Consider the following 49,834-nt stretch of genomic DNA (forward strand, 5'->3'; position numbering starts at 1 on the left):
CCAGAGGCTAATCGCGAAGGGCAAAGCCAGCAAGGCTGCGCTTGGAGCGGTGATGCGCAAGCTGGTTCATCAGTGCTTCGGGGTGCTGAAAACGCGGATGAAGTGGGATGAAAATTACGCAGCTACCGCTTGACGTTCAAGACGGTAGCTACGATTGGGTGCGGTTTGTAGCGGCGCGATTTATCGCGCGGTTTTTCTCATCCTACCGACAATCGACGATCAGACGTCCACGCACTTCACCCGCCAGCAGCTGTTCTGCTCCTTCACGCGCCGCACTCAGCGGGATCACGCGGGTGAGTTTTTGTAGTTGCTCCCCATCAACCAAATCTGCCAGACGTTGCCACGCCTGCTGGCGCAGCGGCAGTGGGCACATTACGCTATCTACGCCCGCCAGAATCACGCCGCGCAGAATAAAGGGAGCGACGCTGGTAGGCAGATCCAGACCTTGCGCCATACCGCAGGCAGCGACCACGCCATCACGTTTGATGCCCGCCAGCACGTTACTGAGCGTATGACTGCCGACGCTATCGATAGCGGCGGCCCAGCGCTCTTTCGCCAGCGGTTTGCCGGGTTGACTGAGTTCATTACGATCAATGACCGACGCTGCACCGAGGGTGGTGATCAAATAGTCGCTATCGCTGGCTCGCCCGCTGGAGGCCACTACTTCATAACCGAGACGCGCCAGCAGGCTGACGGCAAAACTGCCGACGCCACCGCTGGCGCCAGTGACCAGCACCGGACCGTGCTGAGGGGTAATTCCTTGTTTTTCCAGCGCCATTACGCACAGCATCGCGGTAAACCCGGCGGTGCCGATTGCCATAGTTTGCAGCGGGCTGAGTGCGGTGGGGACTTTGACCAGCCAGTCACCGGAGACGCTGGCTTTCTGCGCCAGGCCACCCCAATATTTCTCGCCGACGCCCCAGCCGGTCAGCAGTGCGACATCATCCTGCTGCCATTGCGGGTGGCGACTGTTGATCACCCGACCAACAAAATCGATGCCCGGTACCATCGGGAACTGGCGTACGATTGGACCTTTATTGCAGATAGCGAGGGCGTCTTTGTAGTTTAGGGTGGAGTAGCTAACTTCGAGGGTGACATCCTGATCCGGTAGTTGTTTTTCTTCCAGATCTTTCAGGGTAGTGCGGTATCCCTGTTCGTCATTATCAATGACCAGTGCCTTAAACATGCAGCCTCCGGCTGGTTGAGGAAAGTGGGGTCATGGTACTCCTCAAATCAGGATGCTTCTAGTGAGCCAAATCAACTGCACTTCATTCGTTGCTACCCTGCGAAACATCGATGACATTCCTGAATATTTCCTGAAGGCGCTCTGAAACTCTTAAATCGCTGTGATAATTTTACCTGGTGTATTTCAGTGGGTTATACCCGTTGTTAATGTCCGTGCACTTTATATCGGACTGGCAGGTGTTACGTTTATGAGTGTTATCCCGGCCCCGCATGATGCACTGTTCAAAAGGTTTCTTAGCCACCCGCCGATCGCCAGGCAGTTCCTGGAAATCCATCTTCCGTTAACCATACGTCAGCACTGCGATCTGGACACTTTGCAACTGGTTACCACTACCTTTATCGAAAGGGATCTACGCGCGTTATATTCCGATGTGCTGCTTTCGATGAAGACTGACTGTGGTGAAGGGTATATTTATGCCTTGATTGAGCACCAAAGCTCCCCAGATAAAAATATGACCCTACGCATGATGCGCTATGCCATTGCCGCCATGCAACGCCATCTTGATGAGGGGCATGCTGAATTGCCGATTGTTGTACCGATGTTGTTTTATCAGGGAAAAACCAGCCCCTATCCATATTCAATGAACTGGCTGGCGTCATTTCGCAATCAGGAGCTGGCTAAGCAGATTTTTTGCCATCCCTTCCCGCTGATTGACGTCACGGTAATCCCGGATGAGGAGATCATGACGCACCGCGCGGTGGCCCGATTGGAGATGGCACATAAAATCATACGACTGCGCGACATGCTGGAAAATATTGACCCGATGGCAACGTTACTATCGGTGGATTACAATGATGATCTCTCTGTCGACGTGATCTTATATCTTTTGCAGCATGGGGATACGGATGACCGGGAAAAACTCGTTGAGATATTGATGCAAACCAAACCTCAACTAAAGGAACAGATTATGACGGTTGAACAACAATGGCGTCTGGAGTCTCGTCTGGAAGGACGACAGGAAGGACGACAGGAAGGACGACAGGAAGGACAGCAAGAAGAGCGCCAGAGATTAACGCAAGAAATGGCACGCCGCATGCTGGCCAAAAAGATGGACCTGGAAACCATTATCGAGGTGACAGGCATCAGTGAAGACGAGTTACAACAACTGCGTGCCTGAATCACGGACTTAACGGTAGCGGCGCGATTAATCGCGCAGTTCCGTGCGCGGTGTCGGAAAAAACTGCACGATAAATCGCGCCGCTACGGGGGGGGAGGCCTCAATCCCGCGCCTTATCCACCGCATCGCGGAAACGATACCAGCCGGTCACCAGCGGTAAAAACCACGGTTTGCCACCATACAGCGGGATCGGTTTAAAGGTGTTGCGCTCAAACGACAGCGGGCGCGGCTCGGTGCCGAGCAGCTTTTGGGCGGCACGATAACCGAGCCAGCTCATCAGCGCGACGCCGTTACCGTTACAGCCAACGGCAAAACGCGCGTTATCCATTTCACCGGCATAAGCGGTTTTATCCCACGTCATCCCTACATATCCGCTCCAGGCATTACTGATGCGATACGGTGCCAGTTCCGGCCAGATCGCCAGCATACGTTGGCGAATACGGATCGCCGCGGTTTTATCGTCGCAATCCATAATGCCGGGACGCGATCCAAACAACAGACGCGTACCGTCCGGCGATGGGCGGGTGTAGATCAGATCGCGACGGCTGTCGGTGATCATGCGGCCGCCGGGGATCAACTTCGCCATCAACTCAGGTGGCAGCGGCTCGGTGGCGATCTGATAACTCTTCACCGGCACAATACGTTTTGCCAGATTCGGCGATGCCTGGGCGTCGGTGTAACCGTTGGTCAGATAAATCACCTGACGTGCGCGCAGCGTGCCACGCTCGGTGTAAATCACTTTGCTACCACCCTCGGTTTCCACGCCAGTCACGCGGGCATGGGAAAACAGTTGCGCGCCCAGTTTACGCGCCAAATCGCGTAATGCCCGGTTGTATTTACCCGGATGTACGCCACCGTACTCGTCCACCAGAATGCCGCCGTGATAAAAATCGGAACCGATGATTGGTGCCTGAGTTGCGCGATCGATCTTATGCACCGTGACACCGGTAACGCGATGCAGGATATCGCCCATCTGATACAAACCGGCCAGCTGCTTTTGCGTGTGCGCGCCAAAATAGCGGCCACCGATAAACAGATCCGCGTCCAGTTGCTCCTCGCGCACCAGATCCTGAATAAAGGCAAAGGAGGCGATCGAGTCGGCGATCATGCGCTGGAACAGCTCCGGTGGGATGCCTTTGATTGCGCCACCCACCACCAGTTTCTGCCCGCTGCTGATCATCCCACCGGTACGGGTGCTGCCGCCACTGCCCAGCTCGTTAGCCTCCAGTACCACGACTTTTTTGCCATGACGAGCCAGCTCGATCGCGGCATTCAGCCCGGCAAAACCGGAGCCCACGATCGCGATCTCGGTTTCCGCCGGGAGCGGATCGCGACAGGTTTCCGGCGGTGCGGCTTCCCACCAGTACGGGGTGGTTTTGAAATCTTCAGTAAAAATTGCCTGATCAGACATGATGTCTCTCAACTCCGTTACAACACCTGGCCGAGGAACTCGCGCGTGCGCGCATCCTGCGGATCGTCAAAGAGCTGCGCCGGGGGCGCCATCTCCACAATTTTGCCTTTGTCGGTGAAGCACACCCGGTGCGATACCTCGCGCGCAAAACGCATTTCATGTGTCACCAGCAGACAGGTCAGGCCGTCATCCACCAACTCACGAATGGTGTTCAACACCTCTTTCACCGTTTCCGGGTCCAGCGCGGCGGTGACTTCATCAAACAGGATGATTTCTGGCTGCATTGCCAGCGCGCGGGCAATGGCGACGCGCTGCTGCTGGCCGCCGGAGAGTTCGCCCGGATAGCGTCCCTCTTTTCCTTCCAGCCGCACTTTTTTCAGCAGGCGTAGCGCGCGCTCGTGTACCACTTCACGTTGATGTTTCAGTACCTGCATCGGTGCCATCATCACGTTGTCGAGCACGGTTCGATGCGGGAACAGGTTGTATTGCTGGAACACCATTGCCACCTGGTGGCGCAGCGGGCGCATCGCTTTTTCGCTTTCAATCTCATGCACGCGGTGCTCACCAACACGGATAAAGCCGTCGTCGATCGGCAGCAGGCCATTGATACAACGTAAAATGGTGGATTTCCCTGAGCCGGAAGGCCCGATGATGCATACCGCTTCGCCTTTGGTGACCTCCAGCGAAATGCCTTTCAACACCTCGGTGTTACCGAAAGATTTGTGAATATTGTCCAGCTCGATCAGGGACGGAGTGCGAGCGATCATATGGCATCCCCTTTGGTTTGGTTTTCCAGCCGACGTGCCAGCAGGGCAATCGGGTAGCAATAACAGAAGAACATCAGCAGCACGGTGACGTAGAAGTAGACCAGCGAGCCTTCACTTTCAGTTGCCAGCGTGGTGCGCAGCAACGTCACCACCTCCTGTACGCCGGTCACGGTTGCCAGCGCGGTGGAGATGGCCAGCAGCGCATACAGATTCATCCAGCCAGGAATGATGCGGCGCAGCGCCTGCGGCAGGATCACGATGCGATAGATTTGCCACTGACTGTAGCCAAGCGAACGTGCTGATTCCCACTGACCGCTATGCACCGAGTTCACCGCACCGCGAATCACTTCGGCGAAGTTGGCGGCAGTGGGCAGGCTCAGGCCAACAATCGCTTTAAACAGCGGCGACAGCGTAAACTGGAAGCCCAGCCATTCAACGCGGTATGGCAGCAGATACAACATCGAAAACAGCAGCACCAGCCACGGGGCGTTGCGCAGGAAGTTCATCACGGCGCGTGCCGGAATGCTTAACCAGCGGCGTTTCGCCAGCATCATCAAACCGAGAAACAGTCCGAGCACCGTCGCAATCGCCATGCTGGCAATGCCGATAAAGATGTTGAGGATAAAACCGCCGTTGAGCGGCCAACCGTGCATAGAACCGGTCAGCAGCAGCGGCAGTTTTTCCCACACCTGACGCCACTCACCGCCACGATCGGTCACCATGCTGAACAGCAGGATCAACAGACCAATAAACAGAAAGGCGTGACGCGTCTGCTTTTTACGTTTCAGGTACAGAACATCGCTCATGGATCAGGCTCCATAACCAGGATAGGCGAGGGCGCGCTGCACCCAGCCAATCAACCACACCACCAGGCTAACCAGTACCACGTAGATCACCAGGATCAGCAGCATCACTTCCAGCGTGCGGAAGGTATCGTTGTAGATTTGCCCGGCGGCATACATCAGCTCCGGGACGGTGATCACCGATGCCTGCGAGGTGGTTTTGAACAGGTTGGTCAGCACGTTGGTGAGCGGTGGCAGGCAGATGCGGGAGGCAATCGGTACCTGCACATGACGGAACAATCCCCAGCGCGTGTAACCCAGCGAGCGCGCCGCTTCCAGCGTGGCCTTCGGCACTGCATCGAAGCCGGACCGAAAGGCTTCGATGCACAACGCGCCACCGAACAGGCTGAGCGACACGGTGGCTGACATAAAGGCGCTAATCAGCGGCACCTGTAAGCCGGTCACCGGGTCCTCCGTGGTGAAACCAATCTGCGTTAGCGTGAAATAGAAGAACAACATTTGCAGCAGTGGCGGCGTGTTGCGAAACAGCTCGACGAACAGCTCGATACTGGCATCCAGCCACGCGAGACGGAACGTCAGGCAGAAGGCACCCAACAGGCCGATAACAATGGCGAACGCTGATGAGAGCGCCGCCAGTTCCAGCGTTTGCAGCACGCCCTGAAGCAGCCATTGCTGATACGTGGGGTCGAGCAGCCAGGAGAAATCGAGTCCGAACATATTTCGCTCCTGACGGCTTATTTGGCCGCAGCGCGCGCCGCTTCCGCACGTTTGGCGATATACGGCGACGGTGGCATATCAAACTCTTTTTCCCAGCCAATCAGCTTGTCTTCGCCTTCTGCTTTAACAATCGCTTTATCGACGGCGGCGCGGAAGGCATCGTCACCTTTACGCAGGCCACCGGCCATCGGCAGGTATTCATAGGGTTTCACCGCGATTTTGTAGTCGCTCCAGCCCGGTTCTTTCAGCTTGTTTTGCAGCGACATGTCATCAAACACCATCGCCACACAGCGATTGTCCTGCAACGCGCGATAGGCTTCCGGCAGCGCAGTGAAGTTCACCAGTTGCAGGCCATATTTTTCGGTCACGGTTTTATTGAAGTAAGACCCCTGGATACCGCAGATTTTCTGGCCTTTTAACTGCTCCCACTGGGTAAATTTCACCTCTTTGCGCGCCAGGATCGACGGGCCAGCGGCGGAGACGTATTCATCGGTAAAATCGATCTGTTTGGCACGATCCGGCGTGACGCCGAGGGTTGCCATGATGATGTCGATCTGCCCGGAGTTGAGGAATTGCATTCGGTTGGAGGCGTTTACCGGCACCAGTTTGATTTTGTCTGGTGAGCCGAGCAGTTCGTTGGCGATATAGCGCGCCAGGCTGATCTCGAAACCGACGGTGTTGCCGTTGTTGTCCATGTAGCCGTAAGGCGGGTAGTCATTCTTCACCCCGACCGTTAACACGCCGCGGGCCTTGATGTCGGACAGGGTGTCCGCGTGGGTGATTACCGGGGCAGCCAACAGCAACATCGAGGCAGCCAGAATACGCATGCGATGGTTTTTCATAGATATTTCCTCTGTCGGGGTGAATCTGCAGGTGTTGTAAATTTTGTTCTGTGAGCGACTTTTTTTGTTGAAACGCGTTGCTCACTTGTCAACCGAATATGAAATCTGCTAGAAAATTAGTCAACAAAAAACCATATATTGAAATCTTATGATTTAAAGTTTCACAATGTGGAACTTTAGCGGTGAGGCCGATGAGCGAAAATTCGGGGAAAAATGGGGTACAACTGCTGGATCGTGCGGTGATGTTGCTCGATCTGGTCGCCGATGCGGGCAGTGAAGGGGCGACGTTAAAAGCGCTGTGCGAGCTTTCGGGTCTGAATAAAGTCACCTGCCACCGCATTCTCAATTCGCTGGTGGAACATCAGTTGTTGCAGAAGGTGCAGAGTGACAAATGTTATCGGCTGGGCACCAAGTTACTGGTGTTCGGTGCCAAAGCGGCGCGCGGGCCTGGCCTGCGTCGCCAGTTCCAGCCTGCGCTGGAGCGGTTACGGCAGCAGACCGGTGAGACGGCGATGCTGATGGCGCGCGACCGTGATGATTCGGTGTGCATTGACCGTTACGACAGCGAATACCAGATGCAGACGCTGACCGGTTCGGTGGGCGGTGCGGTGCCGTTGGGCCTTGGGCCTGGCAGTCTGGCGATCCTGGCGTTTCTGGAGGAGGAGCAGCGGCAGGCGATTCTGGCGCGTAACCGGGCACGGCTTGATAGCTGGCCGCAACTTACGGAGCAAACCTTGCAGCTCAAGCTGGAGCAGACGCGGCAGCAGGGTTTCGCTATCGATCCGGGGGAGTTAATTCCGGGGATCGCCGGGATCGCCGTGCCGATCATGGTGTCCGGCGCAGGCGTGGTGGGATCGCTGGGGTTGACCTTCCTCTCACCCCGTCTGAACCCCGAGGTGCAGCAGCGTTATGTGGCGTTGTTGAAAGAGGAAGTGGCGGCGATTGCGCCACTGATCAGCCCGCTGGATACGCGGTTGCGGGCATCGTTGTAAACACGCGCGACAAATCGCGCCGCTACAAAATTCTGCACGTTTGGTTGCGGCGCGATTTATCGCGCAAAAAAATTTACCGGGGAGAACCATGAGCAAATCAACACGTAAAGTCGCGTTAATCAGCGGTGCCAGTCGCGGTATCGGGGCGGCGATTGCCGCCAATCTGCTGGCAAACGGTTGGGCGGTGAGCCTGGGCTGCCGGTCACCAGAGGATGTGCTGGTTAGCGATAGCGAAAATCAGTTGGTATGTCGTTTTGATGCGTTTGATGCCGCCACGGAACAGGCGTGGGTCGATGCCACCCTCGCGAAGTTCGGTCGCATTGATGCGGTGGTACATAACGCCGGCATGATGCTGCCGCTGTCGATCCTGGAAGCCACTGACGACGAGTTCGATCGTACCTTTGACGTTAACGTGAAATCACCGATGCGGTTGAGCCGTCTGACATGGCCCCATTTGCAGGCCAGCGGTGCCGGGCGCATCGTAATGCTGGTGTCGCTTTCCGGAAAACGCGTCAAAGCCGAACGCTCCAGCCTGTATGCCATGAGCAAGTATGCCGCGCTGGCGCTGGCCCACGGGCTGCGCAAAATCGGTGATGCCGATGGCATTCGCTGTACCGCCATCTGCCCCGGCTTTGTCGCCACTGATATGGGAACGGCATTGACCGAGGTGCCCGCAGAAAAAATGACGCAGCCGGAAGATCTGGCGCACCTGATCCGTACGGTTCTGGAATTACCCACCACCACCAGCATCGCCGAAATTCCGGTGAACTGGACGGTGGAAGATAACTATTGATGCCCTTTTACCTGACGAGGAAATAATCATGGGTCCCAGCGTTGATGCAGTTCCCTCTTCGGAAACCTTTCCGACGAGCGCCGATGTGGTGGTGATTGGTGGCGGGATTATCGGCGTGGCGACCGCGTTGTCGCTGGTGCAGCGCGGTGTCAGAACCGTGCTGTTGGAGAAGGGCACGGTGGCGGCAGAGCAGTCGAGCCGTAACTGGGGCTGGTGTCGTCGTACCGGGCGTGACCTGCGCGAGCTGCCGCTGATCAACCTCAGCATGCAGTTGTGGGAGGGGATGAATGTGCGTGTAAACCGCGAAACCGGTTTTCGTCGCAATGGCATCGTTTATGCCTCACGCACCGAACAGCAGCGTGAGCGCCATCAGCGCTGGGTCAATGAAGCGCAACATTACGGTATTCACAGCGAGATGCTGACGCCGCAACAGCTGAGTCAGCATCTGCCGCAGCTACAGGGCAGCTATCCCGGTGGGTTATATACCGCGCTGGACGGGCGCGCCGAACCGCAGAAAGCGGCTCCGGCGATGGTTGCTGCTGCGATGGAGCAGGGACTGAATCTGCAACAGCATTGCGCGGTTCGTACCATTGAACGTACCAATGGGCGAGTGAGCGAAGTGGTCACCGAGCACGGTGCCATTCGTTGTCAGCAAGTGGTGGTGGCGGGGGGAGCCTGGTCACGCCTGTTGTTGCAAGGGCTGGGCGTGACGTTGCCGCAATTGAAAGTGCTGTCTACGGTGCTACGAACCCGTCCGGTGGATTTCGATCCCGGTGCCTGCGCCAGCTTCGGCAGTGTTGCGCTGCGTAAACGGCTGGATGGTGGCCTGACGGTCGCCAGTTCGGCCACCAATACCGCCGATATCACGCTGGATTCGTTACGTTTTAGCCCACGCTTTATGCCTGCCTTTTGGGTGGAACGTAAATCGTTGCAGTTGCGTCTCGGTAAGCGTTTTGTCGATGAAGCGCTGCGCTGGAAGCCCGGTCAGGCAGATAAACGATCGATCTATGAAGTGCTGCGCGTGCTCGATCCGGTGATTAATCCGTTGATCGTACAGCGCATGCGTCAAAACCTGGCAGAGTTGCTGCCACCGCTACGCGATCTGCCGGTGGCGCAGAGCTGGGGCGGGTTGATTGATACCATGCCGGATGCCATTCCGGTGATCTCCGGGGTTGATCAGGTAGCCGGGTTGTATCTGGCGACCGGTTTTTCTGGTCACGGATTTGGTATCGCGCCCGGAGCCGGTCAGCTGATGGCGGATCTGGTGCTGAACAGCACGCCGTCGGTGGATGCCCAGCCGTTCCGCTTTAGCCGGTTTAGCGATGGTGAAAAGATTCGCGCGCAGCATTGGTTGTAATGCTTTGTTATCAATATCCGCGCCTTGCATAAATTTGCATAAGGTGCGGATAATTAAGCACTTTTAATTTTATCGGTTGATAAAAAACATTTTTTATCAATAAGTTATCGCTATGCGGAAATTGCGGGTAGCGGGTTGTTCCGGCAAAAAAAAGATGACATTATTGCGCCCCTGATAGTTATCAACCCCCTTAATCACTGAGGACGCCGCTATGGTCGGTACAATGCGCATCTGCACTTGTTCCCGTTCGCTTCGCTGCAAGCGTTCCTCCGTCATCTGTTGTTCGCATTTCTCGCTCACCATGCGGTGAGGCCAGCCACGCGCTCACTGTTGGACATGAGTAAAGACAGACATTTTCTGACTTTACTGATGTCTATCGGTTGCGGCTGTGATCTCTTTTTGCACCGATCCGTCTGACGTTATTCGCCGGGGAATCTTCCTCATTGCTGTGCCACTGGCACCCACTCATCCTTGACCTCTGGGGATTTGTGTTATGACACCACTGAAAATTGCTGCCAGCGCTGCTGTAGCGCCAAACCTGAGCCTGAACACCATGCGCGACGTGGTGACGCTGGACAATACTGACTTTACCGACGTGGCGGCTGTTGTCGTCTCTTTGGCAGATACGCGGAGTGGCGTGTTGGCGCTGTTGCGCCATACCGGCTTCAATCTGCCGGTGTTCGTTGCCAATGCCTTTGACGAAGAGGTGCTGCGACTGCCGGGCGTCGTTGCCGAGATCAACGGCGCACCGGAAGAGTGGGACGCGTTGGAAGAAGCGGCGCAAGCTTATGAAGCGGAACTGCTGCCACCGTTCTTTGACACCCTGACACGCTATGTTGATATGCAAAACAGCACCTTTGCCTGTCCGGGGCATCAGGGCGGCGCCTTCTTCAAAAAACATCCGGCTGGTCGTCAATTCTATGAATTCTATGGCGAAAACGTCTTCCGTTCCGATATGTGCAACGCGGATGTCAAACTGGGCGACTTGCTGATCCACGAAGGCTCAGCCAAAGACGCGCAGAAATATGCGGCCAAAGTCTTCAATGCCGATAAAACCTATTTCGTGTTGAACGGCACTTCCAGCGCCAACAAAGTGGTGACCAACGCGCTGCTGACGCGTGGCGATCTGGTGCTGTTTGACCGTAACAACCATAAATCCAACCATCATGGCGCGTTGATTCAGGCCGGTGCCACGCCGGTATATCTTGAAGCGGCGCGCAACCCGTTTGGCTTTATTGGCGGTATTGATGCGCACTGCTTTGACGAAGCATATCTGCGCGAGCAGGTAAAGAAAGTCGCGCCGAAGCGTGCCAAAGAGCAACGTCCGTTCCGTCTGGCGATTATCCAGCTCGGCACCTACGACGGCACGGTGTACAACGCACGCCAGGTGGTGGACCGCATTGGCCATCTGTGTGATTACATCCTGTTTGATTCGGCCTGGCTGGGTTACGAGCAATTTATCCCGCTGATGGAAGGCTGCTCACCATTGACGCTGGAGTTGAACGAGAACGATCCGGGAATTTTCGTCACCCAGTCGGTGCATAAGCAACTGGCCGGTTTCTCGCAAACCTCGCAAATTCACAAGAAAGATAACCATCTGCGTGGGCAGAAACGTTTTTGTCCCCACAAGCGCCTGAACAATGCCTTTATGCTGCACGCCTCAACCAGCCCGTTCTACCCGTTATTCGCCGCGCTGGATATCAACGCGCGTATGCATCAGGGCGAGGCGGGTCGCAGCATGTGGCACGAGTGCGTCACGCTGGGCATTGATGCACGTAAAGCGATTCTGGAACGCTGTGAGATGATCCTGCCATTCCTGCCGGAGCAGGTGCACGGTAAACCGTGGCAGGCAGCGGAAACGGAGGCTATCGCCGCCGATCCGGCTTACTTCAGCTTTGAACCAGGCGCGAAATGGCACGGATTTTCCGGATATGCCAGCGAGCAATATCTGGTGGACCCCTGCAAACTGTTGCTGACCACGCCGGGCATTGATGCCGCCAGCGGGGAATACACCGAGTTCGGCATTCCGGCCACCATTCTGGCGAACTACCTGCGTGAAAACGGCATCGTGCCGGAAAAATGCGACCTCAACTCGATTCTTTTCCTGCTGACGCCAGCGGAAAGCGCTGAGAAGATGGCGCATCTGGTCGCGATGCTGGAGCAGTTTGAGCAGCACGTTAAAGAAGATGCGCTGCTGGCGGAGGTACTCCCGAGCGTGTATCGCAAAAATATGGCGCGTTATCAGGGCTATACCCTGCGTCGTCTGTGCCAGGAAATGCATGATTTGTATGTCAGCTATGGCGTGAAAGATCTGCAAAAAGCCATGTTCCGCGAAGCCTGCTTCCCGCCGGTTAAGGTGAACCCGCAGGATGCGCATCAGGCATATATTCGCGGCGACGTTGAGTTAGTGCCGATTGCCAAAGCGGAAGGACGTATCGCCGCTGAGGGCGCGTTGCCTTATCCTCCTGGCGTGCTGTGCGTGGTGCCGGGCGAAGTATGGGGTGGGGCGGTGCAGCGCTATTTCCTCGCACTGGAAGAAGGTATTAACCTGCTGCCGGGATTCTCACCGGAGTTGCAGGGGGTTTACACCGAAGAGGATGACAGCGGGCGTAAGCATTTAGTGGCTAATATGATGGTTTGATTGTGCTGGCTGTTGCCCTCATCCCGGCCTTCTCCCGCAAGCGGGAGAAGGAGATGTGCAATATGCTGAATCTTCGCCCTCTGCCGTAAGCGGGAGAAGTCTGCCCGATCTGCTCCCTCTCCCGTCTTGCGGGAGAGGGTTGGGGTGAGGGAACTGACCGCACTTAATAACGGTGATAACTGCGCTGGGCGCTGTTCACCTTGTACAGATAACGACGTGATTCCGCTGATGGATGGTTGGTGGTGAGCGTCTGATATACCTGCCCCGGCGACATACCATTAATCATCGCAAACGCGCGATCTTTATCGCTGGAGAACACCCGCAACACGCTGCCCGCGCCGCCATTATAAGCGGTAATCACTGCATAACGCCGTGAAACCGGGTCCTGGATTCCACCCAGATAGGTGTTCTGCAACAACGACAGATAGGCCGTACCGGCATCAATGTTGTTCTCCGGATCAAGCAGATAACTACGGCTGGGTTTACCCCATTTGCCCTTCATGCGGAACACATCAACCCCGGCGGTATGTTGTACCACCTGCATCAGTCCCAGCGCATCAGAATTACTCACCGCATAGGGGTTGAAGCTCGATTCGGTCTGCATAATTGCCAGAATCAACGACGCATCCACGCCATACTCTTCTGCGGCTTTGCGTACCATTGGCAGGTACTTGTGCGCACGCTTGTCGAGATGGTTCGGCACCATCGGGATGGTCACCGACCAGATAACATGCAAGCCAGAGGTGCGTTTTTGCAGTTTGTTCTGAATCAGGTAGTCAGCAAAGTTACCAGCACGGCCCTGCCAGCGAATGGCCTGGCCGGTGTTGTCCAGCACCTGGCCGTACAGCATCGGCTCTTTACTGATCTGAATATCGTTGGCATCTGAATAGAGATCCACATTACCCGGTTCATCACCCATCAACAGCGTGGTGATGATCGCCTGACGCAGGCTCGCCATCGGATCGGTGCCGGAAATGGTTTCAATGGTAATGCTACCGCTATCAAAGTTGATATGGCTGCGGGTGTAATAGTTGTCGCTATATTTGACGTAATCTTTGGGGCCTGCGATCAGAACCTCATTGATTCCCCAAATATTTTCAATGTTATGGGCGAACTGCCCCATCAGAATGTCGAAACCGTTGGTGTCCTTAACCCACTCTTCGTGATATTGCCCTTGTTTGTGTCCGGAGCAGGAAACCAAAAGCGGTGCGATTGCCAGCAGGGCGATCAATTTTTTATTCATTGTTAATGCAAGCCTGACCTGAAAAGGGCCTCAAGGTGAGGCCCAGAAAGTTTATTTTTCCGGCGGTGTGTAACCTTCAATGTGCACATCTTTGCCTTCAAACAGGAAATTCACCATCTCCTGTTCCAGCACTTTGCGATCGCCTGGGTTCATCATGTTGAGTTTTTTCTCGTTGATCAGCATGGTCTGCTTGGCCATCCATTGCTGCCAGGCCTCTTTGGAGATTTCGTTGTAGATGCGCTTACCCAGCTCGCCAGGATAGAGCTGAAAGTCCTGACCTTCAGCGTCGCGTTGCAGATAAGTACAAAAAATAGTGCGGCTCATTACTCTTCCTCTTCGGTCACTCGCGTATGCAGTGCCAGTTGCTGGGGATGTCGCAGTTCATGCAACAGGCGCTCGACCGGCGCAGCCAGACCCACTGACGGTGGTTGCGCTAAGTTATACCAGAGACCGCCTGCTTCATCCATCAGCGACCCGGACGAAGGCCATGCCAGCCACATAGGCACAATATCCAGATGGAAATGGCTGAAAGTATGGCGAAATGCAGTGAGCTGCTGCGGTCTGGCGTGAACACCACGTTCTGCCAGCCAGTCGGTCATCGCCTGTTCGGTGGTGAATTGCGGGAAGCAGAACAGGCCGCCCCACAGGCCCACGGGGGGGCGTTGTTCCAGCCAGACATCATCACCGTGTTGCATCATCAGAAACCAGCCACTGCGTTCGGGCAGCGTCTGCTTAGGTTTTTTGCCGGGATAGTTGGCCCAACTGGCATTGGCATATGCGACACAGCCGCTGCTAAGCGGGCAAATCTCACACTTCGGACGTGAGCGGGTACACACTAACGCGCCGAGATCCATCATCGCCTGATTAAACTGGCTGACGCCCTGTGCTGGCGTTACTTCTTCGCTCAGTTGCCATAGCCGCTTCTCGACTTCCTTTTTCCCCGGCCAGCCTGCTACAGCGTAGCAGCGCGCCAGCACGCGTTTAACGTTGCCATCGAGGATGGGGAAGTGCAGTCCCAGCGACAGCGACAATATCGCCCCCGCGGTTGAGCGGCCAACACCCGGTAACGCGGCCACGTCATCAAAGTTACGCGGGAACTCACCAGCGTGCTTATCCACCACCTGCTTTGCCGCTTTGTGCAGGTTACGCGCACGGGCGTAATAGCCCAGACCGGTCCACAGATGCAGCACCTCATCCAGTGGCGCAGCCGCCAGATCGGCAACCGTGGGGAAGCGCGCCATAAAGCGTTCAAAATAGGGAATGACGGTGGCAACCTGGGTCTGCTGCAACATCACTTCGGAGAGCCATACTTTGTAGGGCGTTTTCTCCTGCTGCCAGGGCAGGGTTTTGCGACCAAAGCGCTGATACCAGTCCAGCACCTGTTGCGCGAACTGCGGCGCTTGCATCATAAGAAGGAAATTTTCCGTGGTTACTCTACACTCAGGCAGGAATTCCAGCATAGAGACATCAGGGTGTAAACCGGAAGTTTGCAAAGGCTTGCTTCTGCTATTGAACTTTGCATAATGCGCGTTTCCCTGAACACGCTAATCAACAGGCTTTGACATGATTAATGACGTCATCACCCCAGAATTTGATGAGAACGGGCGGCCATTGCGCCGTATCCGCAGTTTTGTGCGCCGCCAGGGGCGCTTAACCAAAGGGCAGCAGCTGGCACTCGATCAATACTGGCCGGAGATGGGCGTCGAGTATCAGCCGGAACCGCTGGATTTGACCGCGCTGTTCGGCCGCGATGCGCCGCTGGTGCTGGAAATTGGTTTTGGTATGGGAGCCTCGTTAGTGACGATGGCGAAAAATAACCCGCATCAGAACTTCCTCGGCATTGAAGTTCATGCGCCAGGTGTTGGTGCGTGTCTGGGTTCAGCAAAAGAAGCGGGCGTGGAAAACCTGCGCGTGATGTGTCACGACGCCGTTGAAGTGCTGGAGAAGATGATTCCGGATAACTCGTTGCGCATGGTGCAGTTGTTCTTCCCGGACCCCTGGCATAAAGCGCGCCACAACAAACGTCGTATCGTTCAGGTACCGTTTGCTGAGCTGGTCATGCGTAAGCTGAAGTTGGGCGGTGTCTTCCATATGGCGACCGACTGGGAAGCCTACGCCCAGCACATGCTGGAAGTAATGAGCAGCATTCAGGGTTATCAAAACCTGTCTGCAAGTCATGATTACGTGCCGCGTCCGGAGACGCGTCCGTTAACCAAATTTGAGCAACGCGGGCAGCGACTGGGCCACGGCGTTTGGGATCTGATGTTTGAGAGGGTGAAATAAATGGCCACACAGCGCAGCCGTCGTTTACGTAAAAAATTGCATATTGATGAGTTTCAGGAACTGGGTTTCTCCGTTGCCTGGCGTTTTGCCGAAGGTACCAGCGAGGAGCAAATTGACAGCACGTTGGATGCTTTCATCAATGAAGTGATTGATCCAAATGGTCTGGCTTACGATGGTAGCGGTTACCTGGTCTGGGAAGGGTTGGTGTGCCTGCAACAAACTGGCAAGTGCACCGATGAGCATCGTGAACTGGTTCGCAAATGGTTACAGGATCGTGGCCTGACAGACGTGCAGGTGACTGAACTCTTTGATGTGTGGTGGGACTAAGAATCCTGTAGACGGTACTTATCGGTACACCCCGTAGCGGCGCGATTTTCGCGCAGTTCCGTGCGCGATAAATCGCGCCGCTACGGTTCCGCAAATGGACGCAGGAGATTTCATGGTTCGTAAAGCGCTTCTCGCCGCATTATTGCTGGCGGCGACACAGGCTCAGGCTGCTTATGAATGCAGCGTTAAGCCACAAGATGATGTGATTATTAAGCCGCAGAGCGTGCAGGTGGTGGGAGAGAACGGCAACCTCGAAATCTCGCCGCAGGGTGACGTGCAGTTCAATGGTCAGAAAGTTAGCGTTGATAACGCGACGCGCCAGAAAGCGATCAACTATCAAAATGCGTTGCGCCGTGACTTGCCCTGGATCGATCAAGGTGCCAGCACACGACTGGAGCGTAGCCGCGTTGCGTTGGATCAGGTGATTGTCGAGAAGCTGGGGCCAAACAGCAACGTGCGTAATCGTCTTACTAAGCTGGATGGTCAGCTTAAGCAGCAGATGAACCGCATTATCGAACATCGCAATGATGGTCTGACTTTCCATCATCAGGCCATTGATCAGGTGCGTGCCGACGGTGAAAAGCTGGTGCAAAGCACTATGGGCGGCATCTTACAGGACAGCCTGAACGAGCTGGGTAGCCAGCAGACAGGCGGCGGCAATAACCCATTGCAGGCGCTGATGGGCAATCTTGGTGGTTTACAACAGTCGATTCAAACCGAGTGGAACAAGCAGGAGCAGGATTTCCAGAATTTTGGTCATGAAGTATGTAATCGTGTGACGGATCTGGAAGGGCAGCGTAAAGGTCTGGTACAAGGTTTTAAAGGTTAATTTCGTAGCGGCGCGATTTATCGCACGGTTTTTTTCGACACTGCGCGATAAATCGCGCCGCTACTTTTCAGTGATAAGTTTTATTCGCCTTTCACTTCTTTTGCCACGGCCTTATTGCTGGTGGCAAAGTTATAAATAACCAGCAGAGCGAAAATCCCGGTAATCACCATAGTGATGGTGCCCTTGTCCATATATCGGGCCATATTGCCGAGGATGATCCCGGTGACACCAAAGTCGGTATCCGAGAAGGTGGTGTTGGTTAATCCCAACGCGCCCAGTACTGGTAACAGCGCTACCGGCAGGAAGGTAATTAATACACCATGTGCGAACGCACCGAGCATTGCACCACGTTTACCTCCGGTCGCATTACCGAATACCCCGGCGGTGGCACCGCAGAAGAAGTGAGGCACTACGCCTGGCAGAATTAATACCCATTTCAGCTGGCCGAGGATAAATAATCCAACCAGACCCCCAACGAAGCTGGAAATAAAGCCAACCAGTACCGCATTCGGCGCGTAAGGGAATACAATCGGACAGTCGAGTGCCGGGCGTGCATTTGGTACCAGCTTCTCAGAGAAACCGGTAAACGCCGGGACGATTTCTGCCAGAATTAAACGAACGCCTTGCAGAATAATAAATACGCCAGCCGCGAAGGTGATCGCCTGCACGAATGAGTAGACCAGATAGTTCTGACCATGACTGAAATGGCTTTCCACATACTCTTTGCCCGCAGAAACGGACAGAATAAAATAGATAATCATCATCGTCAGGGAAATAGAGATGGTGCTGTCACGCAAAAAACTCAGGTTTTTTGGCATGTTCATCTCTTCGGTAGATTTTGAACCTTTACCGACTAATGAACCAATCCAGCCAGACAACACGTAACCCACCGTGCCGGTATGGGCTAACGCGACCTGGTCATGGCCGATGATTTTACGCATATGCGGCTGAGCCAGCGCCGGGAAAAATGCCATCAACATGCCGAGTGCCAGTGAACCGGTGTAAATAAGCTGGACACCTTCGAAGCCGGCCACCGACAGAATAATTGCCACCATACAGGCCATGTAAAATGTCACATGACCGGAAAGGTAGATATATTTCAGGCGGGTAAAGCGGGCAACCACAATATTCGCCACCATACCAAACGCCATAATCAGCGTGGTGGGCGCGCCGTATTTTTCCAGTGCAATGGAAACCATCGCTTCGTTGTTAGGGATAATTCCCTGTACATCAAATGCCTGCTTGAAGATATCACCGAGTGGCGTCAGTGAACCAACCAGTACGGAGGCACCACCTGCCAGTACTAAGAAGCCCAGAATCGTTTTTACCGTGCCTTTAATCACATCCGGGAACGGTTTTCTTTGCGCGACCAGACCAAATAAAGCCACTAACCCTACGAGGATTGAAGGCACTTTCAGCACGTCGACAACTACCAATAAAAGGTTTTGGATAAACATATTAACCTCAGCGGTAAGCGTTCTATTTTTTCAGGTTGCATATACCCTGGTTGCAACCTGAATTATTAAGGGTAGAGAAGGTTGAGTCAGGCTTTATTAAAATATTCGCGGATCTTTAGCTCAAGCTCTTTAATGTCAATGATGTTATTGATGATGATGACTTTATCCTCAGGCAGGTTCGCACTGTAGGCAATGTCTTTACCCATCACAAAAACATCAGCAACATCCGGGGTAACTGAACCCAGATCGGAATGTTCGACATCCGCTGTGATTTCGATGGCTTTAAGAACTTTTTTAATGTTCATTTCCATCATAAAACTGCTTCCCAGGCCTGAGCCACAAACCGCCATAATTTTCATATAACACCTCTTGATTCGTATTCTGAATGGTTTTCTTAATTAACAGCCTTATCTGCCAGTAAAATGGCGCTCAATTCTTCTTTACTACCTGCGTTGAATAATCGCCCCATCGTCTCGTCATCGGAAAGGACTTCAGCCAGTTGCGAAATCATTTCAATATGGCTGTTACTGTCCGGTGCTGAGAACATAAAAATAGCATCAACCGGATCATTTTCATCCGCATCGAATTTAACGGCATGGCCCAGTTTGACAATCGATAACCCCAGTTTTTGCGCTCCCTGTTCAGGGCGCGCGTGGGGCATAGCGATACGTGGTGCGATAACAAAGTAGGGACCAATGTCCTCTTTTTGCTGAATGATGACATCAATATATTGCTGAGAAATGGCGCCTTCATTCAGCAGTGGGCGTCCTGCAACCTGAATTGCCTCTTTCCAGTCAGAGACATTTTCCAGGTATTGGATCTTTTCCTCATTTAGCCACTTTGACAGATTCGACATAGTTATATCCTGAATTAAAGTCGTATTCGGTGTTTACTTCAGCAGGCTACGGGCGGTCTCAAGGACATTCTCCACCGTAAAGCCAAAATGTTTGAACAGGACGTTGGCCGGTGCTGACTCACCAAATGATTTCATGCCAATCACTTTCCCATCCAGACCGGTGTACCGCTGCCAGAATCCTTCGATGCTGGCTTCCACCGCCAGACGTTGACGCACGTCTTTCGGTAGTACCGATTCTTTATATTGTTCGTCCTGTTGATCGAAACGCTCGGTACAGGGCAGGGAAACCACCCGCACTTTGCGGCCTTCTTCGCGCAGCACTTTAGCGGCGGCAACCACCAACTCGATTTCTGAACCGGATGAGATCAGCAACAACTCGGGCTTGCCATCACAATCGATAAGAACATAACCACCACGGGAAATATCCGCCACCTGGGCCGCCGAACGCGGTTGCTGCTCAAGCGGTTGTCGGGTAAGGATCAGCGCGCTTGGTCCGTTTTGGCGTTCAATCGCCTGACGCCATGCCACCGCGACCTCAACCTGGTCGCAACCACGCCAGGTTTCCATATTGGGTGTCAGTCGCAGCGAAGCTAATTGTTCCACCGGTTGGTGGGTTGGGCCATCTTCGCCCAAACCGATGGTGTCGTGGCTATAGACGAAGACCGAACGGATTTTCATCAGCGCCGCCATACGCACCGCATTGCGTGCGTACTCCATAAACATCAGGAAAGTGCCGCCGTAGGGGATAAAACCACCATGCAGCGCCAGGCCATTCATGATGGCTGACATACCGAATTCACGCACACCGTATGAGATGTAATTTCCCGCCGGGTTTTCAGCGCTGAAATCGACAGAGGTTTGCTGGCGGGTCAGGTTTGAGGGTGACAAATCCGCTGATCCACCCAGCAGTTCCGGCAGTAAATCGGCAAAATGGTTCAGGCACTTTTGGCTGACCTGACGCGTAGCAAGATTAGCTGGCGTTGCCTGCAATCCGGCGATGTAGCTGTCCATGTCCTGTGCCCAGTTGGCAGGCAGCTCACCCTGCATACGGCGGCTAAATTCCGCCGCCAGCTCCGGCCAGCGCTGTTGATAAGCGGCAAACAGGTGATCCCACTCTTGCTGGTTTTTTCCACCCTGCTCGATTGCATCCCAGGCCTGGTAGATGGCAGCGGGAATTTCAAAAGGCGCATGCGGCCAGTTCAGGGCTTCACGCACCAACGCGACTTCTGTGCTGCCAAGGGCTGAGCCGTGGCAATCGTGGCTGTTGGCTTTATTCGGTGAACCAAAACCAATGATGGTTTTGCAACATAGCAGGCTGGGTTTGTCGGTGACGGCTTTGGCTTCACGCACCGCAGCATCTACTGCTGCTGCATCATGTCCGTCGATACCTTCAATCACATGCCAGCCATAAGCGCGGAAGCGGGCGGCGGTATCTTCCGAGAACCAGCCTTCCACATGACCATCAATCGAGATGCCGTTGTCGTCCCAGACGGCAATCAGTTTGCCGAGTTGCAAAGTGCCTGCCAGGCCACATGCCTCATGGGAGATCCCTTCCATCAGGCAGCCATCGCCTAAAAACAGCCAGGTGTAATGATCGACCAGCGCGAAATCCGGTTTATTGAACTGTGCCGCCAGCCCTTTTTCGGCAATCGCCATCCCGACGGCATTCGCCACGCCCTGGCCAAGTGGGCCGGTGGTGGTTTCTACGCCGGGTGTATAACCGTATTCGGGGTGTCCTGGCGTGCGGGAATGCAACTGACGAAACTGACGGATGTCTTCAATGGTCACATCATAGCCAGTCAGATGCAGCAAGGAATAAAGCAGCATGGAGCCGTGTCCGTTGGACTGAACGTAGCGATCGCGGTTGAACCACTGTGGGTTTTTGGGGTTGTGGCGTAAGTGGTGACGCCATACCACTTCGGCAATATCCGCCATTCCCATTGGCGCGCCAGGATGCCCTGAATTGGCTTGCTGGATCGCATCAATGCTCAGAAATCGAATCGCGTTTGCTAACTCTCTATTTACCATGAACTGATCTCGCTTTAGCGCTGTTTTATGCAGAAATCCTGACTGTCATCGCTGGGTCGGTGGTAAAAGATGTCCAGTCACTTCCCGGTGGCTGCCCCTGGTGTGGCACCCTGTCGTGATGCGTGAAGAGGTTCCCACCGTCAACCTGCTTTCGGCTGGGAAGTCACAGCATCTAAATAAATAATGATAAATATCATTATGTTGATTTGATTTGTTATGCAGGCATCCTGATTTTTATTTTATATCAATCGGGTTTTCTGGTTGCCTGATTAAGTCTATACATGTTTAATGTGTCTAGTCATCTTGATGATGCACCTGGACGTGTACAGATACAATATGTAAGATTCAAATCTGGCTGGACACCCTGAGCGGGAGTGCAAATTCGTTAACTGGATCACATCCTCATACGGTCAGGCTGGTGCGAAGAAAATAAACTCAGGCATACATGTGCACTGATGGCTCGCGGTTGTCGGGTCTTACACTTATCGGGAACAACGTTGATGGTCGATGGCATTACTGAGAAGCAGAAAGAGGTTGTCGATTACATCCTCCGCAAAATCAAAGAGGATGGGCTTCTGCCTGGCGATAAGCTCGACACCGAAATCGCGATAGCCAAGAACATCGGCATCACCCGCGCGACGGTGCGCGAAGCAACCAGAATTTTGATTGAACAGCAGCGAATTTACCGGGTGAAAGGCTCAGGTCTGTTTGTTGGCTCGATTGGCAAAAGTAACCATTCTGGCCGTTTTCATGCGCTGTCACCTTTTGATTATCAGGCACAGAAAAAAGGTTTTAAGGGCGTCAGAAAAGTTATCACCGTCAGCATCATGAAGGTGCCAACGCCAGATATGGCACAGTCGTTACGCATTAAGAACAGCGATCAGGTGTATAAAATCGTCCGTTTAATGTGCTTTGATGATATTCCGGTGGCGCTGGAACATATTCATTTGCCGGTCACCATGTTTAGCAGCATGGAATTCAGCAAGCTGGAGATCTCCAAATACTCGTATATTGAACAGCTCACCGGGAAGAAAGTGCAGCGCAGGGATCAGAACCTGAGCGCTATCAACTTAACCGATGCTGATCAGCTTAATCTGCTGAATTTGAAAGAGAACGATGCCGTGCTGGAGATCAGTGAAACCGTCTATCTGGATGATGGTACACCGTGCGAAGTGAATATCGCGCTGATTAACACCAACCTGCTTCAGCTACGACAAAATACCGAGAGAGGCTGATTTATCGCGCGTTTTTAAACACGCGCGATAAATCGCGCCGCTAAGTCGGGGCTACTCTTCAGCTAAAAACAACTCCAGCAGCGAGTTCAGGAACAACTTACCTTTCTCCGTAATCTGCCAATGTTGCTCCGTTTCCAGCACATATCCTGCTGCGATCGCTGCATCGATCTGTGGACGAATCACTGCCTCATCCAACCCGGTGTAGCGGCGGAAATCGGCGCGCGGTGCCGCTTCCAGCAGACGGAAGCGATTCATAAAGAACTCAAACGGTTTGTCGGCATCTGCGACATCATGCTGTTTATCGAGGTAATTACCTTTCATAAAACCACGCGGATGACGGGTTTTTACGGTACGGACAATGCGGCCATCCGGCTGTGTCAGTTTGCCATGCGCACCACAACCAATACCGAGGTAATCACCGAAGCGCCAGTAGTTGAGGTTATGCTCACAGCGATAGCCGGGCTTCGCATAGGCCGACGTTTCATATTGCTGATAACCCGCGGCGGTCAGCAACTGATGGCCTTGTTCGAAGATATCCCACAGCGCGTCATCATCCGGCAGCACTGGCGGGCGTGAGCCAAACAACGTATTTGGCTCAATGGTCAGCTGATACCACGACAGATGAGGTGGATTTAAGGCAATCGCCTGGCGCAGATCGTCGAGCGCTTCTTCCAACGACTGGTCTGGCAGACCGTGCATCAAATCGAGGTTGAAGCTGCGTAACTCAAGGCCGGCGGCAAGATGTGCCGCGCGTTTTGCTTCTTCCGGACCGTGAATACGTCCGAGACGCTCCAGTTTTTGCGGACTGAAACTCTGCACACCAATTGAAATTCGGTTAATCCCGGCTTGCTGATAACCGCTGAAGCGGTCGGCTTCTACCGTACCAGGGTTGGCTTCCATGGTGATTTCGGCATCGGGCGCCAGCGGTAGCCGCGCACGTACGCCATCCATCAACATTTGCATCGCGTTGCTGCTTAACAGACTTGGCGTACCACCACCAATAAAGATGGTACGGACTTCGCGCCCGCTGGTCAGCGGTAAATCCTGCTCAAGATCGTTCAGCAGGTGCTGCACATACTCGATGTGCGGCACCTCGCCTTTCAATGCGTGGGAGTTGAAATCACAGTAGGGACATTTTTGTACACACCACGGAATGTGGATGTACAGGCTTAACGGTGGTAAATCAGGCATTGCGCATCGCATCCAGTAACAGCGTCAATGCTTTGCCACGGTGAGAAACAGCGCGCTTTTCATCTTTACTCAGCTCAGCCGCCGTTTTGCCTAATTCGGGTACATAGAAAATCGGGTCATAGCCAAAACCGCCTGCACCCGCGGCAGCACGCGTGATTTCACCGGCCCAGCTACCGTGGAATACCAGAGGCGTAGGGTCGGCCGCGTGACGCACGTAAACCAGCACGCAGTGGAACTGCGCCTGACGTTCGCCGTCTGGCACGTTTTCCAGCGTAATCAGCAATTTGTCGAGGTTCTGCTGATCGCTGGCATCAAGACCGGCATAGCGGGCAGAGTAGATACCCGGCGCGCCGCCGAGGGCGTCGACCGCCAGACCGGAGTCGTCGGCAATCGCAGGCAGGCCGGTGATTTGCGCGGCATGGCGGGCTTTGAGAATGGCGTTTTCAATAAAAGTCAGACCAGTTTCATCCGCTGACTCTACACCTAACTCGGTTTGCGCCACGATATCCAGACCAAAGGCCGCCAGCAGGTCGGCCAGTTCACGAACTTTGCCCGGATTACCGGTGGCGAGAACAACTTTTTGCATAACAGTTCCAGATTAACGAATTACAGCAAATACCAAAGACCCGGGAACAGGTCCATGCCGAGGAAATTCAGCGCATACAGCACCAGAATGACAATCATGGCAGAAAAATCGATACCGCCCATAGCTGGCAAAATGCGACGAATCGGTGCCATCAGCGGTTCAGTCAGTTGGATCAGCACATAATCAATGGGACCGCGGCCCTGGCTGATCCAGCTCATCAGTGAACGAATGATAATTACCCAGAACACCAGATAACCGGCTGACTTCAGCAGTGATAACAGGCCAACCAACAGGTTGGTTGGATCTACCGAGAACACGCCTACCTGAATCAACAGCAGAATCGGGTATTTCAGGGTGGTCAGCACAAACGCCAGCAGTAACGAGGCGGTATCAATCGGCCCTAATGCCGGTAATACGCGGCGCAGTGGTTTGATAATTGGCTGGGTAATCTTCACGACAAACTGCGACAGCGGGTTGTAGAAGTCACAGCGTGACCACTGCATCCAGATGCGCAGCAGCAAGACCATCACGTACAGGTCGATCAGCGTTTTGACTAAAAACGTCATTGTTAACATGAGGTTCCTCAATTATTGTTGTGAAGTGCGCGCATAATCCCGCGCGCCAAATACGGCGGTGCCGATACGCACCATAGTACTGCCAGCGGCGATGGCCGCTTCCATGTCGTCGCTCATTCCCAGAGAAAGCGTATCGACGTCAGGGTAATTCTGTTGCAGGGCGCGAAACGCGGCAGCCATTTGCTGGCAGACCGCCAACTGGCGATCATAATCCTGTTCCGGTGCCGGAATCGCCATCAGGCCGCGCAAACGTAGCTGCGGCAAGGCAGAAATCTCCTGTGCCAACGTCGGCAGCGCCTCCAGCATGATGCCAGATTTGCTGTTCTCGTCACTGATATTTACCTGAATTAACACATTAAGTGGCGGCAGGTGCGCCGGGCGCTGGTCATTAAGACGTTGCGCAATGCGCTGACGATCCACGGTATGGCACCAGCCAAAATGCTCCGCCACCTGGCGACTTTTGTTCGATTGCAATGGGCCAATGAAGTGCCATTGCAGTTCAGGATGTGCGGCCAGCGTGGTGACTTTTTCAACCCCTTCCTGCACGTAATTTTCGCCAAACGCCCGCTGTCCGGCAGCAATGGCTTCTTCGACCGCACTCACAGGTTTGGTTTTACTCACTGCAAGCAGCGTAATTTCTTCTGGAGCGCGTCCGCAACGCGCGGCAGCAGCGGCGATACGCTCGCGTACTTGCTGTAAGTTGTGCTCAATGGAAGTCATAGTCAGGAGAATTTCTATGGATTTGGATAAAGTTGTGGCCCTTAGTGTAAAGCATAACGCCGCCGATCTGCACCTTTGCAGCGGACATTTGCCACACTGGCGACGGCAAGGGGTGCTGGAGCCCATCCCGGAGCAATCCGCACTGGAACCGGCCTGGCTGGAAGCCTTTATGATGCAGTGGCTGGATACCGCGCAGCAGACGGCGCTGGAAGCAGAGGGGCACGTCGATTTTGCCATCACATTGGCAAGTGGCGTGCGACTGCGCGCCAATCTGTTTCTCCAACGGCACGGTTTGTCCCTGGCCTTGCGGTTGATTGCCAGTCAGGTACCGGCAATCGACAGCCTGGGGTTGCCGCCGGTTGTTGAGCAATTGCTTCTGCTGGAGGAGGGATTGATTCTCATCACCGGAGCAACCGGCAGTGGCAAATCCACCACACTGGCGGCGCTGGTCGATAGCCTGAACCGTGCGCAGTCACGCCACATTCTCACGCTGGAAGATCCCATCGAGTTTATTCATCACAGCCTGCGTTCGCTGATTCAACAGCGTGAAGTTGGGGCGCACTGTGCTTCGTTCCGTCAGGGACTGAAGGCGGCGCTGCGCGAGGACCCGGATGTGATTCTGTTAGGTGAACTGCGCGATAGCGAAACTATCCGCCTGGCATTAACGGCGGCTGAGACTGGCCATCTGGTGCTGGCAACCTTGCATACGCGTGGTGCGACTCAGGCAGTGGACCGGTTGGTGGACGTGTTTCCCGCCGAGGAAAAAAACCTGGTGCGCAGTCAACTGGCAGGGAGCCTGAAAGCGGTGCTGGCGCAGCGGCTGGTGCCGGCAAAGCAGGGAGGGCGGGTGGGATTGTTTGAAGTGCTGGTGGCGACGCCTGCGGTAGCTAACCTGATTCGCGAAGGGAAAATGCATCAGTTGCCGGGAGTACTGCAAACCGGCGCACAGGCCGGAATGCAAACCTTCGCCCAGAGCGAGCTGGCGCGACAGCAGGCAGGGCTGATTTGAACGATCAGTGGGTGTCGAACCAATCTTCGAGGATGATGACGGCCGATTGCGAATCGACCGCGCCTTTTTGCAGCGCGCGGTAGCCACCACGTTCGAACAAACCGGCACGAGCTTCAACGGTACTGAGGCGTTCATCCTGCAACTCAACACGCACCCCAAAACGACCATGCAGGCGGTTGGCAAACTTACGTGCGCGCGCGGTCAGTTCCTGTTCGCTGCCATCCATATTGAGCGGCAGACCTACCACCACGTAGTCGGGCTGCCATTCTTTTAGTAACCGCTCGATCAGGTTCCAGTCCGGCGTACCATCCTGCGCTTTAAGCGCCGCCAGCGCGCGGGCGGTGCCTGTCAGTTGCTGTCCGACAGCAACGCCAATACTTTTGGTGCCGAAATCAAAGCCCAGCAGCGTTTCACTGGCCATCAGGCGTGTCCTGCATCGTTAGTCATATTGTGGATATCCACACCCAGGCATTTCGCGGCTTCACGCCAACGTTCCGCGATCGGCGTCTGGAACAGAATGGTGCTGGATGCCGGTGTGGTGAGCCAGGCGTTTTCCAGCAATTCGTTTTCGAGCTGATCTTTTTCCCAGGCGCAGTACCCCAGCGCCACCAGCACATGTTCTGGTTGAGAGCTGCTACCAATCGCTTCCAGCACATCTCTCGAGGTGGTGATCACGGTGGTGTCTGAAATACGAATGCTGGAGGAGTAGACGCGTTGTGCAGAATGCAGAATAAAGCCACGGTCCTCCGCCAGCGGGCCGCCAGCGAATACCGGTTTATCCAGCCTGATAGCTGGATCGCGATCTGATGGGTTGATTTTGAGCTTTTTAAGGATGCCTTCGACCGTCAGATTCTCCATCGGCTTATTAATAATCAAGCCCATAGCACCATCTTCGTTATGCTCGCAAATGTACACGACCGAGCGCTTGAAGAAGGGATCTTGCAGGGATGGCATCGCAATCAAAAAATGATGCTGTAAATTCATTCTCACTCGTATACCAAAAATAACCGGCATTGCTGCGGCAATGCCGGTATTGGAGATATTCACGGAGCCTTGGCTCCGACGGCATCCTTAGCCCAGACGTTTCTCAATGGCATCCATCAGCATACCGGTGATGGAGATTGGGAAGGCGGCTTCAATTTCACGCACGCAGGTCGGGCTGGTCACATTCACTTCCGTCAGTTTATCACCGATGATGTCAAGACCGACAAAAATCAGCCCCTTCGCTTTAAGCGTCGGCCCAACGCGACGGGCAATCTCCCAGTCGCTGTCGCTCAGGGGACGAGCTTCGCCACGGCCACCCGCTGCCAGGTTACCACGGGTTTCGCCACCTTGCGGAATTCGCGCCAGGCAGTAAGGGACGGGTTCACCGTCAACCACCAACACACGTTTGTCGCCATCTTTAATGGCTGGCAGGTAGTTTTGCGCCATGCAGAAGTTCTGCCCGTGATTGGTCAGGGTTTCGGTGATAACGCCGAAGTTAGGATCATCCTGTTTCACGCGGAAGATCGATGCACCACCCATGCCATCCAGCGGTTTGAGGATCACATCGCCGTGCTCCTGCCAGAAGGCGCGTAATTTCTCTTTGCTGCGCGTCACCAGCGTGTCGGGGGTGAGATCGGCAAACCACGCGGTGTAGAGTTTTTCGTTGCAGTCACGCAGGCTCTGCGGCTTGTTGACGATCAGCGTACCTTGCTCTTCAGCACGTTCCAGCAGGTAGGTGGCATAGATAAATTCGGTATCGAACGGCGGATCTTTTCGCATCAACACCACATTGAGATCGGCCAGTTTGATCTCTTGCTCGCTGCCAAATTCATACCATTTATCGTAGTTTTGCTCGACGCTGAGCAGGCGCGTGCGTGCGTACGTCACACCGCCACGCAGGGAGAGATCGTTCATCTCCATGTAATGAATTTCGTAACCACGGCGCTGCGCTTCCAGCAACATGGCGAAGCTGGTGTCTTTTTTAATGTTGATGGACGAAATCGGGTCCATAACGATGCCAAGCTTAATCATTATTCTCTCCTCAAAGGGGGGAACTCACTACCCCTGCTTAGTCAGGACGCCATGTTAACGCTGGCGTCTTTATACAACCCGAAAGTATCCCTTAACCGAGGTCGCCAAACCTCACCTGAAGTGCCGTAATGGCGGTGAGGGCGGTGGTTTCGGTGCGTAACACGCGTGGTCCCAACAGAATATCAGTGAAACCGTGCTGTGCCGTCATGGCAATCTCCTCTGTCGACAGGCCGCCTTCAGGACCAATCAGCAGGCGGATGCGCTCAACAGGGTGGGGCAGCGTATTGATACTGTGGCTGGCGCGCGGGTGTAAATTCAGTTTTAGCCCTTCATCGGCTTCACTGCACCAGGCTTCCAGCGTCATCGCTTCGCGAATCTCCGGCACGCGATTACGGCCGCACTGCTCGCAGGCGGCAATTGCAATTTTTTGCCATTGCTGGATTTTTTTTGCCAGACGCTCAGCATCCAGCTTTACGCCACAGCGTTCAGAAAACAAGGGCGTAATGACATTGACGCCAAGTTCGATGGATTTCTGGATGGTGAATTCCATTTTTTCACCGCGCGACATCACCTGTCCAAGGTGCAGATGCAGCGGTGATTCGCGATCATCCTGTTGACTGTCAAGGACTCTTACTTTTACACGCTTTTTATCAGCCTGGGTGATTTCGGCGGCAAAAGTCAGATTACTGCCATCAAACAGCTCTAGCCGCTGGCCTGCGTTCATACGCAGCACGCGTCCGACGTGATTGGCGGCGTCTTCATCAAGGAAGACCTCACTGTTCACAGTAAGGGGTTCGGGGTGAAAAATGCGAGGTATACGCATGCGGTTCCTGCCAGCGTTAATGCCGTGCCAGCGGCACGGCTCAATCGGAAAGCAGCTAGTGTAGGGTAGCGGTTTTAGCGCTGGCAAGCCTGAAGCACATAAGGATTATGATTGCCCTGCACTTTGGCGATGCGTTGATCGCGTTCGCACTCCCACGGCGTCACCGGATATTGCTTATCCCACGCGGTAAACAGCTGTGTTTGCTGACGTGACAGGCTCAGTTTGTATTGATCGCGCATATAAAAGTAGGTGCGGGCAATGGCTCCACGGGCGCGCTCCGGTGGCTGCGCCAGTTTCTGTTTGAAATCGATCTTCATGCTGCACTGGCCGTAGGGCTGTTCACCACCGTTCCACTGGCTGTACTGGAAGTTGCCACGATCGCCATTCACTTCACCTATTGCCGGCTCAAGGTTGTGCAGATCGCTCTCAATGCGGCGGTAATCGGCATCTTTGCTGCAATTTTTACGTCCACCGTTTTGCCAGCACTGGCGCTGATGGCCGAACTCCCAGGCAGGCATCACATGTTCCCATTCGATGCGGGCTGCGCGGTTAGCATTTTTACGCACGTTATAGCCACAGCTGCTGAGGTCAGGTACGCCTTTCTTGCCCTGCCAGTTGATTTTGCAGCCACAGTAGAAACTGCCGGGCGCATCGGCATTGATTGAGGCCGCGTATTCTTTGGCCTGCTGGAAGTTATTCTGATGGTAATTATTGAGGTTGAGGCTCCAGGCACTCAGCGGAGCGACTAACAAGGTCAGGGCGATAATAATTTTGCGAGACATATTCCAAACTTAACCCGATGCGAAAAAAGGCGGCAGGTTAGCAGAATGCGCCCGGCGGTGAAATGAGATTACCGACTAACTTGCTGAAAATTCACCAGGTTGCAATATCGTACCGCAATGTACGCAGCGATATTCACTTTCGCCACGCACCACGCGGTTATGACGGCGCACGGTGAGTTGATGTTGCTGGCAACGGCAACGGTAGGCAAAGGTACGGCTGCGCACCGAGTCGATTTCGAATTGATGCGTGCGGCGTGCGGGTACACCCAGCACTTCCTCCATCATCCATTTCCACTCTTTGCCGTGTGGAGCAACGCGACCGAAGGTTTTCCATACCAGCAGATGCGCCAGTTCGTGCGGTACCACTTCGTCGATAAACGCCTGTTGATTTTCCAGCAACAACACCGGGTTGAGACGGATTTCCCACTTCTCCAGCCAGGCGGTGCCTGCCGCTGTACCACGTTGTTGATAAATCAGTTTCGGTTCGGGATAGCTGCGTTTCAGCCGCTCATTTGCCAGTTGCAGGAACTGGCGCAGTGAGCGCATCACGGCTTGTTGTATGGCGATGGGCAGGCGGGGCGTTTTCATGGCGGAAAGCATAAGGCGTTGCGCGGGGGAACTCAACTGCTGCGGGATGCGCCATAAAAAAGGGCCGCCCGCAGGCAGCCCTTGTTCGCCATGTTTCGATCATTCCTGACCGATTTCACGCAGTTTTTTACCCGACAGCAGGTTGCGTTCGATGTGCTCCAGCGAGACGTTTTTGGTCTCAGGGATCAGCACGAGCGTCAGCAGGATAAAGAACACGTTGAGTCCGGCGTAGACCCAGAAGGTCGGCGCGTTGCCCAGTGAGTTCAGCATGGTCAGGAAGGTGGCACCGACGATCATGTTGGCAATCCAGTTGGTCGCTGTTGAGACGGTGATACCGAAGTCACGGCCTTTCAGCGGCTGGATTTCAGAGCACAGTACCCAAATCAGCGGACCGGCGCTCATGGCGAAGCCGACGATAAACATCAGCAGCATCGCCACCGCGAAGTACTGCGCACCGGCTGAGTGAATACCGACATGCAGCATGCTACCAAGGATACCCATACCGGCTGCCATCACCAGGAAACCCAGCACCAGTGTAGGTTTACGGCCCCAGCGATCCACCAGGCCAATAGCGATAAAGGTTGCCAGGACGTTGACCAGACCGACAATCACCGTGCCCCACATTTGTTGTGTGGTGTTGGCGAAGCCCGCGATTTCAAAGATTTTCGGTGCGTAGTACATGATGACGTTCATACCGGTGAACTGCTGCATCACCTGCAACAGCACGCCAAGGAATACCGCGCGACGGAAGTTGCTGTTGCTCTGGAACAACTGCCAGCCTGACTGTTTGATCTTCAGGCTTTCGCGGATTTCATCCAACTCGCGTTTGGCCTGCTCGCTGGTGTCACGCAGGCGATCGAGCACGCGCTGCGCATCGCGGAAGTTACCCTTCGCCGCCAGCCAACGCGGGCTGTTTGGCAGAAATACCACGCCTACCAACAGCAGGATTGCCGGAATGGTGATGACGCCCAGCATCCAGCGCCATGCACCCGCGTCACTGAACGCGGTGTCGGACAGGTACGCGGCCAGAATACCGATGGTGATCATCAGCTGATACAGGGAGATCATACTGCCGCGGATTTTTTCCGGTGCGATTTCAGACAAATACAGTGGCGCCGTATAAGACGCTACACCGACTGCCAGACCGAGTACCACACGGGCAACAATCAGCATTTCCGGGTTGGGTGCAAAGGCTGACCACAGGGAGCCAATCACAAACAGAATGGCACCGGCCATCAGGCTTTTTTTACGACCCAGTTGTGATGACATCCAGCCGCTGCCGATAGCACCCACTGCTGCACCAAACATCATCGAGCTGACGATCCACTCTTGCTGGTGGGCGGTAACGTTAAAATCTTTAGCGATAAAGGGCAGGGCACCAGCGATAACGCCGATATCCAGACCGAACAGCAGGCCGGCCAGAGCCGCGAGAAAGCAGACAAACAAGGTCATCGCCTTATTTGAGGTTCTGCTTTTATGAGTATTGCCAGGCATATTGCCTCCAAATTTATCTATCGTTGTTTTTATCAATGTTAAGGAACCTGCTTGCGGGAAAAAGTGAGGAAGATCACATGAATGTAATCGGTTACACTCGCTGAATCCCTGTCATTCAGCATTTTTCGCCCAAAATGGTTCTGTAACCAGTAAGGTATAGCACCCTTTAAGTTTCTGACATCATTCTAAATATCGGCTATCAGACGACGCTGAAAATAACGCATTTTTACTGGAATAACCACGCTGCAAAATTCCTAAATCTCAGATATTTAAAGCGTTTCAAAATGTAATCGTTAACAATTTGTTGTTAATGGAAAAGCTGACGCGAAATGTAACGACGCGATTTATCGCGCGCTTTGGTTTCTGGCACGAAAAAAATGCGCGATTTATCGCGCCGCTACGGGTGTGAGAAATAGTAAGGGAGGCCATTGGCCTCCCTTAATTGAACCGCAGGGGTAAAAACTTACAAACCAGCAGCTTCGCGCAGCTGTGCAGCTTTGTCGGTTTTTTCCCACGGGAAGTGTTCGCGGCCAAAGTGACCGTAAGCGGCAGTTTCTTTGTAGATAGGCTTCAGCAGGTCCATCATCTGGATCAGACCGTACGGACGCAGGTCAAAGAACTCACGTACCAGCAGGGTCAGTTGCTCGGTTGCCACTTTCTCAGTACCGAAAGTTTCCACCATGATCGATGTCGGTTCTGCCACGCCGATTGCGTAGGAAACCTGGATCTCACAACGGTCAGCCAGGCCAGCAGCAACAATGTTTTTTGCCACGTAGCGTGCTGCGTAAGCCGCAGAACGGTCAACCTTCGATGGATCTTTACCAGAGAAAGCACCGCCGCCGTGACGCGCCATGCCGCCGTAGGTATCCACGATGATTTTACGACCGGTCAGACCGCAGTCACCCATTGGGCCACCGATAACGAAACGGCCAGTCGGGTTAATGTGGTATTTGGTGCTGGCGTTGATCCACTCAGTCGGCAGAACCGGCTTGATGATCTCTTCCATTACCGCTTCACGCAGGTCAGTCTGGGAAATCTCTTCCGCGTGCTGAGTCGACAGTACCACGGCATCGATACCGACAATTTTACCGCCATCGTACTGGAAAGTGATCTGGCTTTTTGCATCCGGACGCAGCCACGGCAGGGTGCCGTTTTTACGTACTTCAGCCTGACGCTGGACCAGACGGTGCGCATAGGTCACCGGAGCAGGCATCAGTACGTCAGTTTCGTTGGTGGCGTAGCCAAACATCAGGCCCTGGTCACCGGCACCTTGTTCCAGCGGGTCGGTACGGTCAACGCCCTGGTTGATGTCCGGAGACTGTTTACCAATGGCGCTCAGTACTGCGCAAGAGTTGGCATCGAAGCCCATATCGGAATGAACATAGCCAATTTCACGAACGGTATTACGGGTGATCTCTTCGATATCAACCCATGCGCTGGTGGTGATTTCACCGCCAACCAGCACCATACCGGTTTTCACGTAAGTTTCGCAGGCCACACGAGCTTTCGGATCCTGTTCAAGGATGGCGTCGAGCACGGCGTCAGAAATTTGGTCAGCGATTTTATCAGGATGTCCTTCTGATACGGACTCAGACGTAAAAAGGTGTTTAGCCATTCTGTTCTTTACCTTACAAATGGTTTGAATTCGACTGCATAGCGTAAGCGAGGTTGTGCCAGGCTCGACGCCCCTTCAGGCAAAGCCGCGAGCAGTAAGAAAGCTTGGATGTTAACCAGTTTAGATGGATGACCATCTGGACGGCTATTTTAGGTTACTCACTGAGCGAATTACCAGCCCTTTTTCTGTTTCCGCATTTTACGCAACAGCTGAACTGGAAAATTTTCCTGACACGGATCACCGTATTGATCTGGGTATCGGCCGCTCTGGCAAAAGCTTTTGCAATTTTATGCGTCAGGCTGTATAAATCGCCGCTGCTGTCGACCACAGCCCAAAAGGATGACGCCGCCGTGCGTCGCGCCCGTCAGATATGTGTGTATCTGGCTTTCACCCAGGCCGTTTCCCGCATGTTTTCCCCATGCGTTGGAGGTGATAAAAGTAATGAACCACCCTTTCTCTTTTTACGGTTCACTGCGCTCAACGTGCGCGCTGGCAATCCTTTCCATTTCCACTTCTGTTTTTCACTCCAGTCGAAGTTTTGTTCGTTGCGGTAATTATCCCGACACGAGCGCCGGCTAACTTGTTCCCACAATCTTGGTGATTTTTTTCACGCTCGGGTGATGATGGCACTGCCAGGCTATTTCTGGCACGGTTGCACGCATCCCGGCCTGGTGTTTTACACTTAACGTCAGCAGCTCTTGAGGATAAGCAGGCAGAATGGGGCAATTTTATCCCGGCGTAATAACGACAAAACCCGGCAACTTTTTCATATTTCAACGGAAAATTGAGGTTCGTGATGTCTGACGACATGAAGAATATCAAGGGTTCGTCAGCTGGCGAACAGGGTGTACTCCGCTCCATGCAGGAGGTGGCGATGAATGATCAGGAAGCGAGCCGAATGCTGCGCACCTACAATATTGCCTGGTGGGGCAATAACTATTACGACGTCAACGAATTGGGCCACATCAGCGTGTGCCCGGATCCGGACATGCCGGAAGTTCGTGTCGACCTCGCCAAACTGGTGAAAGAGCGTGAAGCTGATGGTCAGCGCCTGCCCGCGCTGTTTTGCTTCCCACAGATTTTGCAGCACCGTCTGCGTTCGATTAACGGTGCCTTCAAACGTGCCCGCGAATCCTACGGGTATAAAGGTGACTACTTCCTGGTGTATCCCATCAAGGTAAACCAGCACAAACGTGTGATTGAGTCGCTGGTCAACTCCGGCGAACCGCTGGGGCTGGAAGCTGGTTCCAAGGCGGAACTGATGGCGGTACTGGCGCATGCGGGTAAAACCCGAACCGTTATCGTCTGTAACGGCTACAAAGACCGCGAATACATACGTCTGGCGTTGATTGGTGAGAAACTCGGTCACAAGGTGTATCTGGTGATCGAGAAGATGACTGAGGTACGCATGGTGCTGGAAGAGGCAGAACGGCTGAATGTCGTGCCTCGCCTAGGTATTCGTGCCCGTCTGGCATCGCAAGGCTCCGGTAAATGGCAGTCGAGCGGCGGTGAGAAATCCAAATTTGGTCTGGCGGCGTCGCAGGTGTTGCAGTTGGTGGAGATCATGCGTAAAGCGGGTCGTATCGATAGCCTGCAATTGCTGCATTTCCACCTCGGTTCGCAGATGGCGAATATTCGCGATATCGCTACCGGGGTGCGTGAGTCAGCCCGCTTCTATGTAGAGCTGGCGAAGCTTGGCGTTAACATCAAATGTTTTGACGTCGGCGGCGGTCTGGGCGTCGATTATGAAGGAACACGTTCACAGTCCGATTGCTCGGTTAACTACGGCCTGAATGAATACGCTAACAACGTGATTTGGGCGATTGGTGATGCCTGTGATGAACACGGCCTTGAACATCCTACGGTGATTACCGAATCGGGTCGTGCGGTAACCGCACATCACACCGTACTGGTGTCCAATATTATTGGTGTTGAGCGCAACGAATTTAGCAACCCGGAAGCGCCGGATGTAGATGCGCCACGCCCAATCCAGAGCATGTGGGATACCTGGCAGGAGATGCACGAACCGAACGTGCGTCGCTCGCTGCGTGAGTGGTTGCACGACAGCCAGATGGATCTGTTTGACATCCATACCGGTTACTCGTCCGGCACTTATGATCTGCGTCAGCGCGCCTGGGCGGAACAGCTTTACCTCAGCATCTGTCATTACATCCAGCAGCACCTTGATCCGAGCAACCGTGCTCATCGCCCGATTATCGATGAGTTGCAGGAGCGTATGGCTGACAAGATTTACGTCAACTTCTCGCTGTTCCAGTCGATGCCGGATGCCTGGGGTATCGATCAACTCTTCCCGGTGTTACCGCTGGAAGGGTTGAACAAAATGCCGCAACGTCGTGCGGTGCTACTCGACATCACCTGCGATTCAGATGGCACTATCGATCACTATGTGGATGGCGACGGCATTGCCACCACCATGCCGATGCCGGAATACGATATCGACAACCCGCCGATGCTGGGCTTCTTTATGGTGGGCGCGTATCAGGAAATTCTCGGCAACATGCATAACCTGTTTGGCGATACCGAAGCGGTTGACGTGTTTGCTTTCCAGGATGGCAGCGTGGAAGTTCAGCTTTCAGATGAAGGCGATACAGTGGCAGATATGCTGGAATATGTGCAGCTCAACCCGGCAGAACTGATGACGCTGTTCCGTAATCAGGTGAAGCAAACCGATATAGACGAAGATCTGCGTGCGCAGTTCCTGGAAGAATTTGAGAGCGGCTTGTACGGTTATACCTATCTTGAAGACGAATAATTAATCGTCTCTTCACCGGGCCACGTTCGTGGCCCGGTCCATTTATTTCTACGCTATTTTTTCACTCCTGTCTTTTTTATTAAAATTGCGATCGTGATCACCGTGGTAATTTCTCTTGTCATTTAAAGAAGGAATGGCACAGACACAACGTCGCTATCTTATTCATTTATTTGAAAAAGCGAAGCCGCAATCCATTACATACGGGAAACACCCATTAATTTAGTAAGGTCATTTGGCCTTATAAAGCAGGTTTTCTGTTATGTTATATTTTTTATGCATAATTAAAATTTGATCATTGGTGGTGAAATAATAACTGTTATTAACTAAATGTTTTTCGACGCTTTTTGGAAAAAATCTTCTCATACCGATTCTGTAACTTTGACAAAAGAAATCCAAAAATCAACCATTCATGTGTTATTTTTAAATTAAAATCAAATAGTTAATATGATTGCATTTCTGTCAAGGTGGGAGAAAACATTATTTTTTCCAGGAATTGTCTGAAACGGTTGTCATAATTTCACCGGCTGCAAGATGAAAATCAATACGCCATTCCTATCAAAATGTGCGAATGTCTTGGCTTAACCTATTTCTCAAACTGTAAGTTATACGTTAACCTTCAGTTAAGGTGTTAAGTTTTACCAATGTTTTCCTTGTGTTTAACATGAGAAATTCTGACATTTAAGGTGCGTCAGATCGTGGCAAAAGGGCGCGTTGATGAGCAATCCGCAACAATACACTTTTATACTGGAACCTGTTTACGGATTATCCGGCAACCTTTTTGCCTGGGAATTACTGACGCGCTTTGTGGACGATGCTGATATTAAGCATGTGAGGAATCCGGCAAGAGAAGCGGGTTTTTTCAGCCACTTACCCGTGGAGCAGAAATGGCAACTATTCCTGCGACAAATAGATCAACTGGAGCGACTCTATCAAAAGGGATTCCGGCAGATCATTAGTGTGAACATTAACAGGGATATTGTTTCCAGCATTTTTTCTGATGAAAAAACTCAACAAAGACTGGCACTGTTGCCTTTCTTTCGCTTTGAAATATCCGCATTTTTCATCGCCCGCTTTACTCGTGCAGATCTATTAATTTTAAAGGGGTTGGCAAAAATTGCGCCCTTATGGCTGGATGACTTTGGTCCGGGATATTCCAGCCTCACTATGATGAGTAGCGGAATATTTGAGTGTGTCAAGATTGATAAAGCGTTTTTTTGGCAGCATGGCGAAAGCCATATATTTGATCTGTTGTTAGGCCATCTCAACGATTTATGCAGTGGCGTGATTATTGAGGGTGTTGAGAATCAACGTCATATCGAGATTCTGGCGCATAAAGCGATATACGGTATGCAGGGTTATCATTGGGATGGCGTATATCTTGATGATTTTATTAATAAATCATGGGGCGCCACCAGCACCTCCGATCCATGCGGAAAACACCTGTGCCAAAAAAAGAATTTAAGGAGTTTCATGTAGTTCACGCAGTGCCAATAGATAAAAACGATATTTTCCCCGTTGTTATTTTAAGAAATAAAACGTCCCCATTACCAGGATGGCGGCTTAACAAGGCTCAGTACGATTTCATCATCAGCATGTATGAGGTCGTCAAAGAGAAAGAGTGAATATCCAACGTTTATTCACTGGTGAGACCGGGATCTGCGGATTTCGGGCGTTTTTATGGATTCTAATAACCTCGGTGGAATATAGAGAAAATGAATAATATCTCAGTAACGCCTAAAGGAGGCACGATCGCCTCGCTGACTAACGGAAGCGAAGTGACGTTAACCACTCCGAGTTTGGTTAAACTCAATCTGAATCAATCAGATATTAAATCTTACACACGCAATGGTAATGACCTCGTTATTACAACGAAGTCGGGTGAACATCTTGTTATTCATAATTTTTATGGGCCGAATGGCGAAAGTGACCTTGTGCTACAGGATGACAAGGGCGCTTTATGGTGGGTGGAGAATCCTGGTGGTGATGGCTTCCAGTATGTTTCTATCGACAGTACCGATGGCCTGTTAGCAGCAAATACCACCCATGATAACGCCATTGCCGCCTTTGGTATGGGAGGTGCACTGCTGGCGGGGCTTGGTGCGATGTTTGCGGGAACCACAGGCAGTGGTGGTTCCGAAGGGGGTAGCAATAATGCTGGCGGCGGTGATAACGGCGGTGGCGGCACCAATCCCGGCGGTGGTGGCACTAATCCCGGTGGTGGTGGTACCAATCCCGGCGGTGGCGGCGATACCACCGCACCCGGCACGGCCAGTAACCTTGTTCTGACCGATAATGCCGGCGCTATTCAGGGAGCGATTACCAGTGGCACCAACACCGATGACAATACGCCGACCTTAAGCGGAACGGCTGAAGCGGGCAGCATCGTCAGCATTTACGACGGGTCGACCTTGCTGGGCACCGTGGTGGTCGGCGCAGATGGCAGCTGGAGCTTCACCACGCCAACGCTGGCGGATGGATCTCACAGTATTACCACAACCGTTACCGATGCTGCGGGCAATACCAGCGCCGCATCTGATCCTATCAACTTCGTTGTCGATACCGTGGCACCGGTAGCTGCCAGCGCTTTGGTGGTGACAGACGATGTCGGGGGGAGTCAGGGGCCACTGACTTCCGGCGCGACCACAGATGACAACACACCCACCTTAAGCGGCCAGGCTGAAGCCAATAGCATCATCAAAATCTATGATGGTCAGACGCTGTTGGGCAGTGCCGTGGCAGATGCGAACGGTAGCTGGAGCTTTACCACCCCGGCGCTGAGCAACGGTAGCCATAGCCTCACCGTTACCGTGACGGATGCGGCGGGGAATGTCAGCCCGGCAACCCCGGCGTTTGATGTCAACATTGCGGCAGGCTTCCCACCAGCCACCACGTCATTGCAGGTGACGGATGACAGCGGCAACACCCTGGTACAGTTGCTTGATGGATCCAGCACGCGTGACACCACCCCGGTACTGACGGGGCTGGCAACGGCAAACGCCCTTATTACCCTGTATGACGGAAATACCTTGTTGGGTAGCGTCGTGGCTGGCACGGATGGGCAATGGGTGTTTACCCCAGGCACGCTGGCCGATGGAACACATACCTTTCATGCCACCATCACAGATGCTAACGGCAATGTGACTGACTCCAACACTATTCATATCATTATTGATACGGTGGCCCCGGAAGCGGCCGGTGATTTGCAACTCGGTAACAACGAAGGCAGCACCGTGATACCGGTACCTGCGGGGGGATCAACCAATGACACCACCCCGGTGTTGACGGGTACGGCTGAACCGGGCAGTACCGTCACCATTTCTGATGGCACCACCGTGCTCGGTACGGTGGTTGTCGGCAATGATGGCAACTGGAGTTTCACCACCCCGGCGTTGGGTGAGGGGCAACACAGCCTGACCACCACCGTGAGCGACCCGGCGGGGAACACCAGCCCGGCATCCGATCCCATCAATTTTATCGTCGATACTACGCCACCAGCGGCGGCTAGCGGCCTGACGGTAACTGACAACGTGGGCGACAGTCAGGGGCCGATCACCTCGGGTGTCTCCACCGATGACAACACGCCGACTCTGAGCGGTCAGGCTGAGCCCAATAGCGTGATCAGTGTGTATGACGGCACGACGTTGCTGGGGCAAACCACCACCGACGTGAATGGCAACTGGAGCTTTACTACTCCGGCGCTGACCAATGGTAGCCACAGCCTGACGGTGACAGTGACCGATAGCGCAGGTAATGTCAGCCCTGCCACACCTGCGTTCGATGCAGTCGTTGCGGCAGATTTGCCTCCGGCGACCAGTTCATTGCAGGTCACCGATGACAGCGGCAATACCCTGGTACAACTGGCCAATGGTGCCAACACTCAGGACAGCACGCCGGTGTTAAGCGGTCTGGCTGGTGCGAATACCCTGATCACCCTGTATGACGGCACAACTTTGTTAGGCAGCGTGGTGGCAGGCAGCAACGGGCAATGGAGCTTTACCCCGACCACGCTGGATGATGGTCCACATTCGTTCCATGCCACCATCACGGATGTTAACAGCAACGTCACTGACTCCATCACCATCAATATCGTCATTGATACCCAGGCACCGGCGGCGGCCGGTGATTTGCAGCTCGGCGACAATAACGGCAGTGCTGTCGTTCCGATTGCGGCGGGTGGTGCCACCAACGACAGTTCTCCGCAATTGAGCGGCACGGCTGAACCCGGCAGCACCGTCACTATTTCCGACGGTAACACGGTGCTTGGCACGGCAACAGTCGGCAGCGATGGCAGTTGGAGCTTCACGACTCCAGTGCTGAGTGATGGCAACCACAGTCTGACCACCACGGTGAGCGATGCGGCGGGCAACACCAGCCCGGCGTCCGATCCCATCAGTTTTACCGTTGATACCGTACCGCCTGCGGCAGCCAGCGGCCTGACGGTGACCGATGATGTGGGCGACAGTCAGGGACCCCTTACGTCGGGTGGATTCAGTGATGACAGCACGCCAACCCTGAGTGGTCAGGCCGAGGCGAATACCGTCGTCAGCGTTTACGATGGCGATACGTTATTGGGTACTGTCACCGTGGGCAGTGACGGCAACTGGAGCTTCACACCGGACGCGTTAACCAACGGCAATCACAGCCTGACCGTTACGGTGACCGATGCGGCCGGTAATGTTAGTCCGACAACCACGCCGTTCAACGTGACCATCAATGCCGATCTGCCAGCGGCAACCAGCTCTCTCCAGGTAACGGATGATAGCGGCAACACCCTGGTGCAGTTGGCTGATGGCGATTTTACCCATGACAGCACGCCGGTGCTGAGTGGCCTGGCGGGTGCAGGCAACCTGATCACCCTGTATGACGGCACCACCGTACTGGGCAGCGTCACTGCTGACAGTAATGGTCAGTGGGTCTTCACGCCTGGCACGCTGGTTGATGGATCGCATGCCTTCCAGGCCACCATCACGGATATCAACGGCAACATTACCAATTCTGACACCATCACCATCACCATCGACACGGTGGCGACAGGTGCCGCGGGCGGATTGCAGCTCAGTAATGACGAAAGCGGTACTCCGGTGCCGATCGAACCGGGTAGCGCAACCAATGACAACACCCCGGTACTGAGTGGCAGTGCGGAACCCGGCAGCATCGTGACCATCCAGGACGGTGACAATTTGCTGGGCACGGCCACAGTGGATAACGACGGTAACTGGAGCTTCACGCTACCCACATTGACGGAAGGTGAGCATAGCCTGACCACCACCGTGACCGACCAGGCGGGTAACACCAGCGAACCCACCGATCCGTTTGTGTTCACCGTAGATACCACGCCGCCAGCGGTTGCTGACAACCTGCAACTGAGCAATGACACGAGCGGCACAGCAGTACCGATCACGTCGGGTGCGACTAATGACACGACGCCGGTACTTAGCGGTACCGCCGAACCCGGCAGCACTGTCACCATTTCTGACGGCGATACTGTGCTGGGTACCGCGATCACCGATAGCGACGGTAACTGGAGCTACACCACCCCTGCACTGGATGAGGGCGATCATAGCCTGACCACCACGGTGACCGATACGGCGGGCAATACCGGCCTGGCTTCCAGCCCTATCGCCGTCACGGTAGACACCACCGCACCAGAAGCGGCGAGCGGCCTGCAACTCAGTAATGACCTGAGCGGGACACCGGTACCTGTTGCGGACGGCGGCGTCACCAACGACACCACACCGGTGTTAACGGGAACAGCGGAGCCGGGCAGCACCGTGACCATTTCCGATGGCGACACCGTGCTGGGGACCGCCACCGTTGGCAGTAATGGCAACTGGAGCTTTACACCTGGCCCACTGGGCGAAGGCGATCACAGCCTGACGGCAACGGTGACCGATGCGGCAGGGAATACCGGTCCGGCTTCAGATCCGGTCACTGTCACCATTGACACCACCGCGCCAGCCATTGCGGGTGATGTTCAACTCAGTAATAACAATGGTGGCACACCGGTGCCAGTTGCTGCTGGTGGGGCGACGAATGATACCACCCCGGTACTGAGTGGAACCGCCGATCCGGGCAGCATCATTACCGTTTCTGACGGTAACGATGTGCTGGGCACCACCACGGTGGATAACGACGGTAACTGGAGTTTTATTACCCCCGCTCTGGGTGAGGGTGATCATAGTCTGACGGCGACCGTGACCGATCCGGCAGGCAACACCAGCCCGCCTTCTGCGGCCATTGATTTCACCGTTGACACCACCGCACCTGATGTAGCGACGGGCTTGCAACTCAGCAGCGATGTCACCGGGACATCGGTCCCCGTCACTGCCGGCACCACCAACGATACCACGCCGATATTGAGTGGTACGGCGGAGCCAGGAAGCACGGTGACGGTGTCTGATGGCACTAACGTGCTGGGAACGGCGACCGTAGATGGCAATGGTAACTGGAGCTTTACCACCCCTGCGCTGGATGAAGGTGATCATAGCCTGACAGCGACGGTGACCGACCCCGCGGGTAATACCAGCGATGCTTCGGACCCGCTTGCGATCACCATCGATACCACCGCACCCGATCCCGTAGATGGTGTGCAACTCAGCAATGATTCAAGTGGTACGTCTGTGCCGGTAGCTGCGGGTGGTGCGACTAACGACACCACGCCGGTATTAAGCGGCACGGCAGAGCCAGGCAGTACCGTTACCGTGTCAGATGGTGACACAGTGCTGGGAACCACCACGGTTGACGGTGATGGTAACTGGAGCTTCACCACCCCTGTGCTGGCAGAAGGCGATCACAGTCTGACGGCCACCGTCACCGATCCGGCAGGAAACACCAGTACAGCCTCTGATCCGCTGGCGTTCTCAGTGGATACCCAACCACCGGTTGCGGCCAGTGGTCTGCAACTCAGTAATGATTCCGGTGGTACCTCCGTACCGATTGCAGCAGGGAGCAGTACCAGTGATACCACGCCGGTATTAAGTGGCACGGCGGAGCCGGGTAGCACGGTCACGGTGTCCGATGGCACTAACGTGCTGGGAACGGCGACCGTAGATGGCGACGGAAACTGGAGCTTTACCACCCCTGCGTTGGATGAAGGTGATCATAGCCTGACAGCCATCGTGACCGATCCGGCAGGCAATGCCAGCCCAGCATCCGATCCGATCGCGGTCACCATTGATACGACTGCCCCGGCGGCAGCCGATAACTTACAACTCAGTAGCGATACCAGTGGCACGCTGGTGCCGATTACCACGGGTGCGACCAACGATACCACGCCGATATTGAGTGGTACGGCGGAGCCGGGTAGTACCGTGACAGTTTCTGATGGCGCTAACGTGTTGGGAACCGCGACTGTAGATGGTGACGGTAACTGGAGCTTTACCTCTCCGGCACTGGATGAAGGTGATCACAGCCTGACGACGACCGTAACCGATGCGGCCGGCAATACTGGCGATGCCTCCGATCCTATCCTTGTCACTGTGGATACCACCGCGCCCGATCCGGTAACCAATCTGACGGCAGAAAATGACAATGGCGATACGCTTAACGGTCTGACCGGTGACAGCACGCCAACCTTGAGCGGTACGGCAGAAGCGGGCAGCATCATCACCATTTACGACAATATGGCGGTGATCGGTTCGGTACAGGCGGATGCAACCACCGGTAGCTGGAACTTCACGCCGCAAACCCTGACCGATGGCGATCACAATCTGATGGTCACGGAGACCGATCTGGCCGGAAATGTGAGCGCGCCGAGTAATATGGTGGCGTTGACCGTTGATACCACGGCACCAGACGCCGCCGACTTTGTTCTCAACAACAATAATGGCAGCACCGACGTCCCAATCACCAACGGGGGGCTGACTAACGACAACTCACCGGAACTGAGCGGTACGGCAGAGGCGAATAGCCTGATCACCATTTACGATGGCACCGATGTGATTGGCAGTGTGACCACCGATGGCAGTGGTAACTGGAGTTTCATTACCACGCCGTTACTGGATGGCAGCCATGCGTTGAGTATCACGGTGACCGATGCCGCAGGTAACATCGGCCCATCCTCCTCTGTGGTGAATTTCGATATCGATACCGCTGCACCGGATGCTGTGACTGATCTGGTGGTCAACAACAACGAAGGCAGTACGCTGGTGCCGATCACTGAGGGTAATCTCACCAATGATGCGACACCGGAGCTGACCGGTACGGCGGAGGCGGGCAGCATCGTCAATGTCTACGATGGCACGACGTTGTTGGGCTCAACATCCGTTGGTGCGGACGGCACATGGAGCTATATCACCCCAGAACTGGACCAGGGCGCACATAGCCTGAGCGTCACGGTCAGCGACGCTGCCGGAAACACCAGTGCTAACTCTGACACCATAGATTTCACCGTGGACAGCGAAGCGCCCGATCCGGCGGATAATCTGCAACTCACCAATGACGCGACCGATACACCGATTGCGGCAGGCGGAGCGACTAACGACAACACCCCGGTGTTGAGTGGCACGGCTGAAGCCAACAGCATTGTGACGGTTTCAGATGGCAGCAATGTGCTGGGGACCGCCCTGACCGATATCGATGGCAACTGGACGTTCACCACGCCAACGCTGACAGACGGCGATCACAGCCTGACCGTGACGGTCACCGACACGGCAGGTAATGTCAGCACCGCGTCCGATCCGCTGGCGGTAACCATTGATACGCAGCCTCCAGTGGCTGCCAGCAACCTGCAACTCAGTTCTGATGCCAGCGGTTCGTTGGTACCGATCACGTCGGGGGCGACCAACGATACGACTCCGGTGTTGAGCGGTACCGCTGAACCGGGCAGCACGGTCACGGTGGCGGAAGGCAGTAACGTGCTGGGGACGGCGACGGTCGATGGCGATGGCAACTGGAGTTTCACTTCACCGGTATTGAGTGAAGGCGCGCACAGTCTGACCACCACCGTCACCGATGCTGCCGGAAACACCGGACCTGCCTCACCGGCAGTCGCCATCACCATCGATACCGCAGCCCCGGATCCCGTGGCCGATTTGGTGGTCAACAATAACGAAGGCAGTACCCTCGTTCCGATTGCTGATGGTGGCTTCACGAATGACCCTACTCCGGAACTCACCGGTAGCTCTGATGCGGGCAACATCATTAATGTCTATGACGGCACGACGTTGCTTGGCTCAACGGTGGTCGGCACCGATGGAACCTGGACCTTTACCACTGGTGCACTGGATCAAGGCGAACACAATCTCAGTGTCACCGTCACTGACCCGGCGGGTAACACCAGCGCAAACTCTGCTGTTATCGGCTTCACCATTGACAGCGAAGCACCTGACGCAGCGGATAATCTCCTGCTGACCAATGACCAGACCGATACCGAGATTGCCGCTGGCGGCGCGACTAACGACAACACCCCGGTGTTGAGCGGTACCGCAGAAGCGAACAGTATCGTGACGGTTTCGGATGGCAGCAACGTGCTGGGAACCGCGCTGGTGGATGCCGATGGCAACTGGAGCTTCACCACCCCAACGCTGACCGATGGTGAGCATAGTCTGACCGTCACCGTGACGGACAGCGCTGGAAACGTCAGTGATGTGAGCGATCCGCTGACGGTGACCGTTGATACTGTTGTCCCGACCATCGCCGAACTTACCCTGAGCAACGATATTGGTGGCGGTTCTGTGGCGATCCCGGATGGCGGGTTAACCAATGACAACACCCCGGTTCTCAGTGGTTCAGGTGAAGAAGGGGATATCATCACCATCTCCGATGAGAACGGCGTGCTTGGCTCGCTGGTAGTTGATAACACGGGAACCTGGAGTTACACCACCAGCGTATTGGCTGATGGTTCTCATACCCTGAGCGTGACCGCGACAGATGCCGCCGGCAACGTCAGTGCACCTGCGACCATCAGCGTACAGGTCGATGCAACCGCGCCAGACGTGGCAACCGGTATCACGCTCAGTAATGATAACGGTACCACGGCGGTGGGTATTCCGAACAACGGCACGACCAATGACAGCACACCGCTGCTGTCAGGAAGTGCTGAGGCAGGTAGTGTCGTCACCATCAGTGACGGCAGCACCGTCATTGGCAGTGCAACTGTCGATAACAACGGTCAGTGGAGCTTCAGTGTACCGACGCTAACCGGAACATCGCACAGCCTGAGTGTCACCGTCACCGATGCGGCTGGCAACACCAGTGACGCGTCAACGCCCATCAACTTCACGCTGGACACCAGTGCGCCAATTGCCACCAGTATTGTGGTCAGCAATGACGACGGAACAACGCCTGTTCCACTGGCTGATGGCGACACCACCAATGACAACACACCGTTGCTGACGGGGACGGCGGAAGAGAACAGCATTATCACCATCTATGATGGCAGCGTAGTGATTGGTTCAACCACCGCAGATGCGGATGGCAACTGGAGCTTCAGTACACCAACCCTGATTGATGGCTCGCATACCCTGAGCGCCACCGTCACCGATGTGAACGGCAACGTCAGCACTGCCTCTACCACCTTTACGGTAGCGGTAGATGCCACTGCACCGGAACCGGTTGGCGATCTGGTACTGCAAAATAACGACAGCACGCCGTCCGTGGTGATTCCTGATGGCGGTGCCACCAACGATAACACCCCTGAGCTGGTGGGTACCGCTGAACCGGACAGCATTATCTCGGTTTATGACGGAACAACGTTGCTGGGTACCACCACGACAGACGGTGATGGTAACTGGAACTACACCACGCCAACCCTCTCGAACGCCACGCATACGTTGAATGTTACCGTCACTGACGAGGCAGGAAACGTGAGTTCGACCACCTCGGTCACCGTGACGGTCAATACGGTAACTCCTGATCCGGTTACCAACTTTGCTATCTACGACAACGACGGTACTACGCCGTTCGTGGTCGCTAATGGCGGTTCGACCAACGACGAGACGCCGGTATTGCGTGGTAATGCCACCGCAGGCACCACGGTGAATATCTATCAGGATGATGTGTTAATTGGCAGCACGACGGTAGGGGATAACGGTGCATGGCGCTTTGAAACCAGCGCGTTAACTGATGGTCCCTATACCTTTAATGTCTCGGTAACTGATGCGGCGGGTAACACCAGTGCCTTGTCGGCTGACTACACCGTTACTATCGACACCGTTGCACCGGATGCCATAAACGATTTTGTGGTGACGGATGATGCCGGTGGACAGACCGGTGAGCTGGCAAACGGTGATACCACCGATGACAGCACCCCGACGCTGAGCGGCAGTGCAACGACTGGCGATGTGATTTCGATCTACGATGGCAATACGTTGTTGGGCACCGTCACCGCAACCGCAGGGGCATGGAGCTTTACGCCAGCGGCATTGAGTAATGGTTCCCATAGCTTCACGGTCACCGTGACTGATCCGGCAGGAAACGTCAGCGCGGCGTCCTCACCTGCTTTTGACGTTACCATCAACGCCGGAATGCCGCCGGCCACCAGTACCCTGGAGATCACCGACGATAGCGGTAGCACCCTGGTGTCGTTGTCTGATGGTGCGGATACCAAAGACAGCACGCCTGTGCTGAGCGGTCTGGCTGCCGAGGATGATGTGATCACCATCCACGATGGCGCGACGGTGCTGGGTTCTGTTCTGGTTGACGCCAGTGGACAGTGGACCTTTACCCCTAGTCCGGCGTTAGCCGATGGTGACCATGCACTTTTCATCACAACGGTGGATGGTCTTGGCAATCCAGGTGCAACGTCGAGCACCATCAATATCACCGTCGATACCACGGCACCTGATGCAGTGGATGATCTGGTGGTCAGTAAGGACACCGGTGGTACGGTGGTGGAGATTGCCGACGGTTCCTCAACCAACGACAGCACGCCATTGCTGACTGGCACGTCTGAAGCCAATGCGGTGATCACCATTTATGATGGTGCCAATGTGGTGGGATCGACCACGGCAAATGCGTCGGGCGTCTGGAGTTATAACACGCCGACCCTGAGCAACGGTTCCCACACGCTGAGTGTCACGGCGACCGATGCGGCCGGTAATACCAGCGCCAACTCGGCGGCAGTGACCTTTACGGTTGATACGCACGCACCGGATGTCGCGACGCTGGTGGTGACCAACGACACCACTAACACCGTGATTGCTAACGGCGCATCCACCAACGACAGCACACCAACCCTCAGCGGTACGGCGGAAGCGAACAGCACCATCACTATCTATGACGGCAGCACGGTGCTGGGAACGGCCATCACCACTGCGGGCGGCACCTGGAGCTTCACTACCGCAACACTGCCGGAAGGTAGCCATGTATTTACCGTCAGGGCAACGGATGCGGCAGGTAACGTCAGTGTGGCATCCAGCTCGGCAACCGTGGTGATTGATGTCACGGCTCCGGCGGCAGTAACGCTGGCGGCCAGTAACAACAACGGCAGCACGCCGGTGGCGATTGCCAATAACGGCACCACCAACGACAACACCCCGGCGCTCAGCGGTACGGCGGAGGCGGGTGCGAAGGTCAGCATCTACGACGGCGCGACCCTGCTGGGTACGGTGACGGCAGGCAGCAACGGGGCGTGGAGCTTCACCACCAGCACCCTGGCCGATGGTCCGCATACCCTGAACGTCACGGCGACCGATGCGGCGGGCAACGTCAGCCCGAACGCTTCCGTCACCCTGACGGTGGATACGGCGGCCCCGGCGGCGTCAACGCTGACCATCAC

39 protein-coding genes and 1 pseudogene are annotated in these 49,834 nt (G+C 54.6%); 15 read left to right on the forward strand and 25 right to left on the reverse strand.

Going from position 1 to position 49,834, the window contains the following annotated elements:
- Positions 1-133, forward strand: a pseudogene (locus L579_RS24235) (IS110 family transposase); the annotation flags it as partial.
- Between the two features lie 69 nt (positions 134-202).
- Here the strand turns inward: L579_RS24235 and L579_RS21075 are convergent.
- Positions 203-1,186: an acrylyl-CoA reductase (NADPH) gene (locus L579_RS21075; RefSeq protein ID WP_021186174.1), complete on the reverse strand. Its 984-nt coding sequence runs from the start codon at positions 1,184-1,186 to the stop codon at positions 203-205.
- 247 nt (positions 1,187-1,433) lie between these two features.
- Between L579_RS21075 and L579_RS21080 the strand changes: the two genes are divergently transcribed.
- Positions 1,434-2,363, forward strand: coding sequence for an Rpn family recombination-promoting nuclease/putative transposase (locus tag L579_RS21080; protein WP_021186175.1), 930 nt, complete (start codon positions 1,434-1,436; stop codon positions 2,361-2,363).
- Between the two features lie 100 nt (positions 2,364-2,463).
- Here L579_RS21080 and L579_RS21085 read toward each other — a convergent pair whose 3' ends face one another.
- Genes L579_RS21085 through L579_RS21105 form a run of 5 tightly spaced genes read right to left on the reverse strand, consistent with a single transcriptional unit; the run spans position 2,464 to position 6,903 of the window.
- On the reverse strand, positions 2,464-3,774 hold the full coding sequence (locus tag L579_RS21085) for an NAD(P)/FAD-dependent oxidoreductase (RefSeq protein WP_021186176.1): 1,311 nt from the start codon (positions 3,772-3,774) through the stop codon (positions 2,464-2,466).
- A 17-nt stretch (positions 3,775-3,791) separates the two neighbouring features.
- Positions 3,792-4,541: an amino acid ABC transporter ATP-binding protein gene (locus L579_RS21090; protein ID WP_021186177.1), complete on the reverse strand. Its 750-nt coding sequence runs from the start codon at positions 4,539-4,541 to the stop codon at positions 3,792-3,794.
- Entirely contained in the window at positions 4,538-5,347 is an 810-nt protein-coding gene (locus L579_RS21095; protein ID WP_021186178.1) for an amino acid ABC transporter permease, read from the reverse strand. The genes L579_RS21090 and L579_RS21095 overlap by 4 nt, the downstream gene beginning before the upstream one ends.
- 3 nt (positions 5,348-5,350) lie before the next feature.
- The gene (locus tag L579_RS21100) at positions 5,351-6,061 is read right to left on the reverse strand and encodes an amino acid ABC transporter permease (RefSeq protein ID WP_021186179.1); all 711 of its coding nucleotides are present in this window, start codon (positions 6,059-6,061) and stop codon (positions 5,351-5,353) included.
- Positions 6,062-6,078: 17 nt separating this feature from the next.
- A complete protein-coding gene (locus tag L579_RS21105; protein ID WP_021186180.1) occupies positions 6,079-6,903 on the reverse strand; it encodes a transporter substrate-binding domain-containing protein in 825 nt (274 codons plus the stop codon).
- Between the two features lie 191 nt (positions 6,904-7,094).
- Here L579_RS21105 and L579_RS21110 point away from each other — a divergent pair, with 191 nt between their 5' ends.
- From L579_RS21110 to L579_RS21130, 4 genes are all read left to right on the forward strand, one after another.
- Positions 7,095-7,895 carry an IclR family transcriptional regulator gene (locus L579_RS21110; RefSeq protein ID WP_021186181.1) on the forward strand — a complete coding sequence of 267 codons (801 nt, stop codon included), beginning with the start codon at positions 7,095-7,097 and terminating at the stop codon, positions 7,893-7,895.
- Positions 7,896-7,983: 88 nt separating this feature from the next.
- Positions 7,984-8,688 (forward strand): SDR family NAD(P)-dependent oxidoreductase, encoded by a 705-nt coding sequence (locus L579_RS21115; protein ID WP_021186182.1) that lies wholly within the window; start codon positions 7,984-7,986, stop codon positions 8,686-8,688.
- A gap of 28 nt (positions 8,689-8,716) precedes the next feature.
- Positions 8,717-10,045, forward strand: coding sequence for an NAD(P)/FAD-dependent oxidoreductase (locus L579_RS21120; protein ID WP_021186183.1), 1,329 nt, complete (start codon positions 8,717-8,719; stop codon positions 10,043-10,045).
- A 493-nt stretch (positions 10,046-10,538) separates the two neighbouring features.
- Entirely contained in the window at positions 10,539-12,686 is a 2,148-nt protein-coding gene (locus L579_RS21130) for an ornithine decarboxylase (protein ID WP_021186185.1), read from the forward strand.
- Between the two features lie 163 nt (positions 12,687-12,849).
- Here L579_RS21130 and mltC read toward each other — a convergent pair whose 3' ends face one another.
- Genes mltC through mutY form a run of 3 tightly spaced genes read right to left on the reverse strand, consistent with a single transcriptional unit; the run spans position 12,850 to position 15,338 of the window.
- Complete coding sequence (gene mltC, locus L579_RS21135) at positions 12,850-13,929, reverse strand: membrane-bound lytic murein transglycosylase MltC (protein WP_021186186.1); 1,080 nt, start codon at positions 13,927-13,929, stop codon at positions 12,850-12,852.
- A gap of 51 nt (positions 13,930-13,980) precedes the next feature.
- Positions 13,981-14,253: an oxidative damage protection protein gene (locus L579_RS21140; protein ID WP_021186187.1), complete on the reverse strand. Its 273-nt coding sequence runs from the start codon at positions 14,251-14,253 to the stop codon at positions 13,981-13,983.
- Complete coding sequence (mutY, locus tag L579_RS21145; protein WP_021186188.1) at positions 14,253-15,338, reverse strand: A/G-specific adenine glycosylase; 1,086 nt, start codon at positions 15,336-15,338, stop codon at positions 14,253-14,255. Before mutY ends, L579_RS21140 begins: the two co-directional genes overlap by 1 nt.
- Positions 15,339-15,492: 154 nt before the next feature.
- Between mutY and trmB the strand changes: the two genes are divergently transcribed.
- From trmB to L579_RS21160, 3 genes are all read left to right on the forward strand, one after another.
- The gene (trmB, locus tag L579_RS21150; protein WP_021186189.1) at positions 15,493-16,212 is read left to right on the forward strand and encodes a tRNA (guanosine(46)-N7)-methyltransferase TrmB; all 720 of its coding nucleotides are present in this window, start codon (positions 15,493-15,495) and stop codon (positions 16,210-16,212) included.
- The gene (locus L579_RS21155; RefSeq protein WP_021186190.1) at positions 16,213-16,539 is read left to right on the forward strand and encodes a YggL family protein; all 327 of its coding nucleotides are present in this window, start codon (positions 16,213-16,215) and stop codon (positions 16,537-16,539) included.
- 112 nt (positions 16,540-16,651) lie between these two features.
- A complete protein-coding gene (locus tag L579_RS21160) occupies positions 16,652-17,368 on the forward strand; it encodes a YggN family protein (RefSeq protein WP_021186191.1) in 717 nt (238 codons plus the stop codon).
- Between the two features lie 80 nt (positions 17,369-17,448).
- Here L579_RS21160 and L579_RS21165 read toward each other — a convergent pair whose 3' ends face one another.
- The 4 genes from L579_RS21165 to tkt form a co-directional block, all read right to left on the reverse strand.
- Positions 17,449-18,825, reverse strand: a complete 1,377-nt coding sequence (locus L579_RS21165) for a PTS ascorbate transporter subunit IIC (RefSeq protein ID WP_021186192.1) — start codon at positions 18,823-18,825, stop codon at positions 17,449-17,451.
- A gap of 86 nt (positions 18,826-18,911) precedes the next feature.
- The gene (locus tag L579_RS21170; protein ID WP_021186193.1) at positions 18,912-19,184 is read right to left on the reverse strand and encodes a PTS sugar transporter subunit IIB; all 273 of its coding nucleotides are present in this window, start codon (positions 19,182-19,184) and stop codon (positions 18,912-18,914) included.
- Between the two features lie 35 nt (positions 19,185-19,219).
- Complete coding sequence (locus L579_RS21175; protein ID WP_021186194.1) at positions 19,220-19,681, reverse strand: PTS sugar transporter subunit IIA; 462 nt, start codon at positions 19,679-19,681, stop codon at positions 19,220-19,222.
- 33 nt (positions 19,682-19,714) lie between these two features.
- Positions 19,715-21,709 (reverse strand): transketolase, encoded by a 1,995-nt coding sequence (gene tkt / locus L579_RS21180; RefSeq protein WP_021186195.1) that lies wholly within the window; start codon positions 21,707-21,709, stop codon positions 19,715-19,717.
- A 500-nt stretch (positions 21,710-22,209) separates the two neighbouring features.
- On the opposite strand from tkt, the gene L579_RS21185 reads away from it, so the two are divergent.
- Positions 22,210-22,944: a GntR family transcriptional regulator gene (locus L579_RS21185; protein ID WP_021186196.1), complete on the forward strand. Its 735-nt coding sequence runs from the start codon at positions 22,210-22,212 to the stop codon at positions 22,942-22,944.
- Positions 22,945-22,995: 51 nt separating this feature from the next.
- On the opposite strand, the gene hemW is transcribed toward L579_RS21185, so the two are convergent.
- Genes hemW through L579_RS21205 form a run of 4 tightly spaced genes read right to left on the reverse strand, consistent with a single transcriptional unit; the run spans position 22,996 to position 26,016 of the window.
- Complete coding sequence (gene hemW / locus L579_RS21190) at positions 22,996-24,135, reverse strand: radical SAM family heme chaperone HemW (RefSeq protein ID WP_021186197.1); 1,140 nt, start codon at positions 24,133-24,135, stop codon at positions 22,996-22,998.
- Positions 24,128-24,721: an XTP/dITP diphosphatase gene (locus L579_RS21195; protein WP_021186198.1), complete on the reverse strand. Its 594-nt coding sequence runs from the start codon at positions 24,719-24,721 to the stop codon at positions 24,128-24,130. Before L579_RS21195 ends, hemW begins: the two co-directional genes overlap by 8 nt.
- 20 nt (positions 24,722-24,741) lie before the next feature.
- Positions 24,742-25,296 carry a YggT family protein gene (locus L579_RS21200; protein WP_021186199.1) on the reverse strand — a complete coding sequence of 185 codons (555 nt, stop codon included), beginning with the start codon at positions 25,294-25,296 and terminating at the stop codon, positions 24,742-24,744.
- Positions 25,297-25,308: 12 nt separating this feature from the next.
- Positions 25,309-26,016 carry a YggS family pyridoxal phosphate-dependent enzyme gene (locus L579_RS21205; RefSeq protein ID WP_021186200.1) on the reverse strand — a complete coding sequence of 236 codons (708 nt, stop codon included), beginning with the start codon at positions 26,014-26,016 and terminating at the stop codon, positions 25,309-25,311.
- A gap of 16 nt (positions 26,017-26,032) precedes the next feature.
- Between L579_RS21205 and L579_RS21210 the strand changes: the two genes are divergently transcribed.
- Positions 26,033-27,025, forward strand: coding sequence for a type IV pilus twitching motility protein PilT (locus L579_RS21210; protein WP_021186201.1), 993 nt, complete (start codon positions 26,033-26,035; stop codon positions 27,023-27,025).
- A 4-nt stretch (positions 27,026-27,029) separates the two neighbouring features.
- On the opposite strand, the gene ruvX is transcribed toward L579_RS21210, so the two are convergent.
- The 8 genes from ruvX to metK all read right to left on the reverse strand — a co-directional run bounded on the left by ruvX (position 27,030) and on the right by metK (position 34,343).
- Complete coding sequence (gene ruvX / locus L579_RS21215) at positions 27,030-27,446, reverse strand: Holliday junction resolvase RuvX (protein ID WP_021186202.1); 417 nt, start codon at positions 27,444-27,446, stop codon at positions 27,030-27,032.
- Positions 27,446-28,009: a YqgE/AlgH family protein gene (locus L579_RS21220; RefSeq protein ID WP_036627821.1), complete on the reverse strand. Its 564-nt coding sequence runs from the start codon at positions 28,007-28,009 to the stop codon at positions 27,446-27,448. The genes ruvX and L579_RS21220 overlap by 1 nt, the downstream gene beginning before the upstream one ends.
- Before the next feature lie 87 nt (positions 28,010-28,096).
- Complete coding sequence (gene gshB, locus L579_RS21225; protein ID WP_013510368.1) at positions 28,097-29,041, reverse strand: glutathione synthase; 945 nt, start codon at positions 29,039-29,041, stop codon at positions 28,097-28,099.
- Between the two features lie 91 nt (positions 29,042-29,132).
- A complete protein-coding gene (gene rsmE / locus L579_RS21230; RefSeq protein ID WP_036627824.1) occupies positions 29,133-29,864 on the reverse strand; it encodes a 16S rRNA (uracil(1498)-N(3))-methyltransferase in 732 nt (243 codons plus the stop codon).
- Positions 29,865-29,938: 74 nt separating this feature from the next.
- Entirely contained in the window at positions 29,939-30,646 is a 708-nt protein-coding gene (endA, locus tag L579_RS21235; protein WP_021186205.1) for a deoxyribonuclease I, read from the reverse strand.
- A gap of 75 nt (positions 30,647-30,721) precedes the next feature.
- On the reverse strand, positions 30,722-31,234 hold the full coding sequence (locus L579_RS21240) for a SprT family zinc-dependent metalloprotease (RefSeq protein ID WP_152521918.1): 513 nt from the start codon (positions 31,232-31,234) through the stop codon (positions 30,722-30,724).
- Between the two features lie 99 nt (positions 31,235-31,333).
- Positions 31,334-32,728, reverse strand: coding sequence for a sugar porter family MFS transporter (locus L579_RS21245; protein WP_036627829.1), 1,395 nt, complete (start codon positions 32,726-32,728; stop codon positions 31,334-31,336).
- Between the two features lie 463 nt (positions 32,729-33,191).
- Complete coding sequence (metK, locus tag L579_RS21250) at positions 33,192-34,343, reverse strand: methionine adenosyltransferase (RefSeq protein ID WP_021186208.1); 1,152 nt, start codon at positions 34,341-34,343, stop codon at positions 33,192-33,194.
- Between the two features lie 128 nt (positions 34,344-34,471).
- Here metK and L579_RS21255 point away from each other — a divergent pair, with 128 nt between their 5' ends.
- From L579_RS21255 to L579_RS21275, 4 genes are all read left to right on the forward strand, one after another.
- On the forward strand, positions 34,472-34,897 hold the full coding sequence (locus L579_RS21255; RefSeq protein WP_036627831.1) for a hypothetical protein: 426 nt from the start codon (positions 34,472-34,474) through the stop codon (positions 34,895-34,897).
- Positions 34,898-35,139: 242 nt separating this feature from the next.
- Positions 35,140-37,116, forward strand: a complete 1,977-nt coding sequence (gene speA / locus L579_RS21260) for a biosynthetic arginine decarboxylase (protein ID WP_071783608.1) — start codon at positions 35,140-35,142, stop codon at positions 37,114-37,116.
- Positions 37,117-37,830: 714 nt separating this feature from the next.
- Entirely contained in the window at positions 37,831-38,592 is a 762-nt protein-coding gene (locus L579_RS21265; protein WP_036627833.1) for an EAL domain-containing protein, read from the forward strand.
- 236 nt (positions 38,593-38,828) lie between these two features.
- Positions 38,829-49,834, forward strand: an 11,006-nt coding sequence (locus tag L579_RS21275) for an Ig-like domain-containing protein (RefSeq protein ID WP_051337996.1), incomplete at its 3' end; no start/stop codon positions are given.

This window comes from Pantoea sp. AS-PWVM4 (assembly GCF_000468095.1).
In the GTDB taxonomy this organism is placed as follows: Bacteria; Pseudomonadota; Gammaproteobacteria; order Enterobacterales; family Enterobacteriaceae; genus Pantoea; species Pantoea phytobeneficialis.

What these genes read in the sequence shown, in the direction of transcription:
- L579_RS21075 (WP_021186174.1), bottom strand. Translation starts at nt 1,186, where the DNA reads ATGTTTAAGGCACTGGTCATTGATAATGACGAACAGGGATACCGCACT.
- L579_RS21080 (WP_021186175.1), top strand. Translation starts at nt 1,434, where the DNA reads ATGAGTGTTATCCCGGCCCCGCATGATGCACTGTTCAAAAGGTTTCTT.
- L579_RS21085 (WP_021186176.1), bottom strand. Translation starts at nt 3,774, where the DNA reads ATGTCTGATCAGGCAATTTTTACTGAAGATTTCAAAACCACCCCGTAC.
- L579_RS21090 (WP_021186177.1), bottom strand. Translation starts at nt 4,541, where the DNA reads ATGATCGCTCGCACTCCGTCCCTGATCGAGCTGGACAATATTCACAAA.
- L579_RS21095 (WP_021186178.1), bottom strand. Translation starts at nt 5,347, where the DNA reads ATGAGCGATGTTCTGTACCTGAAACGTAAAAAGCAGACGCGTCACGCC.
- L579_RS21100 (WP_021186179.1), bottom strand. Translation starts at nt 6,061, where the DNA reads ATGTTCGGACTCGATTTCTCCTGGCTGCTCGACCCCACGTATCAGCAA.
- L579_RS21105 (WP_021186180.1), bottom strand. Translation starts at nt 6,903, where the DNA reads ATGAAAAACCATCGCATGCGTATTCTGGCTGCCTCGATGTTGCTGTTG.
- L579_RS21110 (WP_021186181.1), top strand. Translation starts at nt 7,095, where the DNA reads ATGAGCGAAAATTCGGGGAAAAATGGGGTACAACTGCTGGATCGTGCG.
- L579_RS21115 (WP_021186182.1), top strand. Translation starts at nt 7,984, where the DNA reads ATGAGCAAATCAACACGTAAAGTCGCGTTAATCAGCGGTGCCAGTCGC.
- L579_RS21120 (WP_021186183.1), top strand. Translation starts at nt 8,717, where the DNA reads ATGGGTCCCAGCGTTGATGCAGTTCCCTCTTCGGAAACCTTTCCGACG.
- L579_RS21130 (WP_021186185.1), top strand. Translation starts at nt 10,539, where the DNA reads ATGACACCACTGAAAATTGCTGCCAGCGCTGCTGTAGCGCCAAACCTG.
- mltC (WP_021186186.1), bottom strand. Translation starts at nt 13,929, where the DNA reads ATGAATAAAAAATTGATCGCCCTGCTGGCAATCGCACCGCTTTTGGTT.
- L579_RS21140 (WP_021186187.1), bottom strand. Translation starts at nt 14,253, where the DNA reads ATGAGCCGCACTATTTTTTGTACTTATCTGCAACGCGACGCTGAAGGT.
- mutY (WP_021186188.1), bottom strand. Translation starts at nt 15,338, where the DNA reads ATGATGCAAGCGCCGCAGTTCGCGCAACAGGTGCTGGACTGGTATCAG.
- trmB (WP_021186189.1), top strand. Translation starts at nt 15,493, where the DNA reads ATGATTAATGACGTCATCACCCCAGAATTTGATGAGAACGGGCGGCCA.
- L579_RS21155 (WP_021186190.1), top strand. Translation starts at nt 16,213, where the DNA reads ATGGCCACACAGCGCAGCCGTCGTTTACGTAAAAAATTGCATATTGAT.
- L579_RS21160 (WP_021186191.1), top strand. Translation starts at nt 16,652, where the DNA reads ATGGTTCGTAAAGCGCTTCTCGCCGCATTATTGCTGGCGGCGACACAG.
- L579_RS21165 (WP_021186192.1), bottom strand. Translation starts at nt 18,825, where the DNA reads ATGTTTATCCAAAACCTTTTATTGGTAGTTGTCGACGTGCTGAAAGTG.
- L579_RS21170 (WP_021186193.1), bottom strand. Translation starts at nt 19,184, where the DNA reads ATGAAAATTATGGCGGTTTGTGGCTCAGGCCTGGGAAGCAGTTTTATG.
- L579_RS21175 (WP_021186194.1), bottom strand. Translation starts at nt 19,681, where the DNA reads ATGTCGAATCTGTCAAAGTGGCTAAATGAGGAAAAGATCCAATACCTG.
- tkt (WP_021186195.1), bottom strand. Translation starts at nt 21,709, where the DNA reads ATGGTAAATAGAGAGTTAGCAAACGCGATTCGATTTCTGAGCATTGAT.
- L579_RS21185 (WP_021186196.1), top strand. Translation starts at nt 22,210, where the DNA reads ATGGTCGATGGCATTACTGAGAAGCAGAAAGAGGTTGTCGATTACATC.
- hemW (WP_021186197.1), bottom strand. Translation starts at nt 24,135, where the DNA reads ATGCCTGATTTACCACCGTTAAGCCTGTACATCCACATTCCGTGGTGT.
- L579_RS21195 (WP_021186198.1), bottom strand. Translation starts at nt 24,721, where the DNA reads ATGCAAAAAGTTGTTCTCGCCACCGGTAATCCGGGCAAAGTTCGTGAA.
- L579_RS21200 (WP_021186199.1), bottom strand. Translation starts at nt 25,296, where the DNA reads ATGTTAACAATGACGTTTTTAGTCAAAACGCTGATCGACCTGTACGTG.
- L579_RS21205 (WP_021186200.1), bottom strand. Translation starts at nt 26,016, where the DNA reads ATGACTTCCATTGAGCACAACTTACAGCAAGTACGCGAGCGTATCGCC.
- L579_RS21210 (WP_021186201.1), top strand. Translation starts at nt 26,033, where the DNA reads ATGGATTTGGATAAAGTTGTGGCCCTTAGTGTAAAGCATAACGCCGCC.
- ruvX (WP_021186202.1), bottom strand. Translation starts at nt 27,446, where the DNA reads ATGGCCAGTGAAACGCTGCTGGGCTTTGATTTCGGCACCAAAAGTATT.
- L579_RS21220 (WP_036627821.1), bottom strand. Translation starts at nt 28,009, where the DNA reads ATGAATTTACAGCATCATTTTTTGATTGCGATGCCATCCCTGCAAGAT.
- gshB (WP_013510368.1), bottom strand. Translation starts at nt 29,041, where the DNA reads ATGATTAAGCTTGGCATCGTTATGGACCCGATTTCGTCCATCAACATT.
- rsmE (WP_036627824.1), bottom strand. Translation starts at nt 29,864, where the DNA reads ATGCGTATACCTCGCATTTTTCACCCCGAACCCCTTACTGTGAACAGT.
- endA (WP_021186205.1), bottom strand. Translation starts at nt 30,646, where the DNA reads ATGTCTCGCAAAATTATTATCGCCCTGACCTTGTTAGTCGCTCCGCTG.
- L579_RS21240 (WP_152521918.1), bottom strand. Translation starts at nt 31,234, where the DNA reads ATGAAAACGCCCCGCCTGCCCATCGCCATACAACAAGCCGTGATGCGC.
- L579_RS21245 (WP_036627829.1), bottom strand. Translation starts at nt 32,728, where the DNA reads ATGCCTGGCAATACTCATAAAAGCAGAACCTCAAATAAGGCGATGACC.
- metK (WP_021186208.1), bottom strand. Translation starts at nt 34,343, where the DNA reads ATGGCTAAACACCTTTTTACGTCTGAGTCCGTATCAGAAGGACATCCT.
- L579_RS21255 (WP_036627831.1), top strand. Translation starts at nt 34,472, where the DNA reads ATGACCATCTGGACGGCTATTTTAGGTTACTCACTGAGCGAATTACCA.
- speA (WP_071783608.1), top strand. Translation starts at nt 35,140, where the DNA reads ATGTCTGACGACATGAAGAATATCAAGGGTTCGTCAGCTGGCGAACAG.
- L579_RS21265 (WP_036627833.1), top strand. Translation starts at nt 37,831, where the DNA reads ATGAGCAATCCGCAACAATACACTTTTATACTGGAACCTGTTTACGGA.